General features: G+C 67.2%; 51 protein-coding genes (2 of these 51 only partly in view). 20 read left to right on the forward strand and 31 right to left on the reverse strand.

The window, feature by feature from the left end:
* Positions 1-669 carry the 3' portion of a Bug family tripartite tricarboxylate transporter substrate binding protein gene (locus EJP67_RS05060; RefSeq protein ID WP_126020094.1) on the forward strand. The gene continues 309 nt to the left of window position 1, outside the view, so 669 of the gene's 978 nt are visible here — the last part of the coding sequence; its start codon lies beyond the left edge, outside the window; the stop codon is at positions 667-669.
* Positions 670-699: 30 nt separating this feature from the next.
* The gene (locus EJP67_RS05065) at positions 700-1,470 is read left to right on the forward strand and encodes a fumarylacetoacetate hydrolase family protein (protein WP_126020096.1); all 771 of its coding nucleotides are present in this window, start codon (positions 700-702) and stop codon (positions 1,468-1,470) included.
* On the opposite strand, the gene EJP67_RS05070 is transcribed toward EJP67_RS05065, so the two are convergent.
* On the reverse strand, positions 1,419-2,381 hold the full coding sequence (locus tag EJP67_RS05070) for a LysR family transcriptional regulator (RefSeq protein ID WP_126020098.1): 963 nt from the start codon (positions 2,379-2,381) through the stop codon (positions 1,419-1,421). The two genes, EJP67_RS05065 and EJP67_RS05070, sit on opposite strands and share 52 nt — an antisense overlap.
* A 94-nt stretch (positions 2,382-2,475) precedes the next feature.
* On the opposite strand from EJP67_RS05070, the gene EJP67_RS05075 reads away from it, so the two are divergent.
* Positions 2,476-3,666, forward strand: a complete 1,191-nt coding sequence (locus EJP67_RS05075) for an MFS transporter (RefSeq protein ID WP_126020100.1) — start codon at positions 2,476-2,478, stop codon at positions 3,664-3,666.
* 37 nt (positions 3,667-3,703) lie between these two features.
* Here EJP67_RS05075 and EJP67_RS05080 read toward each other — a convergent pair whose 3' ends face one another.
* On the reverse strand, positions 3,704-6,469 hold the full coding sequence (locus EJP67_RS05080) for a diguanylate cyclase domain-containing protein (RefSeq protein ID WP_240650499.1): 2,766 nt from the start codon (positions 6,467-6,469) through the stop codon (positions 3,704-3,706).
* Positions 6,470-6,623: 154 nt separating this feature from the next.
* A complete protein-coding gene (pdxR, locus tag EJP67_RS05085) occupies positions 6,624-8,069 on the reverse strand; it encodes a MocR-like pyridoxine biosynthesis transcription factor PdxR (RefSeq protein WP_126020104.1) in 1,446 nt (481 codons plus the stop codon).
* A gap of 108 nt (positions 8,070-8,177) precedes the next feature.
* Here pdxR and EJP67_RS05090 point away from each other — a divergent pair, with 108 nt between their 5' ends.
* A complete protein-coding gene (locus tag EJP67_RS05090) occupies positions 8,178-8,618 on the forward strand; it encodes a carboxymuconolactone decarboxylase family protein (RefSeq protein WP_126020106.1) in 441 nt (146 codons plus the stop codon).
* A gap of 6 nt (positions 8,619-8,624) precedes the next feature.
* Here the strand turns inward: EJP67_RS05090 and EJP67_RS05095 are convergent, their stop codons facing one another.
* Both EJP67_RS05095 and EJP67_RS05100 read right to left on the reverse strand, forming a co-directional pair.
* On the reverse strand, positions 8,625-9,035 hold the full coding sequence (locus EJP67_RS05095) for a PaaI family thioesterase (RefSeq protein ID WP_126020108.1): 411 nt from the start codon (positions 9,033-9,035) through the stop codon (positions 8,625-8,627).
* Positions 9,036-9,068: 33 nt separating this feature from the next.
* Positions 9,069-9,782, reverse strand: coding sequence for an FMN-dependent NADH-azoreductase (locus EJP67_RS05100; protein ID WP_126020110.1), 714 nt, complete (start codon positions 9,780-9,782; stop codon positions 9,069-9,071).
* Between the two features lie 99 nt (positions 9,783-9,881).
* Here EJP67_RS05100 and EJP67_RS05105 point away from each other — a divergent pair, with 99 nt between their 5' ends.
* Positions 9,882-10,808, forward strand: coding sequence for a LysR substrate-binding domain-containing protein (locus tag EJP67_RS05105; RefSeq protein WP_126020112.1), 927 nt, complete (start codon positions 9,882-9,884; stop codon positions 10,806-10,808).
* 132 nt (positions 10,809-10,940) lie between these two features.
* Positions 10,941-12,464 carry a serine hydrolase domain-containing protein gene (locus tag EJP67_RS05110; RefSeq protein ID WP_126020445.1) on the forward strand — a complete coding sequence of 508 codons (1,524 nt, stop codon included), beginning with the start codon at positions 10,941-10,943 and terminating at the stop codon, positions 12,462-12,464.
* A 57-nt stretch (positions 12,465-12,521) separates the two neighbouring features.
* Here the strand turns inward: EJP67_RS05110 and EJP67_RS05115 are convergent, their stop codons facing one another.
* Complete coding sequence (locus EJP67_RS05115; RefSeq protein ID WP_126020114.1) at positions 12,522-12,722, reverse strand: hypothetical protein; 201 nt, start codon at positions 12,720-12,722, stop codon at positions 12,522-12,524.
* Between the two features lie 189 nt (positions 12,723-12,911).
* On the opposite strand from EJP67_RS05115, the gene EJP67_RS05120 reads away from it, so the two are divergent.
* A complete protein-coding gene (locus tag EJP67_RS05120; protein WP_126020117.1) occupies positions 12,912-13,628 on the forward strand; it encodes a hypothetical protein in 717 nt (238 codons plus the stop codon).
* A 10-nt stretch (positions 13,629-13,638) separates the two neighbouring features.
* On the opposite strand, the gene EJP67_RS05125 is transcribed toward EJP67_RS05120, so the two are convergent.
* From EJP67_RS05125 to EJP67_RS05135, 3 genes are all read right to left on the reverse strand, one after another.
* A complete protein-coding gene (locus EJP67_RS05125; RefSeq protein ID WP_240650500.1) occupies positions 13,639-13,911 on the reverse strand; it encodes a general secretion pathway protein GspL in 273 nt (90 codons plus the stop codon).
* Positions 13,912-13,932: 21 nt separating this feature from the next.
* Complete coding sequence (locus tag EJP67_RS05130) at positions 13,933-14,181, reverse strand: hypothetical protein (protein WP_126020122.1); 249 nt, start codon at positions 14,179-14,181, stop codon at positions 13,933-13,935.
* Between the two features lie 303 nt (positions 14,182-14,484).
* Positions 14,485-15,387, reverse strand: a complete 903-nt coding sequence (locus EJP67_RS05135) for a LysR substrate-binding domain-containing protein (RefSeq protein ID WP_126020123.1) — start codon at positions 15,385-15,387, stop codon at positions 14,485-14,487.
* A 135-nt stretch (positions 15,388-15,522) separates the two neighbouring features.
* Here EJP67_RS05135 and EJP67_RS05140 point away from each other — a divergent pair, with 135 nt between their 5' ends.
* Positions 15,523-16,215, forward strand: a complete 693-nt coding sequence (locus EJP67_RS05140; protein ID WP_126020126.1) for an FMN-dependent NADH-azoreductase — start codon at positions 15,523-15,525, stop codon at positions 16,213-16,215.
* Positions 16,216-16,225: 10 nt separating this feature from the next.
* Here the strand turns inward: EJP67_RS05140 and EJP67_RS05145 are convergent, their stop codons facing one another.
* The 20 genes from EJP67_RS05145 to EJP67_RS05240 form a co-directional block, all read right to left on the reverse strand.
* Entirely contained in the window at positions 16,226-17,131 is a 906-nt protein-coding gene (locus tag EJP67_RS05145) for an SDR family oxidoreductase (RefSeq protein ID WP_126020128.1), read from the reverse strand.
* A gap of 81 nt (positions 17,132-17,212) precedes the next feature.
* Positions 17,213-18,151, reverse strand: coding sequence for a glutathione S-transferase family protein (locus tag EJP67_RS05150; RefSeq protein WP_126020130.1), 939 nt, complete (start codon positions 18,149-18,151; stop codon positions 17,213-17,215).
* 32 nt (positions 18,152-18,183) lie between these two features.
* Positions 18,184-19,827, reverse strand: coding sequence for an isovaleryl-CoA dehydrogenase (locus EJP67_RS05155; protein WP_126020132.1), 1,644 nt, complete (start codon positions 19,825-19,827; stop codon positions 18,184-18,186).
* Between the two features lie 103 nt (positions 19,828-19,930).
* On the reverse strand, positions 19,931-20,947 hold the full coding sequence (locus EJP67_RS05160; RefSeq protein ID WP_126020134.1) for an NADP-dependent oxidoreductase: 1,017 nt from the start codon (positions 20,945-20,947) through the stop codon (positions 19,931-19,933).
* 30 nt (positions 20,948-20,977) lie between these two features.
* Positions 20,978-21,442, reverse strand: a complete 465-nt coding sequence (locus tag EJP67_RS05165; protein WP_126020136.1) for a PaaI family thioesterase — start codon at positions 21,440-21,442, stop codon at positions 20,978-20,980.
* Positions 21,443-21,450: 8 nt separating this feature from the next.
* Positions 21,451-22,248 carry an SDR family oxidoreductase gene (locus EJP67_RS05170; RefSeq protein WP_126020138.1) on the reverse strand — a complete coding sequence of 266 codons (798 nt, stop codon included), beginning with the start codon at positions 22,246-22,248 and terminating at the stop codon, positions 21,451-21,453.
* Positions 22,249-22,287: 39 nt separating this feature from the next.
* Positions 22,288-22,590: a Dabb family protein gene (locus tag EJP67_RS05175; protein ID WP_126020140.1), complete on the reverse strand. Its 303-nt coding sequence runs from the start codon at positions 22,588-22,590 to the stop codon at positions 22,288-22,290.
* 11 nt (positions 22,591-22,601) lie between these two features.
* The gene (locus tag EJP67_RS05180; protein WP_126020143.1) at positions 22,602-22,865 is read right to left on the reverse strand and encodes a hypothetical protein; all 264 of its coding nucleotides are present in this window, start codon (positions 22,863-22,865) and stop codon (positions 22,602-22,604) included.
* Positions 22,865-24,718, reverse strand: coding sequence for an acyl-CoA dehydrogenase (locus tag EJP67_RS05185; RefSeq protein WP_126020146.1), 1,854 nt, complete (start codon positions 24,716-24,718; stop codon positions 22,865-22,867). The genes EJP67_RS05180 and EJP67_RS05185 overlap by 1 nt, the downstream gene beginning before the upstream one ends.
* Positions 24,719-24,888: 170 nt before the next feature.
* Complete coding sequence (locus tag EJP67_RS05190) at positions 24,889-26,064, reverse strand: acetyl-CoA C-acyltransferase (protein WP_126020148.1); 1,176 nt, start codon at positions 26,062-26,064, stop codon at positions 24,889-24,891.
* A gap of 55 nt (positions 26,065-26,119) precedes the next feature.
* Positions 26,120-27,595 (reverse strand): M20 family peptidase, encoded by a 1,476-nt coding sequence (locus EJP67_RS05195; RefSeq protein ID WP_126020150.1) that lies wholly within the window; start codon positions 27,593-27,595, stop codon positions 26,120-26,122.
* Positions 27,596-27,634: 39 nt separating this feature from the next.
* Positions 27,635-29,740: a 3-hydroxyacyl-CoA dehydrogenase NAD-binding domain-containing protein gene (locus EJP67_RS05200; RefSeq protein ID WP_126020152.1), complete on the reverse strand. Its 2,106-nt coding sequence runs from the start codon at positions 29,738-29,740 to the stop codon at positions 27,635-27,637.
* Between the two features lie 266 nt (positions 29,741-30,006).
* On the reverse strand, positions 30,007-30,702 hold the full coding sequence (locus EJP67_RS05205) for an ABC transporter ATP-binding protein (RefSeq protein ID WP_126020154.1): 696 nt from the start codon (positions 30,700-30,702) through the stop codon (positions 30,007-30,009).
* A gap of 1 nt (position 30,703) precedes the next feature.
* Complete coding sequence (locus EJP67_RS05210) at positions 30,704-31,474, reverse strand: ABC transporter ATP-binding protein (protein WP_126020157.1); 771 nt, start codon at positions 31,472-31,474, stop codon at positions 30,704-30,706.
* Positions 31,471-32,799 carry a branched-chain amino acid ABC transporter permease gene (locus EJP67_RS05215; RefSeq protein WP_126020160.1) on the reverse strand — a complete coding sequence of 443 codons (1,329 nt, stop codon included), beginning with the start codon at positions 32,797-32,799 and terminating at the stop codon, positions 31,471-31,473. The genes EJP67_RS05210 and EJP67_RS05215 overlap by 4 nt, the downstream gene beginning before the upstream one ends.
* Before the next feature lie 4 nt (positions 32,800-32,803).
* Positions 32,804-33,757 carry a branched-chain amino acid ABC transporter permease gene (locus tag EJP67_RS05220; RefSeq protein ID WP_126020162.1) on the reverse strand — a complete coding sequence of 318 codons (954 nt, stop codon included), beginning with the start codon at positions 33,755-33,757 and terminating at the stop codon, positions 32,804-32,806.
* A 79-nt stretch (positions 33,758-33,836) separates the two neighbouring features.
* Positions 33,837-35,069 carry a branched-chain amino acid ABC transporter substrate-binding protein gene (locus tag EJP67_RS05225; protein ID WP_126020164.1) on the reverse strand — a complete coding sequence of 411 codons (1,233 nt, stop codon included), beginning with the start codon at positions 35,067-35,069 and terminating at the stop codon, positions 33,837-33,839.
* A 199-nt stretch (positions 35,070-35,268) separates the two neighbouring features.
* Entirely contained in the window at positions 35,269-36,498 is a 1,230-nt protein-coding gene (locus tag EJP67_RS05230) for a branched-chain amino acid ABC transporter substrate-binding protein (protein ID WP_126020168.1), read from the reverse strand.
* Between the two features lie 143 nt (positions 36,499-36,641).
* On the reverse strand, positions 36,642-38,285 hold the full coding sequence (locus EJP67_RS05235; RefSeq protein ID WP_126020170.1) for a 3-(methylthio)propionyl-CoA ligase: 1,644 nt from the start codon (positions 38,283-38,285) through the stop codon (positions 36,642-36,644).
* A 114-nt stretch (positions 38,286-38,399) separates the two neighbouring features.
* Positions 38,400-40,154 carry a carboxylesterase/lipase family protein gene (locus EJP67_RS05240; RefSeq protein ID WP_126020447.1) on the reverse strand — a complete coding sequence of 585 codons (1,755 nt, stop codon included), beginning with the start codon at positions 40,152-40,154 and terminating at the stop codon, positions 38,400-38,402.
* Between the two features lie 279 nt (positions 40,155-40,433).
* On the opposite strand from EJP67_RS05240, the gene EJP67_RS05245 reads away from it, so the two are divergent.
* From EJP67_RS05245 to EJP67_RS05270, 6 genes are all read left to right on the forward strand, one after another.
* Positions 40,434-41,471: an AraC family transcriptional regulator gene (locus tag EJP67_RS05245; protein WP_126020449.1), complete on the forward strand. Its 1,038-nt coding sequence runs from the start codon at positions 40,434-40,436 to the stop codon at positions 41,469-41,471.
* Positions 41,472-41,534: 63 nt separating this feature from the next.
* A complete protein-coding gene (locus tag EJP67_RS05250) occupies positions 41,535-43,016 on the forward strand; it encodes a protein adenylyltransferase SelO (RefSeq protein WP_126020172.1) in 1,482 nt (493 codons plus the stop codon).
* On the forward strand, positions 43,013-43,423 hold the full coding sequence (gene msrB, locus EJP67_RS05255) for a peptide-methionine (R)-S-oxide reductase MsrB (protein WP_126020174.1): 411 nt from the start codon (positions 43,013-43,015) through the stop codon (positions 43,421-43,423). The genes EJP67_RS05250 and msrB overlap by 4 nt, the downstream gene beginning before the upstream one ends.
* 26 nt (positions 43,424-43,449) lie before the next feature.
* Complete coding sequence (locus tag EJP67_RS05260) at positions 43,450-43,995, forward strand: septation protein A (RefSeq protein WP_019652541.1); 546 nt, start codon at positions 43,450-43,452, stop codon at positions 43,993-43,995.
* Positions 43,992-44,270: a BolA family protein gene (locus EJP67_RS05265; RefSeq protein ID WP_126020176.1), complete on the forward strand. Its 279-nt coding sequence runs from the start codon at positions 43,992-43,994 to the stop codon at positions 44,268-44,270. The genes EJP67_RS05260 and EJP67_RS05265 overlap by 4 nt, the downstream gene beginning before the upstream one ends.
* 137 nt (positions 44,271-44,407) lie before the next feature.
* Positions 44,408-45,193, forward strand: a complete 786-nt coding sequence (locus EJP67_RS05270) for a peptidylprolyl isomerase (protein ID WP_126020178.1) — start codon at positions 44,408-44,410, stop codon at positions 45,191-45,193.
* Between the two features lie 75 nt (positions 45,194-45,268).
* On the opposite strand, the gene EJP67_RS05275 is transcribed toward EJP67_RS05270, so the two are convergent.
* Entirely contained in the window at positions 45,269-45,580 is a 312-nt protein-coding gene (locus tag EJP67_RS05275) for a hypothetical protein (RefSeq protein ID WP_126020180.1), read from the reverse strand.
* Positions 45,581-45,584: 4 nt separating this feature from the next.
* A complete protein-coding gene (gene purL / locus EJP67_RS05280) occupies positions 45,585-49,556 on the reverse strand; it encodes a phosphoribosylformylglycinamidine synthase (RefSeq protein ID WP_126020451.1) in 3,972 nt (1,323 codons plus the stop codon).
* A 156-nt stretch (positions 49,557-49,712) separates the two neighbouring features.
* On the opposite strand from purL, the gene map reads away from it, so the two are divergent.
* The 6 genes from map to bcsQ all read left to right on the forward strand — a co-directional run.
* Positions 49,713-50,537: a type I methionyl aminopeptidase gene (map, locus tag EJP67_RS05285; RefSeq protein ID WP_126020182.1), complete on the forward strand. Its 825-nt coding sequence runs from the start codon at positions 49,713-49,715 to the stop codon at positions 50,535-50,537.
* A gap of 22 nt (positions 50,538-50,559) precedes the next feature.
* Positions 50,560-53,166, forward strand: a complete 2,607-nt coding sequence (locus tag EJP67_RS05290; protein WP_126020184.1) for a [protein-PII] uridylyltransferase — start codon at positions 50,560-50,562, stop codon at positions 53,164-53,166.
* Positions 53,167-53,194: 28 nt separating this feature from the next.
* Complete coding sequence (locus EJP67_RS05295) at positions 53,195-54,232, forward strand: GGDEF domain-containing protein (RefSeq protein WP_126020186.1); 1,038 nt, start codon at positions 53,195-53,197, stop codon at positions 54,230-54,232.
* A gap of 257 nt (positions 54,233-54,489) precedes the next feature.
* Complete coding sequence (gene bcsD, locus EJP67_RS05300) at positions 54,490-54,963, forward strand: cellulose biosynthesis protein BcsD (protein WP_126020188.1); 474 nt, start codon at positions 54,490-54,492, stop codon at positions 54,961-54,963.
* Complete coding sequence (locus EJP67_RS05305) at positions 54,960-55,409, forward strand: hypothetical protein (RefSeq protein WP_126020190.1); 450 nt, start codon at positions 54,960-54,962, stop codon at positions 55,407-55,409. The genes bcsD and EJP67_RS05305 overlap by 4 nt, the downstream gene beginning before the upstream one ends.
* 2 nt (positions 55,410-55,411) lie before the next feature.
* Positions 55,412-55,778, forward strand: partial view of a cellulose biosynthesis protein BcsQ gene (gene bcsQ / locus EJP67_RS05310; RefSeq protein ID WP_165909551.1) — the beginning only. 446 nt of this gene lie beyond the right edge of the window; only the first 367 of its 813 coding nucleotides appear in the window; the start codon lies at positions 55,412-55,414; the stop codon falls past the right edge of the window.

A 55,778-nucleotide genomic window follows, 5' to 3' on the forward strand; every position in this document is an offset into this window, starting at 1 on the left:
CTGCAGCCCAAGCTGCGCTACAACGTGGAGCGCGACTTCGTGCCCATCGTGCTGGTGGGCGTCACGCCCAACCTGCTGATCGCCAACCCGGCGCAGAAGGCGCTCTCGGTGAAGGACATCGTCGCCGCCTGCAAGGCCGCGCCCGGCACGCTGAGCTTCGGCTCGGCCGGCGCCGGCTCGGCGCAGCACCTGGCGCTGGAAATGTTCAAGCTGCAGGGCGGCGTCGATGCGCTGCACGTGCCCTACAAGGGCAGCGGCCCGCTGCTGGCCGACCTGATGGGCGGGCAGATCCAGTACAGCTTCGAGACCATGACGGCCGCCACGCCGCACGTGAAGAACGGCCGCGTGCTCGCCGTGGCGCAGACGCGCACCAAGCGCGCCAAGGGCCACCCCAACGTGCCGACCATGCAGGAGCAAGGCTTCCAGGGCTTCGAGGCCACCACCTGGTACGGCCTCGCCGGCCCGGGCAAGCTGCCTGCCTCCATCGCGCAGAAGGTGAACCGCGACGTGAACACCGTGCTGGCGATGCCCGACGTGCAGGAGCGGCTGGACACCTACGGCGCGGAGGACGGCGGCGGCTCGCAGGACAAGTTCAGGCAGTTCATCAGCACGGAGATTGCCAAGTGGGCGAAGGTGGTGAAGGACGGGAACGTTCACGTCGAGACCTGAAGGGCCTGCTTTGCTGAGAAGATCCGGAAGATGAATTCATCCCAGACCGCCCTCACCGACGCACTCGTGGCCGCGCGCCGCGGCAACCGCACCCTCGACGCCACGCCCTGGCTCGACACACTCGAAACCGCGGCACAGGCCTATGAAGTGCAGGACGCCGTTGCGGCGGCGCTCGGCTGGTTCGAGAGCCAGCCGGTGCCCCGCGCATGGAAGTCGGGCGGCGGCTCGCGAAGCGCGACGCTCACGCATGCGCCGCTGCCGCCTGAAGGCGTGCGGCAGAGCCCGGCGGATTTCAGCGACCTCGTCTTCCACACGCCCGGCATCGAGGCCGAGATCGCCCTGCGGCTCGGCCAGGACGTGACGCCCGCGCGAGCTGCGACGCTCGACCACGAAAACTCGGCAGCGCTGATCGACGCCATGGCGGTTTCAGTGGAAATCGTCGACGCACGCTGGCAGGACCTCCCCTCCACGCCCGCCCTGTTGCGCCTGGCCGACTCGCAGGTGCACGGCGCGCTCGTGCTCGGCGAGTGGAAGCCTTTCGCCGCCGTCGACTGGGCCTCGCAGCGCTGCGAGACGAAGATCGGCAATGCCGAAGTGGTGGTGCGCGAAGGCACGCACCCGCTGGCCGACCCGGCGTGGCTGCTGCCGATCTGGCTGCGCCACATCACGCGCAACGGGCGGACGGCGACGGCCGGCACCGTCGTCACCACGGGCTCATGGGTGGGCGTGCTGCCCTGCCGGCGCGGCGATCAGGTGACGGCCGAGTTTCCCGGCGTCGGCGCCGTGCGCTTGATCGTGTAGCGCCCGCCTCCCACGCCCGAGCAGGCCACCAGGAAGTCGAGCACCGCCCGCACCCGCGCGGGCAGCGTGCCGGCCTTGCCGATGTAGACCGCGTGGATCGGCTCCACTTCGGCCGGATTGAATTCCTCCAGCAGCGGCACCAGCCGGCCAGCGTCGATGTCGTGCTGTATGTGATACAGCGACAGCCGCGCCACACCCGCCCCGGCGATGGCCAGCTGGCGCAGCGTTTCGCCATCGCCCGCGCGCACCGGGCCGGCAACGGGCAGCCACTGCATGCGGCCGTCCACGCGCAGCGGCCAGTCGGGCGTGTTGCGCCGGTAGCTCCAGCCAAGGCGGTTGTGCGCCTGCAGCTCCTGCGGCGTGCGCGGCGTGCCGTACTTGGCGAGGTAGTCAGGTGCGGCGACGATGGCCTGGCTGGTTTCACCCAGCCTGCGCGCGACAAGGTCCGACGCCGGCAGCTGGCCCCAGCGGATCGCGATGTCTGCGCGCTCGTCCATCAGGTCGACGATGCGGTCGGTCAGCGCGATGTCGAGCGTGATCTGCGGGTGCATCTCCAGCAAGCGTGGCACCAGAGGCACCAGCTTGTGGTGGCCGAACGAGACGCTGGCGTTGATGCTCACCCGCCCGCGAGGCGCGGCGCCGGCCGCGGCGCAGCGCTCGGCCTCGTCCATGTCGGCCAGCACGCGCAGGCTGCGCTCGTAGAACTCCGTGCCCTCGGGCGTGAGCTGCAGCTTGCGCGTCGAACGGTGCACGAGCTGGATGCCCAGGCGCAGCTCCAGCCGCGCCACCAGCTTGCTCACGGCCGAAGGCGTCATGCCCAGCAGGCGCGCGGCGGACGAGAAGCCGCCCGACTCCACCACCTGCACGAAGGCTTCCATTTCGCCGGAGCGGTTGACCTCGATGCGCGGCATGGCTCTTCCTCATTTCTGTGATTTCAAGTCACAAGTCTATGTAGCCGTGGCATTCTAGTCATCGATGGCATTCGTCATCACAGTACAGGGCATCATGCCAATCGCTCTACTTGCCCTCACCGCCGGTGCCTTCGGAATAGGCACCACCGAGTTCGTAATCATGGGCCTGCTGATGCAGGTCTCGACGGATCTTCACGTCTCCATCACGGCCGCCGGCCTGCTGATCTCGGGCTACGCCCTCGGGGTCGCGGTCGGCGCTCCCGTACTCACCATCGCCACCCGCAAGCTGCCGCGCAAGACGGTGCTGCTCGCGCTGATGGCGATCTTCACGCTCGGCAACCTCGCCTGTGCCCTTGCGCCCAACTACGAAATGCTGATGGCCGCGCGCGTGGTCACCTCGCTGGCGCACGGCACCTTCTTCGGCGTCGGCTCGGTGGTCGCCACCGGGCTGGTGGCGCCAGAACGCCGCGCCTCGGCCATCGCGATCATGTTCACCGGCCTGACTGCCGCCACGCTGCTCGGCGTGCCCGCCGGTGCATGGCTGGGGCTGCATTTCGGCTGGCGCTCTACCTTCTGGGCCGTGACGGCGATCGGCGTGCTGGCCTTCGCGGTGCTCTCGGTGTTCGTTCCCCGCGTCAAGGAAGAGGCCAAGGCCGCGCCGCTGCGCGAGGAGCTGGGCGTGCTTGCGCGTCCGCAGGTGCTGCTCGGCCTGGCGATGACAGTGCTCGGCTTTGCCGGCGTGTTCGTGGTCTACACCTACATCCAGCCGCTGCTCACCCAGGTCACGGGCCTGTCGGAATCGGCCGTGTCGCCCATCCTGCTGGTGTTCGGGGGCGGCCTCGCGGTCGGCAACCTGCTAGGCGGCAAGCTGGCCGACCGGGCGCCGATGGCCGCCGTGTTCGGCACGCTGGTGGCGCTGGCGGTGGTGCTCGGCGCAATGCAGTTCACCATCGGCACGCCTTTCACCGCAGTGGTGTTCGTCGGACTGCTGGGCGTGGCCTCCTTCGCCACCGTGGCGCCGATGCAGCTGCGGGTGCTGGAGAAGGCTTCGGGCGCCGGTCAGAACCTGGCTTCGAGCCTGAACATCGCGGCCTTCAATCTCGGCAACGCACTTGGTGCCTGGGTCGGCGGCGTGGTGATCGACCATGGCCCCGGCCTGCGCGCGCTGGGCTGGGTGGCCGCGCTGCTCACGCTGGTGGGCCTGGCCATCGCGCTGTGGAGCCGCGCGCTCGACAGGCGCGAGCCGCGCGACGCGCTGGCCGACTGCGCTTCGGCCCGGGCCTGAGTCTTCCAGCACTCGAGCCGAGGAACAGAAACGCCGCTCAGTGCTCCAGCCGCGTCGGCGAGCCGCTGTGCGAGCCGCCGGACTGCATGAAGAACGCGAACCTGTCGCGCCCCGCCGCCTTGGCGTTGTAGAGCGCGACGTCCGCGCGAGCCAGCAGCTCCTCGGCCGTGGCCGACGAGCCGCTCGCGCGGTGGAAGGCGATGCCGATGCTGGTCGTCACGTCGACGCGCTGGCCGTCCACCACGAAGGGCGGCGTGTGGACGCGGTCCACGATCTTCTCCGCGACGATGGCGGCCGCCTCCGGCGTGCCCAGCCCCTCCAGCACCAGCACGAATTCGTCGCCGGCCAGCCGCGCGACCATGTCGGTGCCGCGCACGCAGCCTTGCAGCCGCCGCGCGTATTCGGAAAGCACGGCGTCACCCACCGCGTGGCCCATGGTGTCGTTGATGGCCTTGAAGTGGTCGATGTCGAGGAACATCAGGGCCATCGCATGGCCGGTGAGCTGGCTGCGCAGCACCGCGTCGGGCAGGTACTCGTTGAAGGCCAGCCGGTTGGGCAGGCCGGTGAGCGTGTCCAGCCGCGCCAGCTCGATGAGCTTGTGCTCCACCACCTTCAGCGCCGTGATGTCCAGCGCCAGCGAGAAGATGCCGTGCGTCACGCCGTCGGCGCGCACGTCGGGCACGTAGATGACCTGCGTGATGCGCTCGCTGCCGGCGCGCTGCATGCGCGCCTCGAACTCCACCCGCTCACCCGCCAGCGCGCGCGCGAGCATCGGCTGGCGCGACACGTACACCTCGCGGCCCGACACCTCCTGCACGTGGCGCCCCAGCACCTGTGCCGGATCGAGCCCGAGCCACTCGCGGCTGGTGGCGTTGGCGAAGGTGATCTTCTCCTCGCGGTCGATGTAGGTGATGAGCGCCGGCATGTTGTCGGTGATGGCGCGCAGCCGCAGCTCGCTCTCGGCCTGGCGCAGCTCTGCTTCCTTCAGCGCCGTGATGTTGAAGGACATCAGGTAGAAGCCCACCACTTCGCCGCGCAGGTTCTTGTCGGGAATCAGGTTGACCTGGAAATAGCCCTGGCGGCCGTGCAGCGGCGCGCGCACCGGAAAGCGCACCTTCTTGCCCGAGAACATGACCGGAAGGTACGGTTTGAGCTGGGAATAGATCGTCCTGCCCAGGGCCGAGCGCAGCGTGGTGCCCTGCAGCGCCGACTTCTCGCCCAGGCCGGCCATCTGCCGCGCGCGGATGTTCGCGAAATGGCAGTTCTGCTGGCGGTCGAAGTAGCCGACCAGCGCCGGGATGCTGTCGGTCACGTCGCGCAGGCGGGTTTCCTGTTCGCTCAGCGCGCGGCGGATATTGACCTCCTCGGTGATGTCGAAGGTCATCGAGAACACGCCGCACACCCTGCCCTGGGCGTCGAGGTCGGGGATGTAGTGCGCCTTGAAGGTGCGCTCGCCGATGCCCAGCGCCGGGTCGCCCGATTTCTCGAGGATCACGGTCTCGCCGGCCAGCGCGCGCATGAAGTGCGGCTCCACGACCGCGAAGTCGGCCGGGCCGCGCACGTCGGGCATCAGGCGGCCGACGAGCGGCCCGTTGCCGCGGTGCAGCGCCCGCACGTGTGCATTGACGAAGGTGTAGCGCAGCGACGCGTCGACGTGCGACACCATCGCCGGAATGCTGTCGGCAATGATGCGGACCTGCGCCTCGCTGTGGGCCAGGCTGCGCTCGATGGCGCGCCGCTGCTCCATCAGCTCGTCGAAGGTGCGCGAGAGGTCGCCGATCTCGTCGGCGGCGTAGCGCCGCTGCGCCACGGGCGTCCCTTCGTCCCCCCCGGAGGGCGCCTGCTGGGTGGACTGCATGTGACGGTGCAGTTCCGCCAGCGGGGTGAGCTGCCGGCGCACCACGGCCAGCGTCAGCGCGCCGGCGCACAGCGCGAGCGCGAGCGCGCCGATCCAGGCACCGCGCTCGATGGCGTTGATGCTCGCGAAGGCCTCGCTGCGCGGATACATCGCCCCGACGATCCAGTTCGCCTGCACCATGCGGTCGAAGGCGTAGAGGCTGGGCACCCCGGCCTCGTTAACGCCTTCGCTGGAGCCCTGGAAGCCGGCCATCGCGCGGAGGATCTGGGCGTCGCCGCCGCTGCCGTTGGGCTGGACGTGATTCAGGATGCGCGAGGCGTTCGGGTGGTCGACCACGATGCCGTCCACCGTGGTCACGAACAGGTAGCCGGTCTTGCCGAACTTCACGTCGGCGAGCGTGCCCAGCACGCTGCGGTCCTTCAGGTTGATGGCGCCGGAGATCACGAAGCGCACCTGCCCGGTGCTGTCGAACACGGGCTCGGTGATGGCCACCTGCGCCAGTCCGTTGAGCCGGTTGCGGTAGGGCTCGGACACCAGGCCCGTCCTGGAGGCGACCGTCTGCTGGAAATAGGGCCTGTCCTTGACGTTCACCTTGCCGATCGCCTGCGCGCCGTTGAGGTTGGCCACGAGGTTGCCGTCCATGTCGAGGAAGGCGACGTTGTCGAAGGCCTGGCGCAGCGAGGGATGCTTCTCCACGAAGGTCTGAAGCGCCGCCGTGCCCTGGAAGTCCTGGGCCTCGACGCTGCCGCTGAAGGTCTGCAGCAGGATGCGGCGGCTGCCGAATTTCTGGTCGATCGCGTCGGCGATGGCGTCCACCCGGGCGAACTCCTCGGACGCGATCGAGGCGCGCATGCTGCTCTTGACAAGGTGCAGGGCGAAGGTGGCGATCGCGAAGGTGGCCAGCAGGACCACCGCCGCCACGCCCAGGCTCAGGCGTGTGTGCAATCCGAACCGGAATTTCGAGGGACCTGTTTGATTCATTGAACTTGCTCGGGGCCGGTACGTTGCCGGCGGCGCGAATGTTTCCCGTCTCTGAGTATCGGTGGGTTCGGGTTGCGGCGGAAGATACCGGGTTTACGCGGCGCGGGCGCCGCCGGATTTATTCCATTTGCAACAGCACGTCTCGTACCCGGTCCAGCGACGGGTCGATGTCGGCCTCGCCGATGGCGCCGAACCCCAGCATCAGCCCCGCCCGAGGGGGCGAGAAATGGAAGAACGGCGCCAGCGGATACAGCCCCACGTCGACCCGGCGCGCCAGCCGCACCAGCTGGTCCATGTCGATCCGGTCCCCTTTTCCGGGCCTGCACAGCGCCGCCATGTGGATTCCGGCCGAGATCGGCACCAGCTCGAACCACGGCGAAAGATCTTCCGCGAAGCGCCGCACGATGCGCTCGCGTCGCTGTGCATAGGCTGCGTGGCAGCGCCGGATGTGCCTGTTGAGGTCACCGTCGGCGATGAACTTCGCCAGTGCCGACTGCGCCGGCGTCGCGGTGTGGCAGTCGCTCAGGTATTTGGCCGTGGCGGCTGCCTCCAGCACGTCGGGCGGCGCGAGCAGGTAGCCCAGCCGCAGATCGGGCGCCAGCGTCTTCGAGAAGGTGCCGACGAAGACCACGCGGCCGTTGGCATCCATGCCGTGCAGCGAGTCGGCCGGGCGGCCCTCGTAGCGGAATTCGCTGTCGTAGTCGTCCTCGATGACGATGGCGCCCAGTTCGTCGGCCCGCTTCAGCAGTGCCTTGCGGCGCGCCTCGCTCATCGGCATGCCCAGCGGGAACTGGTGCGCGGGCGTCACGTAGATCAGCCGCGTTCCGTCGGGAATGCGCTCAACCACCAGCCCTTCGCCGTCGACCGGTATGCCCACCACCTTCGCGCCCTGCCCGGCCAGCAGCAGCCGTGCCGGCGGATAGCCCGGCTCCTCCATCGCGACCGTGCTCCCCGGCTCGACCAGCACCCGCGCGACCAGGTCCAGCGCCTGCTGCGCGCCGTTGGTCACGAGGATGTCGGCCGCGACGCAGCGCACGCCCCTGGAAAAACTCGCGTGCCGCGCGATGGCGTCGCGCAGCTCCGGCAGGCCCTCGGCCTCGCCGTACAGCCCGCGCGAGCGGGCGCCCTGCCGCAGCGCATGCAGCATGCAGCGGCGCCAGTCCGCGTGCGGAAAAAGATCGCGCGCCGGCGCACCGCCGATGTATTCGTAGCGCGCGCTGCCAGCCGGCGCGGGGTGCCGCAGCGGTGTGCTCATGCCGCGCCAGTGCTCGACCATGGCGCCCCCGGCCAGCGCTCGCGTGGCTGCCGCGCCCGGCTTGCGCGCGGCGTCCAGCGCCACGAAGGTGCCGCTGCCGACGCGGCCCGTGAGCAGCTTTTCGAAGCTCAGGCGGGCGTAGGCCTCCGACACCGTCTTGCGCGACAGCCCCAACTGCTGGGCGAAGAGGCGCGACGGCGGCAGCTTCTCGCCCGCCGCAAGCCGGCCGCTGCGAATGGCCTCCTTCAACTGCCGGTACAGCTGGCCGGCCAGGTCCTTGTCGCCTTCGATGACGACGTGCAACTCCATGGGATTGGTCTCCTGCGAATGCCCCGGATTGGCCGCCTGCGGCGACGCCCCTCGCTCCTAGCATCGAGGCTGCATTGAATCACTCAACCCATTGAAGGAACCCGCGCCATGCAATCCCGCCTCGACTTCTACAAGGCTTCTCCCGACGCGCTCAAGGCCATGATCGGCTTCGAAGCGGCCATCGGCAAACTCGGCCTGGAGCCGAAGCTGCTCGACCTGGTCAAGCTGCGCGCTTCGCAGATCAACGGCTGCGCCTACTGCATCGACCTGCACTCGGCCGACCTGCGCAAGGCCGGCGAAACCGAACGCCGCCTGGCCACCCTGTGCGTGTGGCACGAAACGCCGCTCTTCACCGGGCGCGAGCGCGCAGCGCTGGCCTGGACCGAAGCGCTGACGCAGGTGTCGCTCACCCACGCGCCCGACGAGGCCTACGAAGCGCTGGCCGCTCATTTCAGCGAGGCGGAACGTGTCAACCTGACGATGGCGATCAACGCCATCAACAGCTGGAACCGGCTGTCGGTCGGCTTCCGCAAGCAACTGGCGGACTGAGCGGGATCAGCCCTTCACGATGCGCGCGCTGGCCGTGGAACGCGCCACGATGCGGCCGTCGGCCTCGCTCAGCTGTGCTTCCAGGAACGCAATCGTCCTGCCTTTCTGCACCACGCGGCCCTCGCCGTACAGCAGGCCGGGCCTCGCGGCGGCCAGGAAGGACACGCTGAGGTCGATGGTGACCGAGCAGGTCTCCTCGCCGTTCAGCACCCACAGCGCCGGCCCCATCGTGTCGTCGAGCATCGCGACCAGGATGCCGCCCTGCACCGCGCCCGCGGGGTTGAGGAAGGCGTCGGTGGCGACGAAGCTCAGGCGGATCGAGCCCTTGGCTCTGTCGAAATCCAGCACGCGCTGGCTGAAGAGTTCGGCGGTAGGCGGACGGGGGAAACGCTCCAGCCAGGGGTCGTCGATCGTCATTTTTCTTTCGCTCCGGAAGTGAAGCGAAAAATCCTAGGCGGTGGCTGCTGACAGCGTGGTGTCAGCAGGTTGCAGCAGCGCATCCACCAGAGCGTCCACCCGTTGCTCCGCGCGCCGGATCGACTGGGCGAGCTGCTCGCCGCCGAACTCGTCGGACTCCACCGCTGCCTCGTATACCTCCGTGATGCCGATGTAGCCCAGGGCCGAGCGCACGCTGTTCTCGGTGTGGTTGAGATGCGCGATGCGCCCGCCCGCGTCGTAGCCGTGGTCGCCGCGCGCGCCCAGCAGCACCACGCGCTTGCCCGCGTCCGCCAGCATCGGCCAGTACGGCACCGCGCCGCGCGAGCGGTCGAATCCGAAGGTGCGGCCCACGCGCACGATGTTGTCGATCCACGCCTTGAACTGCGCGGGCGCGCTGAAGTTGTACATGGGAAGGCCCACCACGATCAGGTCGGCCGCGACGAGCTGGTCGACCAGCCGGTCGCTCTCGGCGAGCACCTGCGCCATCCAGGGCTCGCGCGCGGCGGGCGGCGTGAAGGCCGCGTGGATCCAGCGGCCGCTGACGTGCGCGGGCGGCTGCTGGCCCACGTCGAGGTAATCGACGCGGTCGCCGGGCCGCGCCTCGAGCCAGCGTTCGACGAAGCGCGCGGAAAGGCGGCGGGTGTGCGAGCCGTGCAGGTCGGTGTCGGAACGGCCCGGCCTGGCGCTGGCGTCGATGTGGAGGATGTTCATGGTCGCGTTCGTCATGGATGAGTTTCCTTCTTTCGTTTCGCGCTGCCAGAATGGAGCGCAGGCCTTGAATCTAGGTTTCAGGAGCCAGCTTCACAAACGATCATTTCTCCACCGATGAACGAGATTGGCTCACCTGTCCGCACGCCGCGCCGTCTGCCTGCGTTGCTCTCGCTGCGCGCCTTCGAGGCCGCGGCCGCACACCTGAGCTTCCAGCGGGCTGCGCAGGAGCTCTCGGTGACGCCTTCGGCCATCAGCCACCAGGTGCGCGCGCTCGAAGACACGCTGGGCCAGCCGCTTTTTCGCCGCCTCACGCGCCAGCTTGCGCTGACGCCTGCTGGCCAGCGCCTCTTCGACGACCTGCGCACAGGCTTCGACCTGCTGGAGGCCGGTGTCGACAGGCTGCGCCGCCCTTCCGCCTCGCAGGCCGTGACCCTGAGCACCAACACCGCCTTCGCCGCGCGCTGGGTGCTGCCGCGCATGGATGCCTTCCGCAAGGCCTGCCCCGGTGTGGAACTGCGGCTGCATGCGAGCGACACGCTGGTCGACCTGGCGCGCGGCGAGGCGGACATCGCGGTGCGCTCCGGCAACGGCAACTGGCCGGGGCTGGTGTCGCGCGAACTGATGCCCGAGCGCTACGCGCCGCTGTGCAGCCCGATGCTCGGCCTGAAGGACGCGGCCGATCTGCCGAAGCACCGGCTGATCCACTGCGACTGGCAGCCGCAGGCGCTCGCCCCAGCCGTGTGGCCGCGCTGGTTCCGCGAAGCCGGCATCGCGCCGCCGAGGGGGCGCGCGATGAAGGCATCGGGCCTGTCGTTCTCCGACGAGACGCACGCCATGCTGGCCGCGCTCGCCGGGCATGGCGTGGCGTTGCTGAGCCTCACGCTCTCGGCCGAGGAACTCCGCAGCGGCGCGCTGGTGCAGCCCTTCGGGCCTGCGCTGGACACGGGCAGCTACTTTCTTGCCGTTGCGAACGGCAGGGACGACGAGCCGGCGTTACGCGCCGTGTGGGAGTGGATTGCATCGCAGGCCCCCGCAGCCTGAGCGGAATCTGAAGACCGGGCTTGCAGTCTGTTACCGGTTTCGCGCAGACTCCGGCAACAACCAAGCGAGGAGCCCCCTATGAAGAGGTTTGCCGGCGTGCCCGTTGCCATTGCGACAGGCGCGCTTCTTGTAATGGTTTTGGCCTCATGCGGAGGCGGCGGTGGGGGCGGCGGCGGAGGTGGAGGAATAGGCATAGGACTGGGCACCGGCGGAACCACGCCGCCCGCCACGAACACACCCGAACTGCCGGCGCGCGAAGCCCTCATCGCACGCGCCAGGAGCTACGAACTCAACACGCCGTACGTGCCGCCGCCGGGCGATCCGCTGGAGCACAACACCTCGGGCTACGCCAAGGCGATGTGCTCGGCGGCCTTCATCACCGGGCTCGACCCCGCCGTCGCGGCCGAGAGCGTGGGCTACTTCACCGGCCCTTACGCGCAGCGCAAGAAGGTCGGCACGCCGGTGGTCGACCGCGCGAAGAAGGAAGTCCGCATCACCATTCCCAACGGCCCGACGCTGACGGCCCGCTACTACGGCTCGCAGGGCTGCATCACGCTGCCGCCGGGCAGGGACGACGTGTTCTTCACGCCGGTGGCGGTCAAGAGCGCCCTGCCCGACGCGTCGACCCAGGCATGGCCCATGGGCGACGTCATGCCTGGCGGCACTCCGCCCGGCATCGACACCGCGAAGGTGAGCCAGGCGGTCGACGCGGCCTTCGAGCTGCCCGAGGCCTACACGGCGGCTTTCGTTGTCACGCACAAGGGGCGCATCGTCGGCGAGCGCTACATGAACGGCATCGGCCCGGGCACGCCGCTGGAGTCGTGGTCGATGGGCAAGAGCGTGACCGCGACCATGATGGGCGTGCTGATGAAACAGGGCGAATACCAGCTCGACCAGCGCGCGCCCATTCCGGAATGGCAAGGTGCGGACGACAAGCGCAAGGAAATCAGGATCTCCGACATCCTCCACATGTCGAGCGGCCTGCGCATCAAGGCGCCCGACGACCCGGACTTCGACCCCAACGGCACCTACCCCGACCACGTCTACTTCTACACGGGCCGCATCAACATCTTCAACTACGCCGCCACGCGGCCACAGCAATGGCCGCCCAACACCATCGGCCGCTATCGCAACACCGACCCGGTGCTGGCGAACTACCTGATCCGGCTGGCCGTGGAAAAACGCGGCGAGGAATACCTGTCGTTCCCGCAGAGAAACCTGTTCGACAAGATCGGCATCCGCACGATGACGCTGGAGACCGACCCCTACGGCAACTTCATGGGACAGGGCTACGACTTCATGTCGGCACGCGACTGGTCGCGCCTGGCCAACCTGTACCTGCAGGACGGCGTGTGGAACGGCGAGCGCATCCTGCCCGAGGGCTACGTCAAGTTCGTGAGCACGCTCGCGCCGACCTGGGCGGCCGACAAGCGCCCGATCTACGGCGGCTTCTTCTGGCTCAACGGAACGAGCACATGGCCGGTGCCGACCTCGGCCTACTACATGCTCGGCGCCGGCGGGCAGGTGGTGCTGATCGTTCCCTCGCACGACCTCGTCGTGGTGCGCCTGGGTTTCGACAAGGGCGAAAGCTCGTCGGTCCCGAGCCTGCGCAAGGCACTGACGCTGCTGATGCAGGCGGTGCCCGCGTCGTCGTGAAATGAAGAAAGGCCTCCCGAAGGAGGCCTGCAACTCGAACTGGTGTCCGGCTTTGTCTCAGCGCGTCTTGCTCAGCAGCGTCGGCACCACATAGCCATCACGGTAGACGGCCTCGATGGTTCCGTTGACCGTGTCGGACGGATGCGCGGTCACGAACTTTTCCTCCGTCACGCGGTAGACCACCATGGTGCAGGACGAGTGCTTGCTCAGGGTGCGGGCCACGCCTGTGGCCTGCCTCAGGGTCGGATATGTCTCCATGGGGTGCTGCCTCCTCGTGTGCTTGATGTTGCTCCAAATGTTAACTCTTTGGTACTCAAATATTCCTAAGGGTATTTTCTGAGCGCCAACAACGCGGATTTTCCTCATGGCGTCCTCCGGGGGAACCGGATGATCCCGTCATTGACAGTCAAGGCGACAGGCGCGACGTGCTTACTACACTGCCCACCGATGAACCAGGCGCTGATCTCCTTCTTCCACAGCGGCGGCGACCGCCTCCGCAGCCGCAGCGTGAGCGAGGTGGTGCTGACCGGCATGGTGGACGTGCCCATGCCTCCCGCTCGCCTGCTCGCCGACTGGGACCGGGAGATTTCCTCGCAACTCGCGCTGGAGCTCGGAGACGTGGAGCCCCTGCCCCTCGCACGGGCCCGCGCGCGCTGGCCGGACTACCGGCTCTGCGTCCAGGCCGCGTCCGACTGGGCGCAGGCGCAGAGCCTGCCCGGGGTGCTGGCCTCCAGCGACATCGCCCTGATGGCCTGCCGCGGTGCGACGTACCACCACGACGGCACCCGGTACGGCTTCGCGGCGTTCTGCAATCTCTTCATGAGCGAGGACAAGGGACTGGACCTGCACTTCCCCTTCGCGGACCGGCGCATTCCGCTGAGGCGAGGCACGGTGGCGATCTTCGACACCGGCCAGCCTCATGCCGTGATCCGGCGCGGCAGCAGCGGCTTCGACGCGGCCGACTTCGCGGAGGGCACGGATTGCAACCTGGTCTTCCTGACCTGGGAGCTGCCGATCGAGGACGCCTTCGTGGCGAAGGCGCTGCGGATCGAGTTCGACGTGGCCGCACAGAACCGGGCGCAACCCGACGAGGAGTCGCTCATGCTGGGCGGCAAACCCGCCGTCGTGCACCCGGCTTCCGGCCAGTGGATCAGCGACGACTGACCGGCTTCGCTCAGCGCTCCTGCGGACGAGCGGCAGCGCCGGCGGCAAGCTCGGCCAGGCATTCCCTGACCGCCTGAAGCGGCGTCCTCTCATGGCAGCGTGCCGCGGCCTCGCGCGCGACGGCTTCGCTCAGGCGCCGCTCCTGCGCGGCCTCGACCTGCAGTTCGACAATCCATTTCATGAGCACGGCCAGCACGATCAGCAGCCCGATCGCAGCGCCGATGAAGGTCAGGCGCCAGCTGCCGATGCGAAGGATGGGAGCCGTGCCAGGCTTGCCGGCCATGCTTTCTTCCCGCCCGGGCATCTAGCGCGGCAGGCCCGGAAAGACCCACATGCTCAGTCCGAGGATCAGCCCGATCCCAAGGAACACGATGGCGGCCGTGGTGAACACCGATGCCGCCACGATGTTCTGGACGAACAGCGCCATCAGCACGAACCCCACTGCGGCGGCGAAGCACATCACGACCGGCAGCAGCGCCCTGAGCGCCGCGCCGCGCCCGGGCACCGAGGTTGGTTCGTCCGGGCTGCCTTCGCGCAGGAACGGGGTTCGCATGACTGTCCTCCTCTTCGCGATATCTCGCGTATATGCATGGGGTCCGCTGAAGAAGGCCGGCTGCTTCGGGGCAACCTTTTCTGACCTTCATCAAAGAAAGTGTCCGAAGGTTAAGGAAAGGATCCGGCCGGGCTAAGGGATTACTGCGCGAACCTCGCGCGTGAGAAGAGGCCCGGCGAACAAAGCTCGACGGCCTGCGTAATAGTTAACAACCGGTACACCGCAAGGCACCGCCCGATCCTCGCGCGGACTCTAGAAGCCCGGACCGGCCGCCACCAGTGTCGAAAGTCATTGCACGCGAAGTCAGCTATTCGCGCCGGGCGGCTGAAGCTCCCTCACCCACTCGAACACCGCCGCCACGGCGGGTTCGTCGCGCCGGGCCTGGGGGCAGACGAGATGGAACGGCAACCCCGGCAGTTCCGGGCCGAAGGGCTGCACGAGATTGCCCGCGCGCAGTTCGTCCGCGATCAGCGCCAGGCTCATCAGCGCGACGCCCTGCCCCTGCAGCGCGGCCCACACCGTGTGCGTCTCGTCGGAGAACACCGGCCCCGCCGATACGTCGAGGCCCGGCACCTGCGCTTCCTGCTGCCACGCGGCCCATGTGCCGGGCTGGCTCTTGCTGCCGGGCACCGTGAAGTGCAGCAGCGTGTGCCGCGCCAGTTCGTCGGGCCGGCGCAGCTTGAGCGCGGGGCTGCACGCGGGCGCGAAGACGTTGTCGAACAGCTTTTCAGACACCATGCCCGGCCACTGCCCGCGTCCGTAGCGGATCGCGAGGTCGGCCGTGACGCCATCGAGCGCCACCGCGTCGTGCGACGCGTGAATGCGCAGGTCGAGCCGAGGATGCAGCGCGCGCAGCGTGCTCACGCGCGGCAGCAGCCATCGCGCCGCGACCGCCGGGGTGGTCGACAGCGTGATGGCCATGCGCTCAGGTGGCGCTCGCAGCCGTGCAACGGCATTCGCCATCGCGTTGAACGATTCGCCGAGCACCGCCTGCAGTTCCCTGCCTTGCGGCGTGAGCACCAGTTGCCTCGGCTGGCGGATGAAGAGCGCCACGCCCAGCGAATCCTCCAGTTGGCGCACCTGGTGGCTGATGGCCGTGGGCGTCACCGAGAGCTCGTTGGCCGCGAGCTTGGCGCTGCAATGCCGCGCCGCGGCTTCGAAGGCGCGCAGCGCCGCCAGCGGAGGGAGTTGGCGAAGGTTGGCCATGGATGAATTTATTTTTCAGCAACGCAAAGAAATCGTCGTTTGTCGCCTTGGCATTGCATCGATAAATTTCTCTCCATGCCAGGCAAACAGCTGAATTCTCTTCATCCAACCCTTCATGTCAAAGAGGACCGCACCATGACCACACTGCTCCACATCGACGCCAGCGCCCGCCCCGGCCGTTCGGGCACGCATGTCCACGGCTCGCATTCGCGCCGCCTCAGCCATCACTTCGTGACGACCTGGCGGGCAGCACGGCCCGACGACGAAGTGATCTACCGCGACATCGGCGCCACGCCGCCCGGCAACGTCACGGGCGAGTGGATCGCCTCGGGCTATACGCCGGCCGGGCAGCGTGAGCCGTGGATGCACGCGGTGCTCGCCGAAAGCGACGCACTGATCGACGAGCTCCGCCGCGCCGACGTGCTGGTGATCGGCGCGCCCATGTACAACTTCGGAATGCCCGCGCCGCTGAAGTCGTGGATCGACAACATCGTGCGCATCGGCTCGACCTTCGACTTCGACTTCGACTTCGACCGCGACCGCGACCGCGACCGCGAGAACCCGTACGTGCCGTTGCTGGCCGAGCGACACCGCCGCACGGTGCTGCTCACCTCGTGCGGCAGCAGCGGCTACGGGCCGGGCGGATTCCAGGCGCAGATGGACCTGCTCACGCCGGGCATCGCGAGCCCGCTGGCGCTGCTGGGGCTCAACGAAGTGCACAGCGTGGCGATCGAGCACGCTGAAGACCACGGCGACCTGCTCGACCGCTCCATCGCCAGAGCGCTTGCCCGTGTCGAAGCGCTCGTGGCCGAACTGCAGGCCGGCTGAACGCCCCGGCTCAGGCCGAACGCAACTGCTCGCGCAGCTTCTGGCCGATTTCGGGCCGCTCCAGGAACGGGTCGGCCGGATTGGTGATGGAGACGATGTTCTCCATGCGGCTGCGCACGTTGCCCAGCGCCTTCGGATGGCTGAACACGTAGAACTGGTTGTCGCTGATGGCTTCGAACACCTTGGCGGCCACTTCGGCAGCCGTGATCTTGCCGCTGCTCACAGCCTTGTTGCTCATCGCCTGGCCGATCAGCTGGCTCTTGGTGAGCTCGCTTTCCTTCGGCGCGTTCGGACGGTTGCGCTCGCTGCTGGTGATGCCGGTGGGCACGAAGTACGGGCACAGCAGGCTCGCGCCGATCTGGTCGGTGACGAGGTTCAGGTCCTGGTACATCGTCTCGGTAAGGCTCACCACCGCGGCTTTCGCGGCGTTGTAGATGCCCATGTTGGGCGGCGTGAGCAGGCCGGCCATGCTGGCCGTGTTGGTCACGTGGCCGCGGTAGGACGGGTCCTTGGCCGCAGCCTCCAGCATCATCGGCACGAACAGGCGTACGCCATGGATCACGCCCCACAGGTCCACGCCCAGCACCCATTCCCAGTCGGCCACGGTGTTCTCCCACACCAGGCCGCCGGCGCCCACGCCCGCGTTGTTGAAGACGAAGTGCGGCGCACCGAAGCGCTCCTTCACGGCAGCGGCCAATGCCTCCATCTGCGCCGCGTCCGACACATCGACCTTGCGCGCCAGCACCTGCACGCCGGCCGCTTCCATCTCGGCCTGGGCCTTGTCGAGCGCATCCTGCTGCACGTCGACCAGCACGAGGTTCATGCCGCGGGCGGCGCCGATACGCGCGCACTCCAGGCCGAAGCCCGAACCCGCGCCGGTGAGAACGGCGGTCTTGCCCTTGAAGTCCTGAATCATTGGGTGCTTTCCTTTGGTTGACTCTGTGCCGTCTATTGGACCGCTTCAAGCGGAGAACGGCTGTCGTTCGCGTGACGCGAGTCAGCCCTCGGCCTTCTTCAGCACATACCCGATCCGCGGAAAGTGCACATGCACCGTGCCCACGCGCTCGCTGCTGCGCTCCAGCGTGTAGTGCGTGCGCGTGGCGGCGACCAGCGTGCCGGGCGTCTCTTCGAGGCCGAAGCTCTCGGCGCGGATGGTGACTGCGGTGCCCAGCGGGATGCCGTGGTCGTCCTGGAAAGTGCTGTCGGTCAGCAGTGAATTCGGCGTCGAGGCCTTCGCCACCGCGATGGCTTCCTCGCTCGAGAACTTCTCGGGCACGTCGTGGCCGATGGCGGCCATGCGGTCCATCCAGTCGATCACCGCGGGCGTGAGGTCGAGGATGGTGCGGACCGACTCTATGCGCCGCGTGTACCACAGCGGGTGGTAGGCGGAGAAGTCGGCGATGCTGGGCACCTCGCCGAGCAGGTAGGGCTTCTCGTCGAGCATGTCCGACAGGCGGCGCAGGTACGACTTGTAGGCGCTGGTGGCGTCGGCCGGGCGCAGGCGGGTCATGTTGCCCGCGCTCATCTTGCCGCGGTCCTCGCCGAAGGCCTTCGCGGCTTCGGGCGGCGCCTTGGCAAACACTTCCGCCGCGCCCCTGGGCTGCAGGTTCCAGGCCATGGCGGCCCAGAAGAGCGTGGTGTCGGCCCACTGCGCGAGGATGCGCGACATGCCTTTTTCAGGCTCCGGATAGAGCGTGGGTTCGGGCCGCAGATGCTCGAGCACGTCGGCGATGAGCGCGCTGTCGCAATAGATGTCGGCGCCGATCTGCAGGAACGGCGTCTTGCGGTAGCCGCCGGTGAGCACCTCCACGTCGGGCTTGGGCATGATCGGCGGGATGAAGACCGACTTCCACGGCAGCTTCTTGGCGCCGAGGATGAGGCGCACCTTCTCCGAGAACGGCGAGGTGAGGTAGTGATGGAGGATCAGGTCGGCCATGGTGTTTCCCGTGGGTTGTCGTTCGTGTTGCTTCAGCGCGGCTGTGCGCGCTGGATGATGGCGTCGAAATCGGTGCCTGCGCCCAGCGTCCCGAAGGCATTGCCCCAGTCGCCGGCCAGGCGCGATGCGCAGAACGCGCCGGCCACTGCAGCCGGCGCCGTCTGCACCAGCAGCGCGGCCTGCACGGCCAGCGCCACGTCCTGCGCGAGACGGCGGGCCTCGGCTTCCGAAGCCATCGCCTCGATGCGCGCCGGCAGCGCATCGGCCAGCCGGTCGAGCGCGGCGTGATGTCCGCGCGCAGGTGCGAGTTCCTTCGCCAGCGTGGCCACCGCGTCGCCCTTGCGCAGGCCGCGCAGCAGGTCGAGCGCCATGATGTTGCCCGCGCCTTCCCAGATGGAGTTGAGCGGCATCTCGCGGTAGATGCGGGCCATGATGCCTTCGCCGCCCTCCTCCACGTAGCCGTTGCCGCCCAGGCATTCCATGGCTTCCTGCGCGAAGGCGCTGCCGCGCTTGCAGATCCAGAACTTGGCGACCGGCGTGAGCAGCCGGGCCATCAGGCGTTCGTGCTCGTCGGACTGGTTGTCGAAGGCCCTCGCGAGGCGGATGGCGAGCGCGGTGGCGGCCTCGCTCTCCAGTGCGAGGTCGGCCAGCACGTTCTTCATCAGCGGCTGGTCGATCAGCGCCTTGCCGAAGGCCATGCGCTGCGTCGCGTGGTTGAGCGCGATGGCCAGCGACTGGCGCATCAGCCCGCTGGTGCCCAGCGCGCAGTCGAGCCGCGTCATCGTGCCCATCTCGAGGATCTGCGGAATGCCGCGCCCCTCCTCGCCCACGAGCCATGCGATGGCGCCATGGAACTCCACCTCGGAGCTCGCGTTGGCCTTGTTGCCCAGCTTGTCCTTCAGCCGCTGGATGCGGATCGCGTTGCGCAAGCCGTCCGGCAGCACGCGCGGCAGGAAGAAGCACGAAAGCCCGGCGGGCGCCTGGGCCAGCACCAGGAAGGCGTCGCACATCGGCGCCGAGAAGAACCACTTGTGGCCGGTGATGGCGTAGCGCTCGCCCCAGGCGTCGCCGGTGCCGTCGCGCACGGCCTGGGTGGTGTTGGCCCGCACGTCGGAGCCGCCCTGCTTCTCGGTCATGCCCATGCCCATGGTCACGCCGGGCTTGTCGCTGAAGGGCTTGAGCGCCGGGTCGTACCAGAGGCTGCCGAGCTTCGGCGCCCAGTCGGCATGCACCGCCGCGTTGCCGCGCAGCGCGGGTGCAACGGCGTAGGTCATGGAGACGGGGCAGAGAATCGACGGCTCCAGCTCGGTGAAGAGCATGAAGCCAGCCGCGCGCAGCACGTGCGGCGAGGCCGATGCGCCGGTCCACGGCGTGCCGTGCAGCCCGGCGCCCACCGCGGCGCCCATCAGCGCGTGATAGCTCGGATGGAACTCCACCTCGTCGATGCGCCGCCCGAAGCGGTCGTGCGTGTGCAGCTCGGGCGTGTGGATGTTGGCGAGCCGTGCATGCGCCTGCATGCCGGCCGAGCCGAGGGTTGCGCCCAGTTCGTGCAGCTGCGCGGTCTGCAGCGCGGGCGCGTTGAACTTCAGCGCATCGCGCAGGGGCCGGTTGGTGTCGAAGAGGTTGTAGTCCACCAGCGGCGTGGGCTGGTTGAAGACCTCGTGCGTCGAGTCCATTCGAATACCTCCGTGCTCTGCACTGCGGTGCGCGCTGGCTTGGGGCGGCCCGGCGCGGCGCGCATGGCCGGCCTCCTTGCCGTGCGTTCAGCTCATTGATGCATCAGATCAGCTTAACCAGTTGCTTGCCGAAGTTCTTGCCCTTGAGCAAGCCCAGGAATGCCTCGGGCGCAGATTCGATGCCCTGCGCGATCGACTCGCGCGGCTTGAGCTTGCCAGTGGCCACCAGCGTGCCCAGCTCGGCCAGCGCCTCGGGCCACACTTCCATGTGCTCGCTGACGATGAAGCCTTCGATCTTCATGCGGTTTATGAGGATCAGTGCCGGGTTGGCCAGCGGCAGCGGCTGGCCGTCGTAGCCCGCGATCATCCCGCACAGGGCCACGCGGGCGAAGGCGTTGGCGCGCAGCAGCACCGCGTCGAAGATGTAGCCGCCGACGTTCTCGAAGTAGCCGTCGATGCCGTCCGGGCAGGCTTCCTTGAGCGCCGCGCTCATCGACTTGAGGTCGGGGTGCTGGCGGTAGTCGATGCAGGCGTCGAAGCCCAGCTCGTCCGTCACGTACCTGCACTTGTCGGCGCCACCCGCGATGCCGACCACGCGGCAGCCGCGCGCCTTGGCCAGCGCGCCGAAGGCACTGCCCACCGCGCCGCTGGCGGCTGTGACGACCAGCGTTTCGCCGGCCTTGGGCGCGATGATCTTCACCAGCCCGTACCAGGCGGTCACGCCCGGCATGCCGACGGCGCCGAGGTAGTGCGACAGCGGCACGTGCGTGGTGTCGACCTTCTTCAGCGCGCCGGGCTGCGAGGCATCGACCACGCTGTATTCCTGCCAGCCGCCGAAGCCCACCACCTTGTCGCCCACGGCGTACTTGGGGTGCTTGCTTTCCACCACTTCACCGACCGTGCCGCCCTGCATCGTCTGGCCCAGCGGCTGCGGCTGCGCGTAGCTCTTGGAGTCGTTCATGCGCCCGCGCATGTACGGGTCGAGGCTCATGTAGTGGTGGCGCACCAGGACCTGGTTGTCCTTGAGGTCGGGGGTCTGGGCCGTGACGAGCTTGAAGTTGCTGGCGACGGCCTCGCCCTCGGGGCGGTTGTCGAGGTGGATCTGCTTGTTGGTGGGCATGGAAGGCTCCGGGGGAGAAATAGGGTCGGGTCAGTCGGTCGAGGGCGGGCGCATCTCGTTGGCGCTGGCCGGGCCGGTCGGCAGCCGGCGCTTCACGTACTTGAAGGTACCGGTGGCGTGGGCGCACACGCGCTCCTGCTCGTCGTAGATTCTGGCCTCGGTGAAAGCCAGCGTCGCCGTCCTGTGAATGAGCGTGCCGCGCGCGTGCAGCGGGCCGACCGAGGGCTGCATGAAGCTGGTCTTCATCTCGATGGTGACCACGCCCATCTCGGGCGCGATGCTGCGCGCGGCAGCGGCCATGGTGATGTCCAGCAGCGTCATGCAGGCGCCGCCGTGCGTCACGTCGAAGGTGTTCAAGTGCTCGGGCTTGGCGGTGTAGAGGATCTCCGATTCGCCGTTCTCGAACTTCGTCAACTCGAAGCCCAGGTGGCGCGCGAACGGGATGCGGCTCGTGTACGAGCGGAAATTGATGTCGTCGGATTCAGGGGTTGTCATTTCGGTTCTTATGCTGCGCCGAGCACCACGCTCACGCCGCCGTCCACCGCCAGCCACTGGCCGGTGACGTGCTTGCCGGCGTCGCTCGCGAACAGCAGCGTCAGGCCCTTCAGGTCTTCCTCGTCGCCCAGGCGGCCCAGAGGCGCCTGCGCGGCCATCTTCTCCTCGCCCAGCGACTTGATGAGGCCGGCGGCCATCTTCGTCATGAAGAAGCCGGGGCAGATGGCGTTCACGTTGATGTTGTACTTGCCCCATTCGGCAGCCAGCGTGCGGGTGAAGCCGATGACCGCGGTCTTGGAGGTGTTGTAGGCCAGCGTCTGCATCTCGGGCGGGTTGCCGTTGAGGCCCGCGATGGAGGCGATGTTGATGATCCGGCCCGATTTCTTCGGAATCATGTAGCCGTTGGCGATCTGCTGCGACAGGATGAAGTAGCCCCGCACGTTGAGGTTCATCACCTTGTCCCAGGCCTCGACCGGGTGGCTCTCGGCCGGAGAACCCCAGCTGGCGCCCGCGTTGTTCACGAGGATGTCGACCGCGCCCATGCGCTGCAGGGTCTCGTCGGCCAGGCGGCGGGTGTCTTCCTCCTTCGAGCAGTCGGCGGCGATCCAGCGCGCGTCGATGCCGGCGGCCTGCAGCTCGGCGGCCGCCTGCTCCAGATCGTCGGCCTTGCGCGAACTCAGCATGATCTTCGCGCCGGCCTCGCCCAGCGCGTGGGCCATCTGCAGGCCCAGGCCGCGCGAGCCGCCGGTGACGAGGGCGGTCTTGCCGGTGAGGTCGAAGAGTTTCTGGACGGTGCGTGCGGTCATGGCTGGATGTCTCCGGGGTTCGGGTTGGTTCAGTTCAGATCAGATCTCGTAGTCCATGCACTGGCGGGCTTCTCTTACCGCGCCGATGAATGGCTTCAGGGCCACGTGCTGCGGATGGTCCGCATAGGCCGCGAGCGCGGCGGCGTCGGTGAATTCCGAGTACAGGACCAGGTCATAGGTGGCTTCCAGCCGGGGCTGGGCGATGGCAACCTCGAAGCGCAGCGTGCCGGGCGACAGTTTCGCGCAGGCGTCGAGCAGCGCCTTGGCCTTGAGCAGGTTGGTCGCCTTGTCGGCGCCCTCGGCGTGCTCCTTGAACTTCCACATCACGATGTGTTTGAGCATGGCGGGTCTCGTTACTTGCTTGAAGGGGTGTTGGGAAGGCGCGAGCGCACGTAGATCAGCACGAAGCCGACCAGTGCCACGATGCCGCCGGGCACGGAGATGGACCAGCCCAGCGCAGCGTCGGCGCGGCCGGTGGCGATGCCCAGGATCACGACGAACAGGCCGCCGTAGATCAGGATCCAGATCCATTTCTCCAGCCGCGCATGCGGCTTCGGCGGCTTGGCGGCGGGGGTGTTGCTGCTGGGGGTGGGGTTCGGCGAATCGGTGGTGGCCATCAGAAGGCGTCCTCGGGCAAAGCTGTACAGGTCGGATCACGGGTTTCGACCACGTTGAGCCATGCGCCGATTTTCGGCAGCTCGTAGTGGAAGAAATAGTCCGTGGCGCCGATCTTGCCAGCTGTTACCGCCCTCGCCTTTTCCTCGTCGGTTTGCAGGGCCTTGCCCGCGACGTCGAGCCAGATCCAGGCCAGCACCGTGTGGCCGAAGGCCTGCATGTACGGCACCGCATTGGCCAGCGCGTCGGCCGGGTCGCTGGTGGACCAGGCGGCCTCGGTGGCGCTGCCGATGCGCTGCAGCGCGGCGCCCAGCGCCTTGGCGTGACCAGCCAGTGCCGGCACCTTGGCCGCGCGGCCGATGGTGTCGGTCATGCGCGCGGCCAGCAGCTGCAGGCCGCGGCCCTTCTCCATCAGCACCTTGCGGCCGAGCAGGTCGGCCGCCTGGATGCCGTGGGTGCCCTCGTGGATCATGTTCAGGCGGTTGTCGCGCCAGTACTGCTCCACCGGAAAGTCGCGCGTGTAGCCGTAGCCGCCGTGCACCTGGATGGCCAGCGAATTCGCCTCCAGGCACCACTCGCTGGGCCAGCTCTTGGCGATGGGCGTGAGCACCTCCAGCAGCAGCCGCGCGTCGTCGGCGGCCTGCGCGTCGCCGGTCTTCTGCTCGTCGACAAGGCGGGCGCAGTACAGCTCCAGCGCCAGCGCGCCCTCGCAGTACGCCTTCTGGGCCAGCAGCATGCGGCGTACGTCGGCGTGCTCGATGATGCGCACCTGTGGCGCGGCCGAATCCTTGGCGACCGCCGTGCCGGCGGCTTCGGGCTTCTTCACCAGCCGGCCCTGCGGGCGGCTCTTCGCGTATTCGAGCGAGGCGTGGTAGCCGGCCATGCCGAGCATGGTGGCCGCCGTGCCAACGCCGATGCGCGCCTCGTTCATCATGTGGAACATGCAGTGCAGGCCCTTGCCGGGCTCGCCGACCAGGTAACCCACCGCGCCGGCCTTGCCGTCGACCGGGTACCTGCCCTCGCCGAAGTTCAGCAGCGTGTTGGTGGTGCCGCGCCAGCCCAGCTTGTGGTTGAGGCCCGCGAGCGCCACGTCGTTGCGCTGGCCCGTGAGATTGCCCTGGGTATCGACCATGCGCTTGGGCACGATGAAGAGCGATATGCCCCTCGTGCCGGGCACCAGCCTGCCGTTCTCGTCGGGAATCTTCGCCAGCACGATGTGCACGATGTTCTCGGTCAGCTCGTGGTCGCCCGCCGAGATCCACATCTTGTTGCCCGTGAGGCGGTAGCGCGGACCCAGCGGATCGTTCTGGAAGTCGTCGCCATCAGGCACCGCGCGCGTGGCCACGTCGCTCAGCGACGAACCGGCCTGCGGCTCCGACAGGCACATGGTGCCCGCCCAGCGGCCCGAGAACTCGTTCTTGGCGAAGACCTCCTTCTGCATCTCGGTGCCATGCACCATCAGCAGGTTGGCGTTGCCGCTGGTGAGCATGTTCGAGCCGATGCTCACCGAGGCCATCGCGAAGAAGCTGTTGGCCGCGGCCTGCAGCGTGTAGGGCAGCTGCATGCCGCCGATGTCGTAGTCCTGTGCCGCGCTCATCATTCCCGACTCGACGAAGGCCTTGTGCGCATCGTGCGTGGCCTGCGGCAGCACGACCTTCTCGCCGTCGAAATGCGGCTCCTGCGTATCGACCGTGCGGTTGAACGGCGCGTACTTCTCGCGCGCGATGCGCTCGCAGGTGTCGAGCACGGCGTCGAAGGTCTCGCGCGAATGGTCGGCGAAGCGCTCGCGCTGGTTGAGGGATTCGGCGTCGAGCCAGTCGTAGAGCAGGAAGTCGAGGGTGGGACGAAGGCTCATGAAATTCTCCAGGGGGTCGGGATCGGACAGCCGAACGCAAAAGAGGTACGGGAAATACGCAGAAGTCGCAGAGAAAAACCAATCAAATTCTGGTTTCTCTTCTGCGACTTCTGCGTAACCTTCGCGACCTCTGCGTTCGGAAGTCCGAATTCAGCGGCTCAGGTGGAAGCTCAGAGCACCTCGAACACGCCCGCGGCGCCCATGCCGCCGCCGATGCACATCGTGACCACGACCTTCTTCGCGCCGCGGCGCTTGCCTTCGATGAGCGCGTGGCCCGTCAGGCGCTGGCCGCTCACGCCATAGGGGTGTCCCACGGCGATGGCGCCGCCGTTCACGTTCAGGCGGTCGGCCGGAATGCCCAGCTTGTCGCGGCAGTAGATGACCTGCACGGCGAAGGCTTCGTTCAGCTCCCACAGGTCGATGTCGTTCACCGTGAGGCCCAGGCGCTTGAGCACCTTCGGAATGGCGAAGACGGGGCCGATGCCCATCTCGTCGGGTTCGCAGCCGGCCACTGCGAAGCCGAGGAAGCGGCCCATGGGCTTCAGGCCCTTCTGCTGCGCGTACTTCTCGTCGACCACCACGCAGGCGCCGGCGCCGTCGGAGAACTGGCTGGCGTTGCCGGCCGAGATCAGGCCGCCGGGCAACGCCGGGCGGATGCCGCTGATGCCTTCCTTGGTGGTGCCTGGGCGGATGCCTTCGTCGTTCTCGACGGTGACTTCCTTGGTACGCAGGCCCATCACGGGGTCGGCTACGCCGGCCAGCACGGTGATGGGGGCGATTTCATCCTTGAACTTGCCGGCTTCCAGCGCGGCGGTGGCGCGCTGCTGGCTCTGCGCGCCGTATTCGTCCATGGCGTCGCGGCCGATGTTGTAGCGCTTGGCGACCTGCTCGGCCGTCTGCAGCATGTTCCAGTAGATCTCGGGCTTGTTCTTCACCAGCCACGGGTCGGCCAGCATGTGCTTGTTGGCTTCGTTCTGCACGCACGAGATGCTCTCGACGCCGCCGGCCACGTAGACCTCGCCTTCGCCCGCGATGATGCGCTGGGCCGCGGTGGCGATGGTCTGCAGGCCCGAGGAGCAGAAGCGGTTGATGGTCATGCCCGAGGTGGTGATCGGCAGGCCGGCGCGCAGCGCGATCTGGCGCGCGATGTTGGAGCCGGTGGCGCCTTCGGGCGTGGCACAGCCCATGATGACGTCGTCGACCGATGCGGGGTCGATGCCGGCGCGCTGCACGGCGTGCTGCACCGCGTGGCCGCCCAGCGTGGCGCCGTGCGTCATGTTGAAGGCACCCTTCCAGCTCTTCGCGAGCGGCGTGCGGGCAGTGGAAACGATGACGGCGCTGGTCATGGTGAGGTCCTTTGAAGCAGATGGAAGGGAAAAGAGATTGCTGTAGCGGTTGTCGTCATTGCGCCGGAGCAGCGTTGGCGTTGCTCAGGAGCTGGCGGTAGAAGCCGATCATCTCGCCGTAATTCGAGATGGCCAGGCGTTCGTTGTTGCCGTGGAAGCGCGCGAGGTCTTCGTTCTTCATGCGAAACGGCGAGAAGCGGAAGACGGCGTCGCTCACGATGCTGAAGTGGCGCGAGTCGGTGGCCGCGGTCATGAGGCCCGGGGCCACCACCGCATCGGGAAAGCTCTGGCGCACGGCCTGTTCGATCGCGCGGTAGCCGGTGCTGTCGGTCGACGACACCGGTGACGGCTCGGAGTTGCCCGGGTAGGCCTTGATCTTGATGTCGTCGTTGCCCAGCGCCTTGCGCAGGTGCGCCTCGGTGCTGGCGATGGTGTCGCCCGGCAGGATGCGGAAGTTGACGGCAGCCTCGGCGCGGCCGGGCAGCACGTTGTCCTTGTTGCCTGCGCGAACGATGGTCAGCGCGGTGGTGGTGCGCAGCATGGCGTTGCTGCTCGGGCTCTTCTCGAGGATGCCGCGCACCAGCGGCTCGGTGAGCCACAGGTTGGAGAGCATCACGCGGTTGACGCCGCTCATCTCGGGCGCGAGCGCGCCGAACATCTGGCCGGCCACGCCCTTGATGCCGCCGGGCATCTGGTTGGCTTCGAGCCGCGCCAGCGCCGCGCTCATGCTGCCGATGGCGCTGTGCTGCGGCGGCATCGACGAATGGCCGGGCGCGGTGTCGAGCGAGAGAAAGAAGGTGGCGTAGCCCTTCTCCGCCAGGCCGATGAGCGCCGCTGGCTGCTTCAGGCCCGGCAGCACGCCGTCGAGCACCAGCAGGCCCTCGTCGAGCACCCAGTCGAGGCGCACGTTGCGCGACTTGAGCAGTTCGGCGATGGGCAGCGCGCCGCGCAGGCCGCTCACCTCCTCGTCGTCGCCCATCACGAGGTAGACCGTCTGCCTCGGCTTGAAGCCGCTGCCGATGAGCAGCTCGATGGCTTCCATCTGAGCGAACAGGTTGCTCTTGTTGTCGAGCGTGCCGCGGCCCCAGATGAAGCCGTCCTTGATCTCGCCGGAGAAGGGATCGACCGTCCACGCCTTCTCGGTACCGGGCGCGATGGGCACCATGTCCTGGTGCGCCATCAGCGCGACGGGCTTGGCCTGCGGGTCGGTGCCGGCCCAGGTGTAGAGCAGCGCCTTGTTGCCCACCACTTCCTTCTTCAGGGTGGCGTGCACCTTCGGGAACTGCTGCTCGAGGTAGGCATGCAGCTTGTCGAACTCGGCCGCGTTGGCGGCCGGGTCGTCGAGGCCCGATACCGTGCGGAACGTGATCGCCGTGGACAGCCGCCTGGCGGCCGCCTGCAGGTCGATGTCCAGCTTGGGCGCGGGCGCCACCGCCAGCTGGCGCGACGGCGTGGTCCAGGTCTTGACCGCCACGGCGGCCGCGAGCAGCACAACTGCCAGCAGCAGCCCGAGGAAGATGCGTTTCAACATTGGCGGTCTTGGTCCCGGCTCAGGTTCTGCGCGTCGTCATCAGCCGAAGGACTTGCCTTCTGCCACCAGCTTCTGGATCAGCGGCGCGGGCTGCCAGAACTCGGCGTCGTCGCGCGGGTTCTTGGCGAAGCGCTTCATCGTCTCGGCCACGTTGTACAGGCCGACCTGCGAGGCGTAGTGCATCGGGCCGCCGCGGTAGATCGGGAAGCCGTAGCCGGTCAGGTACACCATGTCGATGTCGCCCGACTTGGAGGCGATGCCGTCTTCCAGGATGTGCGCGCCTTCATTCACCAGCGCATACACCAGCCGCTGCACGATTTCCTCGTCGGAGATCTTGCGCGGCGTGATGCCCAGCTCCTTGCGGTGGTCCTCGATCATCTTGTTGACCAGCTCCGACGGGATGGCGTCGCGCTTGCCGGCCTGGTAGTCGTACCACCCTGCCCCGGTCTTCTGGCCGAAGCGGCCCAGTTCGCAGAGCTTGTCGGCCGTGCGGCTGTACTTCATGTCGGCGCGCTCGACGGCGCGGCGCTTGCGGATGGCCCAGCCGATGTCGTTGCCGGCCAGGTCGCCCATGCGGAACGGGCCCATGGCGAAGCCGAACTTCTCGATGGCCTTGTCCACCTGCTGTGGCGTGGCGCCTTCGTCCAGCAGGAAGCCGGCCTGGCGGCTGTACTGCTCGATCATGCGGTTGCCGATGAAGCCGTCGCAAACGCCCGAGACCACGGCCGTCTTCTTGATCTTCTTGCCAATGGCCATGACCGTGGCCAGCACGTCCTTGGCGGTGGCCTTGCCGCGCACCACTTCCAGCAGCTTCATCACGTTGGCGGGGCTGAAGAAGTGCATGCCGACCACGTCCTGCGGACGCTCGGTGAACGACGCGATCTTGTCGACGTCGAGCGTGGAGGTGTTCGATGCCAGGATCGCGCCCTTCTTGGCGACGCGGTCGAGTTCCTTGAACACTTTTTCCTTCACGCCGATTTCCTCGAACACGGCCTCGATGATGAGGTCGGCGTCCTTCAGCTCGTCGTAGCTGAGCGTGGTGCTCAGCAGCGCCATGCGCTGCTCGTACTTGTCCTGCTTGAGCTTGCCCTTCTTGACCTGGGCTTCGTAGTTCTTGCGGATGGTTGCGATGCCGCGGTCGAGCGCTTCCTGCTTCATCTCGAGGATGGTCACGGGAATGCCCGCGTTCAGGAAGTTCATCGAGATGCCGCCGCCCATGGTGCCGGCGCCGATCACGCCGACCGACTTGATCTCGCGCTTGGGCGTGTCTTCCGGCACGTCGGGGATCTTGCTCGCGGCGCGCTCGGCCATGAACAGGTGGCGCAACGCCAGCGACTCGGGCGTGAACATCAGCGAGGTGAAGATGCGGCGCTCTTCGGCCATGCCGGCGTCGAACTTCATCTTGGTGGCGGCCTGCACGGCATCGACGCACTGCAGCGGCGCGGGGTAGTTCTTCGACATGCCGCCGACCATGTTCTTCGCGAACTGGAAGTAAGCATCGCCCTGCGGGTGCTTGCACGGCAGGTTGCGCACCAGGGGCAGCTCATCGCCCGTCTTGCCGGCCACGCTCTTGGCGAAGGCCACGGCCTCGTCGAACACCGATTCGGCCGAGGCGGCCAGCTTGTCGAACAGCTTCTGGCCGGGCACCGACGCGAGCAGCTCGCTCTTGACCGGTTCGCCGCTGACGATCATGTTCAGGGCCGTCTCCACGCCCAGAACGCGCGGCAGGCGCTGCGTGCCGCCCGCGCCGGGGATCAGGCCCAGCTTGACTTCGGGCAGCGCGACGTTGGTGCCGGGAGCGGCCACGCGGTAGTGGCAGCCCAGGGCCAGTTCGAGGCCGCCGCCCATGCACACCGAGTGGATGGCAGCGACGATGGGCTTGGGAGAAGCTTCGAGCGCAAGGATCACGCTCAGCAGGTTGGGCTCCTGCAGCGCCTTGGGCGTGCCGAACTCCTTGATGTCCGCGCCGCCCGAGAACGCCTTGCCGGCGCCGGTGATGACGATGGCCTTGACGGCGTCGTCGGCATTGGCCTTGGACAGGCCGTCGGTGATGCCGATGCGCGTCGAGAAACCGAGACCGTTGACCGGAGGATTGGTCATGGTGATCACGGCGATATCGCCGAGCACTTTGTATTCAGCCGTCATGCTGCGTTCCTTGGTGTGAGAAGAAAAAGAAGAAAAAGCACGAGTGTTCTTTTTCGGGGGATTCTAGGCGTTTCGCGCGGCCCAACAATGGCACGCAGTCGCTGTAGAGACAAGGGCCGTGGATGCGGGAACGGGTACCGAACGCAGAAGACGCGAGGATTTCGCAAAGGACGCGAAAGGGAAAGCAGATCATTTTTTCTGACTTGCTTTCGCGTCCTTCGCGAAACCTTCGCGCCCTCTGCGTCCGGAAATCCGCATCCAGCGGCCTAGACCTCCAGCCACTCCTTGCGGGTGGTGGCGTCGGCGCGCAGGCCGGCGGGGGTGCCGTCGAAGACGATGCTGCCGTGGCCCATGACGAGCGCACGGTCGGAGATTTCCATCGCGATGGTGAGCTTCTGCTCGATCAGCAGCACCGAGATGCCCTTGTCCTTGAGCGTGCGCAGGTACTGCCCCACCAGCTCCACGATCTTGGGCGCGAGGCCCTCGGTGGGCTCGTCGATGATGATCAGGTCGGGGTCGCCCATCAGCGTGCGGCACAGCGTGAGCATCTGCTGCTCGCCGCCCGAGAGCACGCCCGCCTCGGTGTGCTGGCGCTCCTTCAGGCGCGGGAACATGCCGTACATGTCGTCGAACGACCACCGGCTGCCCTTGCCCGAGCCCTTCTGCCCCAGCAGCAGGTTCTGGTGCACCGTGAGCTTGGGGAAGATGTCGCGGTTCTCAGGCACGTAGCCGATGCCGCAGTGCGCGATCTCGTAGGCCTTTCGGCGCAGGATGTCCTGGCCCTTCCAGTGCAGGCCGCCCTCGGCATGCACCAGGCCCATGATGGCCTTGGCGGTGGTCGAGCGGCCCGAGCCGTTGCGGCCCAGCAGCGCGACGATCTCGCCCGGGTTCACGTCGAAGGAAACACCATGCAGCACATGGCTCTTGCCGTAGTAGGCGTGGATGTCTTGAAGCTTCAGCATTTCAGTGTCCAGCCCCTTGTGCATCGGCGACGGCGGAGCCCAGGTAAGCCTCCTGCACGCGTGCATTGGCGCGGACGGCAGCCGGCGTGTCGAAGGCGATCACCTCGCCATACACCACCACCGCGATCTTGTCGGCCAGCCCGAAGACCACGCCCATGTCGTGCTCCACCGTCAGCAGCGTCTTGCCGACGGTGACGTGCTTGATGAGCGAGATGAAGTGCGAAGTCTCCGTCTTGCTCATGCCGGCCGTGGGTTCGTCCAGCAGGATCACGCTGGCGCCGCCCGCGATGGTCACGCCGATCTCCAGCGCGCGCTGCTCGGCGTAGGTGAGGTTCACCGCGTGCACGTCGCGCTTCTTCTCCAGGCCGATCTGGCGGATGAGTTCTTCCGTGCGCTCGTTGGCGTCGTCGAGGTTCGAGAGAAAGCGCAGGAAGGTGTACTTGTAGCCCAGGCTCCACAGCACGCCGCAGCGCAGGTTCTCGAAGACGGTGAGCTTCGGGAAGATGTTGGTGATCTGGAAGCTGCGCGACAGTCCCATGCGGTTGATCTCGTACGGCTTCATGCCGTCGATGCGCGTGCCGTTGAGCAGCACCTCGCCGCTGCTGGGCGCAAGCCGCCCGCTGATCAGGTTGAAGAGCGTCGACTTGCCCGCGCCGTTCGGTCCGATGATGGCGATGCGCTCGCCGGCCTTCACGGCCAGGTCGACGCCTCGGATGATGTCGGTCTTGCCGAAGCTCTTGCGCAGGTTCTTGAGTTCGAGTGAATAGGTCATGCCGTCTCCCGCCGCTTGATCTCGGCTTCGATTTCTTCCTGCGCATGGCCCCAGACCTTCGCGAAGCGCCGGCGCACCACTTCGAACACGCCCAGGCCGACAGCGAACAGGACCACGGCGACCACCCAGGCCATGGCCGAGGATGTGTCGAGCTGCAGGCCGGCGAACGGCACCACCGGCCCGAGCGCCGCGTTGAGCTGCATGTGATAGATCATCTCGACGATGGCCGCCGCACCCGCGAGCATGATGGCCGCGCCGACGAGAAGGCCCACGTACAGCAGGTAGAAGCGCTTGAACTTGCCGAACAGCGCCACGCGCACGTTCATCATGATCAGGCTGGCCACGCCGCCGGGCGCGAACATCACCATCAGCAGGAACACCAGGCCCACGTACAGCAGCCAGGCCTTGCTGAGCTCCGACAGCAGCACCAGCGCGAACACCAGCAGCGCCGCACCGATGATGGGCCCGAAGAAGAAGGTCGCGCCGCCGAGGAAGGTGAACAGCAGGTAGCTGCCCGAGCGCAGCCCGTTGAGGCTGTCGGCCGCGTTCACGATCTCGAAGTTGATGGCCGCCAGCCCGCCGCCGATACCGGCGAAGAAGCCAGCGATGATGAAGGCGTAGTAGCGCACGCGCTGCGTGTTGTAGCCGATGAACTCCACGCGCTCCGGGTTGTCGCGCACCGCGTTCAGCATGCGCCCGAGCGGCGTGCCGGTGAAGGCGAACATCAGCCCGGTGCAGATGAAGCAGTAGACGGCGATCAGGTAGTACACCTGGTTCTGCGGACCGAAGTTGAGCCCGAAGAACGAGGCGCCGTACACGCGGTTGGTGGTGATGCCGCCCTCGCCGCCGAAGAAGCTGGGGAACATCAGCGCCATGGCTGCCACCAGTTCGCCCAGGCCCAGCGTGATCATCGCGAAGGTGGTGCCCGACTTCTTGGTCGACACGTAGCCGAAGAGCGCGGCGAAGAACATGCCGCCCAGCCCGCCCACGAGCGGAATGAGCACCAGCGGAACCGGCAGCTTGCCCGCGCCGGCCAGGTTCATGGCGTGGATGGCGATGAACGAGCCCATGCCCACGTACACCGCATGCCCGAAGCTGAGCATGCCACCCTGCCCCAGCAGCATGTTGTAGCTCAGGCAGATGATGATGAGATAGCCGATCTGCGACAGCATGGTCAGCGCCAGGCTGCTGGTGAAGATCATCGGCGCCACGATCAGCAGCAGCGCGAAGAAGGACCAGATCAGGATGCGGCCGATGTTCAGCGGCTTGAACCGGTAGTAGCGCACTGGCGTGGAGGTCGAAGCGGTTGTCGTTGCGGTGTTCATCGCGTCAGTCCTCCCGCGTTCCGAGAAGACCCTTGGGCCTGAAGATGAGGATCAGCACCAGGAAGAGGTACGGAAGGATCGGCGCGACCTGCGAGATCGTCAGCCTGAGCAGCTCGTAGCCGAAGGTCTGGTCGGTCACCGCCACGCCGAAGGCCTGCAGGCCGGTGGCGAGCGACTGGTCCATGGCCACGGCGAAGGTCTGCACCACGCCGATGATCAGCGAGGCCAGGAAGGCACCGGCCAGCGAGCCCATGCCGCCGACCACCACCACCACGAAGATGATGGAACCCACCGACGCGGCCATGGCCGGCTCGGTGACGTAGGTGTTGCCGCCGACCACGCCGGCCAGCCCCGCCAGCGCGGCGCCGCCGCCGAACACCAGCATGAAGACGCGCGGCACGTTGTGGCCCAGCGCCTCGACCATCTCGGGGTGCTTCAGCGCCGCCTGGATCACCAGGCCGATGCGCGTGCGCGTGAGCAGCAGCCACACCGACACCAGCATCAGCACCGCCACCAGCATGATGAACGAGCGCGACTTGGGGAACTGCGTGCCGTAGAGCGTGAAAAGCGGCCCCTGCAGCGCCGACGGCAGGCCGTACGGCACCGTGGAGCGGCCCCACACCAGCTGCACGACTTCGAGGATCAGGTACGAAAGACCGAAGGTCACCAGCAGCTCGGGAACATGGCCGAACTTGTGGACGCGGCGCAGGCAGTAGCGCTCGAAGGCGGCACCCAGCGCGAACACCAGCACCGGCGCGATGACCAGCGCCGGCCAGAAGCCGACGATGCCCGACAGCGTGTAGGCGAAGTAGGCGCCCAGCATGTAGAAGCTCGCGTGCGCGAAGTTGAGCACGCCCATCATGCTGAAGATCAGCGTGAGGCCTGAGCTCAGCATGAACAACAGCAGGCCGTAGCTCACGCCGTTGAGCAGCGAGATGACGAAGAATTCGACGTTCATCGGTCTTTCGTGTCAGTTGAAAAAGAAAAAGGCCCGAGTGTTGAAGTCGGGCCTCGACCGCGTTGGCGTGTTCCCGGAATCAGGAGGGACGCTTCATCTGGCAGGAGGTGGGCGTGCTCGCCACGTAGGCGTCGTAGAACTTCACCGGCACCAGCGTGTAGCCGGTGTTCTCGGGGCTGTAGGGGTACTTGGCGGTGGCCTTCTCCCAGCGGGTGATGTACAGGCCCTGCTGCGCCTGGTGGTCGGTCTTGCGCAGCTCGATGTCGCCGTTGAAGCTCTTGAACTTCAGGCCTTCCATCGCGGCCGCGACCTTCACCGGGTCGGTCGACTTGGTCTTCACGAAGGCCTCGGTGAGCGCCTGGAACACCGTGTAGATGTCGGTGGTGTAGAGGTCGTCGTTGAACTTCTTCTTGAAGTCGTCGGCGTACTTCTGCATGTCGCCGCCCATGTTGTAGTGGGCGTAGCCGACCTGGTAGACCTTGCCGTCCGAAGCCGCGCCCATGGCGGTCGGCGTGCCGGTGGTCACGGCGTAGTAGGTGTAGAACTTGACGTTCAGGCCCGCATCGTTGGCCGCCTTGATCAGCAGCGCCAGGTCGGAGCCCCAGTTGCCGGTGATGACGGTGTCGGCGCCCGAGGCCTTGATCTTGGCGATGTACGGCGCGAAGTCGCGCACCTGGGCCAGCGGATGCAGGTCGTCGCCCACGATCTGGATGTCGGGACGCTTGTGCTTGAGGTCTTCCTTCGCGAACTTGGAGACCTGCTGGCCGTGCGAATAGTTCTGGCCGATGATGTAGACCTTCTTGATCTCCGGCTGGTCCTTCATGTAGGTGGTCAGCGCCTCCATCTTCATCGACGTGTCGGCGTCGAAGCGGTACTGCCAGTAGCTGCACTTGCTGTTGGTCAGATCGGGGTCGACGGCGGCGTAGTTCAGATAGAGCGCCTCCTTGCCCGGGTTGCGCGCGTTGTTCTTCTCGAGCGCGTCGATGATGGCGAGCGCCGGGCCGGAGCCGTTGCCCTGCACGATGTAGCGCGCGCCCTGGTCGAGAGCCGAGCGCAGCGCGCTGGTGGTCTCCTGCGGGCTGAGCTTGTTGTCGATGCCGATGATCTCGAACTTCACGCCCGCCGCGTTCTTCTTGTTGAACTCCTCGGCGAAGAACTGGAAGGTCTTGAGCTGGTTGGTTCCGACCGCGGCCATGAGGCCCGACAGCGGATCGAGCCATGCGATCTTGACGGTTTCACCCTTCTGGGCAAAGGCACCGGTGGCGGTGGCAGCAATGACGGCTGCGGCGGCGATTTTCAGAGCGAACTTCAATCTATATCTCCTGGTCAAACCGATTCAAAACGCCGCACGAGAGTACAAGCGTTTGCAGCCCCTCCCCTCAGGGAATGCCCGTAAGAGGGGTGCCGCAAAGGCCCGTTTCTATCGCGCATGCGACACCGCGTTTCTCCAATTTGCTACCCGCCGGTAGACAGCTGCTACCGATGGGTAGGAAACGCGTTCACAAAGACGCCTAGGGGCGCTTCATCTGGCACGACGTGGGCGTGCTCGCCACGTACGATTCGAAGTACTTCACGGGAACATTGGTGTAGCCGGTGTTCTCCGCGTCGTACGGGTACTTCGCGCTCGCCTTCTCCCACCTCGCGATGTAGAGGCCCTGCTGCAACTGGTGGTCGGACTTGCGCATCTCGACCTCGCCGTTGAAGCTCTTGATCTTCATGCCCTCCAGGGCCGCCGCCACCTTCACCGGGTCGGTCGACCTGGTCTTGACGAAGGCGGCATCGAGCAGCGCGAACACGTGATAAATCGACGACTGGGTGAGGTCGTCGTTCATGCGCTTCTTGTAGCCCGCGAGCAGCTGCTGGATCTCGCCGCCCATGTTGTAGTGGGCATAGGCCACGGTGTAGACCTTGCCTTCCGAGGTGGCGCCCATCGCCGTGGGCGTGCCCGCGCCCGGCGCGTAGTAGGTCAGGAACTTGACGTTCAGGCCCGAGTCGTTGGCTGCCTTGATGAGCAGCGAGAGGTCGGAGCCCCAGTTGCCGGTGATGACGGTGTCTGCGCCCGATGCCTTGATCTTCGCGATGTAGGGAGAGAAGTCGCGCACCTGCGCCAGCGGATGCAGGTCGTCGCCCACGATCTGGATGTCGGGGCGCTTCACCTTCAGGTCTTCCTTGGCGTACTTCGACACCTGCACGCCGTGCGCGTAGTTCTGCCCGAGGATGTAGACCTTCTTGATGTCGGGCTGGTCCTTCATCCAGGTGGTCAGCGCCTCCATCTTCATCGACGTGTCGGCGTCGAGCCGGAAGTGCCAGTAGCTGCACTTGCTGTTGGTCAGGTCGGGGTCGACCGCCGCGTAGTTCATGTACAGCAGCTCCTTGCCCGGGTTGCGCGCGTTGTTCTTCTCGATGGCGTCGATGATCGCGAGCGCGGGGCCGGAGCCGTTGCCCTGCATGATGTAGCGCGCGCCCTGGTCCTGCGCGGAACGCAGGGCCGCGGTGGTCTCCTGCGTGCTGAGCTTGTTGTCGATCGCGATGATCTCGAACTTCACGCCCGACTGATTCTTCTTGTTGAGCTCTTCAGCAAGGAACTGCGTGGTCTTCAGCTGATTGGTGCCCACCGCCGCCATCAGGCCCGACAGCGGGTCGAGCCAGGCGATCTTGACGGTCTCGCCCTTCTGGGCGAACGCCGCGGCAGCGCTCACCAACATTGCACAGGCAGCTACAGACTTGATGGCAAATTGCATGAAGAGTCTCCGGTGTGAAAGGCGGACCGCCAGCGTACAAGCGGCCTTTTTTTCGCCGCACAGGGATTGCCCGCAAGCAGGGCCGCCGGGGCCGCCTTGCTATCGCGTATGCGACAGCGCGGCGCTCGCGGCGGGCCCGGCGGTCATGCCGTGGGCAGCTTGTAGTCCTTGAGCAGCTCCCGCAGCTTCGTCTTGAGGATCTTGCCGGTGGCGCCCAGCGGGATGGCCTCGACGAACACCACGTCGTCGGGGATCTGCCACTTGGCGGTCTTGCCCTCGTAGAACTTCAGCAGCTCCTCGCGCGTGACCTCCGCGTTGGGCTTCTTCACGACGGCGATGATCGGCCGCTCGTCCCACTTCGGGTGGAACACGCCGATGCACGCGGCCATGGCCACGCCCGGGTGCGCGACGGCGATGTTCTCGATGTCGATGGAGCTGATCCACTCGCCGCCGGACTTGATCACGTCCTTGCTGCGGTCGGTGATCTGCAGGTAGCCCTCGGCATCGATGGTGGCCACGTCGCCCGTGGGGAACCAGCCGCGGTTGCGTTCATCTGGAATGAGCGGATCGCCGCCCTCTCCCTTGAAGTACTCCTTGACGATCCACGGGCCCTTGACCAGCAGGTCGCCGTAGGCCTTGCCGTCCCAGGGCAGCTCCTTGCCGTCGCCGTCGACGATCTTCATGTCGACGCCGAAGATGGCGCGGCCCTGCTTCATGCGGATCTGCAGCTGCGCGTCGGCCGGCAGCGACAGGTGCTTGTTCTTGAGCGTGCACAGCGTGCCCAGTGGGCTCATCTCGGTCATGCCCCAGGCGTGAAGCACCTCCACGTTGTAGATGTCCTGGAACGCCTTGATCATGGCCGGCGGGCAGGCCGAGCCGCCGATCACCGTGCGGTTGAGCTTGCTGAACTTCAGGCCGCCCGCCTGCATGTGGCCCAGCAGCATCTGCCACACGGTGGGCACGCCGGCGGCGAAGGTCACGCCCTCGGCCTCGATGAGGTCGTAGACAGACTTGCCGTCGAGCGCCGGGCCGGGGAACACCAGCTTGCAGCCCACCAGCGCCGCCGAGTACGGAATGCCCCACGCGTTGACGTGGAACATCGGTACCACCGGCAGCACCGAGTCGCGCGCCGACAGGCGCATCACGTCGGGCAGTGCAGCGGCATATGCATGCAGCATCGTCGAGCGATGGCTGTAGAGCGCGGCCTTCGGGTTGCCCGTGGTGCCGCTCGTGTAGCACATGCTCGAGGCGGAGTTCTCGTCGAAGCTGGGCCATTCGTAGTCGGTGGGCTGGGAGCCCATCCAGCTTTCGTAGCTCACGAGGTTGGGCACGCCGCTGTCGGCCGGGAGCTTGTCGGCATCACACAGTGCAACCCATTTCCGGATCGTGGGACACCGCGCATGCACCGCCTGCACCAGCGGCAGGAACGTGAGGTCGAAGCACAGGATCTGGTCTTCGGCATGGTTGGCGATCCACGCGATCTGGTCGGGGTGCAGCCGCGGGTTGATGGTGTGCAGCACGCGGCCGCTGCCGCTCACGCCGTAGTACAGCTCCAGGTGGCGATAGCCGTTCCAGGCCAGGGTGGCGATGCGGTCGCTGAACAGCAGCTGCTCGCCATCCAGCGCGTTGGCCACCTGCTTGGCGCGCGATGCGATGTCGCGCCACGTGCAGCGGTGGATATCGCCTTCGACACGGCGCGAGACGATCTCGCCGTCGCCGTTGTGGCGCTCGGCGAACTCGATCAGCGACGAGATCAGAAGCGGTTGGTCTTGCATCAAACCCAGCATCTACAGACTCCTATGTGAAATGACTTCTTCAAAGCTCGGGAACAACGCATTCACGCAAGCTTCGGCCATTTGCACAATGACACAAACCCGCACTGCACGATTGAACGAAGCGGCTCATTGCATGAGCGTGATCTTGGTGGCCGTGGGAGTGGCGTCGAGCAGCAGCTGCGAGGGCCAGGGCGCCCAGGTTGCACCAAGTTCGGGCGTGTTCGGGTCGCCCGTTCGCATGAAGGCGCCCACGCTGGCCATGACCGCGTTCGACAGCGCCAGCCTCCCCTTTTCGTTGGCCTTGCCGCGGATCACGTTCGACAGCACCGAAGGACCGAAATTGCCGAACACGAAAGGCAGGTCGAAGGCGTGAGCCGCGCCGTAGACGTCGTTCCAGGGAGAGGCTTCCTGGGCCCAGTCGAGGCGGTAGTGCCAGATGTTCGACTGGCGCGTCTTCATCGTGTCGAGCAGGTTGTCGCGGTTGGCTTCGAACAGGCCCTTGGTGATGAGCGCGGTGGCCGCGTCGTAGCCGGTGCCGGCCTTGTCTACCGGAAGGTAGAACGGGTCGATGATGTCTTCCACCTTGAGCGTGGGCGCCGCATCGGGGTCGAAGCTGAACATCATCGAGAAGCGCTGGGCGTCGTTGACGATCCACCCCGGCTTCGGGAAGCCGATGGTGCCCAGCAGCGACGCGAAGAGCTTGCCCTCGTCGCGCGTGTTGCCCGAGAGCATCGGCACCTTCGCGTACTGGTCGGCGGCGATGGCGCCGATGGGGTCGGTCGGGATCACCGTGCCGTCGGGAATGGGGCCGATAGCCCCCTGCACCCCGACGACGGTGGTCAGCATCTTTCCACCGTCCTGCGAACGCAGATAGTCGGCAATCTGCGCGGGCGTGCGGGTGGCGATGTACGCCTTGGCAGCCGTCGCGTCGGCGGCAGTGCCGTCGGCGACGAGCAGCTTCTCGAGGATGGCCTCGCCCTGAGCCAGCGAGACCGAGGCCGGCGACAGCGAAGGCAGCGTGCCCGGCGGCAGGTTGCTCGCCAGCGAGATGCCGCCGCTCATCTCGAAGGCCTTGTGGAAGAGGCCCTTGGCCATCGGCGAGGTCATCACCGACAGCAGGTTGGTGGCGCCTGCCGATTCGCCCGAGAGCGTGACGTTGCCCGGGTCGCCCCCGAAGCTGGCGACGTTGTCGCGGATGAAGCGCAGCGCCGCCATGTTGTCGAGCAGCGCGAAGTTGCCCGAATCGTCGCCCTCGCTGCCGCCCGGACGCAGCTGCGGCACGTTCAGGAAGCCCAGGATGCCCAGCCGGTAGCTGGCGGTGATGACCACCGCATTGGCGGCCTTGGCCAGCGCCGCGCCGTCGTACAGCGGGTCTGCCGTGTAGCCCGAGATGTTGCTGCCGCCGTGAATGAAGAGCAGCACCGGCAAGTTCTTCTCTTCCGTGGCCGGGCGCCAGATGTTGACGAACAGGCAATCCTCGCTGCCCGAGGGCTTGCCCAGCATGGTGCCGATGGTCTCGTCGTAGGTGTTGTTGGCGCCCGGGCTGAAGATGCGGCCGATCTGCAGGCAGGCGTTGCCGAACCTGGTGGCCGGGCGGATGCCGCTCCAGGGCTCGGGCGCCGCAGGCGCGCGCCAGCGCAGTGCGCCGACTGGCGGCTTGGCGAACGGAATGCCTTTCCAGAACCAGGTGCCGGTCCTGGCGCTGTCGTCCACGCCCTCGACCTTGCCGGCAACGGTCTGGCGGACCATGGGGCCATCCGCCGCGGGCGGGGCCGGCGCCGGAGCCGGTGCGGGCGGCGGGCCCGGAAGGAAGGCGAAGCCGGACGAGCCGGAGCCGCCACCGCCGCAGGCCGAAAGAGCCGCCAGGGCGGCCGCGGCCATCACCAGGGCGACGGCCCTGGCCGTTGCCGTCTTCTTTACCGCCGCCGGACCCTGCCGGTCGCGTGCGTTCGTCTCTGTCTCCATGTTTCTTGTCTCCACACCGGGTTAATCGGAATTCCTGGTCTGACGCGCCGCGCCCATACTCCGGGGCCGCCGAACGCGTAAAAAAATTCTAGAAACCGGCACGGTTTTCATCGCTATCGCAACAAAGCCAAACGAATGACTTCAGGAGCCTCCACGCCACTGCGCCAACGCGGTACCCCGCGCCGGGCGGGCTGCATGCCGCAGCCGGAGCTGCGCACCAGCTCGGCCGCGTGGCTCGAGGGCGTCCTGTCGATGTTCGAGGCCGAAGGACTGGATGTGCCCTCGCTGCTGTGCGAAGCCGGCTTCGACCCCGACTCGCTGCACCGGCAGAACGCGCGCATCCCGGTCGATGAGATCTCGGTGCTCTGGCAGCTCGCGGTGGCCCGCGCCGGCCGGCCCACGCTGGGCCTGCACCGAGACCTGGCTTCCACACACAGCAAGCTGGGCACGGTGGGGCATGCGATGTCGTGCAGCTCCAGCCTCGAATCGGCGCTGGTGCGGCTCACGCGCTACATGGCCGTTATTTCGGACGCCACCGCCTTCTCTCTGCACCCCGATCCGCGCGGCTGCTGGATGGTGATGCGACACACCGGCGGCAGCCTGCCCATTCCGCGCCAGCGCGTCGAATACGCCCTGCTGACCGTGCTCATGCAGTGCCAATGGCTCACGCGGCGCGAGCTGCAGCCGCTGGCGATGGAGTTCGTCTACCCCGCCCCGGCCGACGACCGCCTGCACCGCGAGGCCTTCGGCTGCGAGATCCGGTTCAACGCCGAGGCCAACCGCCTGCTGCTGTCGGCCGCCGACATGGCCACGCCGCTGCCCACCTTCCACGAAACGCTGGGCGAGATGCAGGAGCATCTGCTGGACGATCAGCTCGATCTGCTGGGCCAGACCACCACCAGCACGCTGGTGTGCGCCGAGATCGCGCGCCGCCTGCAGCACGGCGAACCGCGCCGGCAGGACGTGGCCTCCGGCCTCGGGCTGGCCGAGCGCACGCTGCAGCGGCGGCTGCAGGAGGAGTCGGTGTCCTTCCAGTCGCTGCTCGACCGCACCCGCCGCGAGCTGGCCAAGCAGTACCTGGCCGAAGACCGCCACACGCTGACCGACGTGGCCGACATGCTGGGCTTCGTCGATACCAGCAACTTCTTCCGCGCCTGCAAGCGCTGGTTCGGCGTGCCGCCGGCGCAGTACCGGGCCCGCCTCTGGGACACCCCCGCCGCCCTCGCGGCCTGACACCGGCCGGCCCCCGATGGCCCGCCCGGCCAGGGGTTACGCGCGGTGCCGGACAATCCGGGCATGAGCTTGCTTGCTGAAGACACCGAGGCCGCGGACCTGGGCTTGCGCTGGAAACCGGGTTTCGCCGCCCTTGGACCGGCCTTCCTCACCGAACTGCGCCCCACGCCCCAGCCCGATCCCTATTGGGTAGGCCGCAGCGAAACCGTCGCCCGCCAGCTCGGGCTGCCGGCCGGCTGGCACGAATCCGGCGCCACGCTGGCGGCCCTCACCGGCAGCCTGCCCGTTACAGGCACCCGCCCCTTCGCCACCGTCTACAGCGGCCACCAGTTCGGCGTGTGGGCCGGGCAGCTCGGCGACGGGCGCGCCATCATGCTCGGCGAGACCGAAGGTGGTCTCGAAGTGCAGCTCAAGGGCGCCGGGCGCACGCCCTATTCGCGCGGCGGCGACGGCCGCGCGGTGCTGCGCTCGAGCATCCGCGAATTCCTCTGCAGCGAGGCCATGCACGGCCTGGGCATCCCGACCACCCGGGCGCTGTGCGTGACCGGCTCCGATGCCCCCGTGTACCGTGAGGAGATCGAAAGCGCCGCCGTCGTCACCCGCGTGGCGCCCAGCTTCGTGCGCTTCGGCCACTTCGAGCATTTCGCGGCCAACCAGCGCAACGACGAACTGCGCGCCCTGGCCGATTACGTCATCGACCGCTATTACCCCGCCTGCCGCACCACCGAGCGCTTCAACGGCAACGCCTACGCCGCCTTCCTCGAAGCCGTGAGCGAGCGCACCGCCGCCCTGCTCGCCCAATGGCAGGCCGTGGGCTTCTGCCACGGGGTGATGAACACCGACAACATGAGCATCCTCGGGCTCACCATCGACTACGGCCCGTTCCAGTTCCTCGACGGCTTCGACCCGCGCCACATCTGCAACCACAGCGACACCAGCGGGCGCTACGCCTTCAACCAGCAGCCCAACGTCGCCTACTGGAACCTCTTCTGCCTGGCGCAGGCGCTCCTGCCGCTGATCGGCGACCAGGAAGTGGCCGTGGCTGCCCTGGAGTCTTACAAGACGGTGTTCCCGAACGATTTCGAGGCCCGCATGCGCGCCAAACTGGGCCTTCCTGAAGCAGCCGAGGGCGACCGCGCGCTGATCGAAGGCGTGCTCAAGCTGCTGGCCGCCGGCAAGGTCGACTACACCATCTTCTGGCGCCGGCTCTCCAACTACGTGGCCGACGGCAACGTGGAGCCGGTGCGCGACCTCTTCCTCGATCGCCCGGGCTTCGACGCCTGGCTGCTATCGTTTTCGCAGCGCCATGCCGCCGCCGACAGGGCCCGGGCCGCGGAACTGATGCGCCGCTCCAACCCGAAGTTCGTGCTGCGGAACCACCTTGGACAGCAGGCCATCGAAGCGAGTCAGCAAAAGGACCACTCGGGTGTGGCAGTCTTGCTGGCTCTGCTGCAGACCCCATTTGAAGAACATCCCGGCGCCGACGCGTATGCCGGGTTCCCGCCCGACTGGGCCTCCACGATCGAAATCAGCTGCTCATCATGACCACTCCCGTACAGAAAACCGACGCCGAATGGAAAGCCCTGCTCGCTGAAAAAGGCGCCGAGCCCGCGGCCTTCGAGGTGACGCGCCACGCGGCCACCGAACGCCCCTTCACCGGCAAGTACGAGGCGCACTGGGAAGACGGCACCTACCACTGCATCTGCTGCGGCGCCAAGCTCTTCGAGTCGGCGACCAAGTTCGACGCCGGCTGCGGCTGGCCCAGCTTCTCGCAGGAAGCCGTGCCGGGCGCCATCCGCAACATCATCGACCGCTCGCACGGCATGGTGCGCACCGAGAATGTCTGCGCCAATTGCGGCGCCCACCTGGGCCACGTGTTCCCCGACGGCCCGACCGAAACCGGCCTGCGCTACTGCATGAACTCGGCGTCGCTCGACTTCCAGAAGAAATAAGAGAAAAGAAACAGGCAATCCGCTCGATGAAACTGATCCTCGACTTCTTCCCGATCCTGCTCTTCTTCATTGCCTACAAGATGGGCAACATCTACACCGCCACCGGCGTGCTCATGGCCGCCACGGTGGTGCAGATGGCGATCATCTACGCCACCGAGCGCAAGCTGCAGGCAATGCAGAAAGCCACGCTGGTGCTGATCCTGCTGTTCGGCACGCTCACGCTGGCGCTGCACGACGATCGCTTCATCAAGTGGAAGCCGACGGTGCTCTATGGCGCCATGGCGCTGGCGCTCGCGGTGGCGCTGTGGGCGCTGAAGAAGAACTTCCTGAAGATGCTGCTGGGCTCGCAGCTGGAGCTGCCCGACCGCATCTGGGGCCGGCTCAACGTGGCGTGGATCGGCTACTGCGTCTTCATGGCCGTCATCAACGGCTACGTGGCGGCGTACTTCACGACCGAGGCCTGGGTCAACTTCAAGCTCTGGGGCTACGTGTTCCCCATCGTCTTCCTGGTGGCGCAGGGCCTGTACATCGCGCCGCACCTGAAGAACGAAGAAGACAAGCCCGCGGCATGACGAGCACGGCCGCCCCCCTTCCCACCACGGCCGAACTCGAGGCGGCGCTGCGCAAGGCGCTTGCGCCGACCGCGCTCGAGGTGATCGACGAAAGCGCCGCCCACGCGGGGCACGCCGGTGCCAACGCCGAGGGCCGGGGCACCCATTTCAGGGTACGCATCGCCTCCCCCCTGTTCGAGGGGAAGCCCCGCGTGGCGCGGCATCGGCTTGTGTATGATGCCCTCCACGTTTTCATCGCACAGGGTCTGCACGCCATCGCCATCGAGGTGCTCTGAGTCAGTCGTCCAACGCATCGCTCGCACGCCGCGCCCGCACCGGCAGCTGCTTTCTCCCTTTCTTCCCTCAATCCCCTGCTTTCATTACCGCGCAACTCCTACACGCGCATTTCCTTCCCAGCTCGACCATTCATTCCATGAAAAAACAAATCTTGCAGGCCGTCGCGGCCGCAGCGCTGCTCGGTGCCATCCCCATGGCGGCCCTGGCGCAGAACGCAGCCATCGTGAACGGCAAGCCGGTGCCCAAGGCCCGCATGGACGTCCTGGCCCAGCAGCTGGCAGCCGCCGGCCGCCCGGTGACGCCCGAGATGCAAGGCCAGCTGCGCGAGGAAATCGTGGCGCGCGAAGTGTTCATGCAGGAAGCCCAGAAGCAGGGCCTCGACGCCACCGAGGACTACAAGAATCAGCTCGAACTCGCCCGCCAGGCCATCCTGATCCGCGCGCTCTTCGAGAACTACCGCAAGACCAACCCGGTCTCGGACGCCGACGTGAAGGCCGAGTACGACAAGTTCGTCGCAGCCAACGGCGGCAAGGAATACAAGGCCCGCCACATCCTGGTCGAGACCGAAGACCAGGCCAAGAAGATCATGGCCGACCTGAAGAAGGGCGCGAAGTTCGAGGACATCGCCAAGAAGCAGAGCAAGGACCCGGGTTCGGGCGCCAACGGCGGCGACCTCGACTGGGCCAACCCCGCGAGCTTCGTGCCCGAGTTCTCCGAGGCGATGATCAAGCTCAAGAAGGGCGAGACCACCCCCGCCCCGATCAAGACCCAGTTCGGCTGGCACATCATCCGCGTCGACGACATCCGCCAGGCACAGCTGCCGAAGCTGGAAGAAGTGAAGCCGCAGATCACGCAGCAGCTGCAGCAGCAGCGCCTGCAGAAGTACCAGGAAGACCTGCGCGCCAAGGCAAAGGTCGAGTAATCGATCCTGGCAAAGGAAAAGCGGCCTTCGAGCCGCTTTTTTATTGCAGTTCTTCTCGTTCTTCCAGTTCTCTTTTCAGATGGCCCAGGTGCCGAAGTTCTCACCCGGGCCATCGAGCGCCGTGAAAGCCTGCCAGGCCTTCTCCGCGTCGGCGCCCTGCACTGCGCGCCCCAGTGCCTCGAGCGTGCGGTAGATATTCTTCGACGCGCCGAAGTGCTTGGCGTTGAGCGCTTCGAGCTGCGGCAGCAGGGTTCCCAGGATTGCGGCGCGAGCTGCCGACGACGCCGCATCATCCTCGCGCCAGGCGACCAGCTGCCTGCGAATCAGGTCCTCGATCCGCGCCGCTTCCAGCACGCGCCGGCTTTGCGGGTGATCGAGGTCGAGCATCGGTTCAGCCCACCCAGCGGCGCGCGTTGCGCCAGATCTGCATCCAGGGACTCAGCTCGCTCTTGTCGCCCGAGGTCCAGCTCATCTGGATGTTGCGGAACACGCGCTCCGGATGCGGCATCACTGCGGTGAAGCGGCCGTCCGGCGTGGTCACGGAGGTCAGGCCGCCGGCGCTGCCGTTGGGGTTGAACGGGTACTGCTCGGTGGGCTTGCCGTGGTTGTCGACGAAGCGCATCGCAGCGATCGCCTTGTCGGCGTCGCCGCGGTACTTGAAGTTGGCGTAGCCCTCGCCGTGCGCCACCGCGATCGGCAGGCGGCTGCCGGCCATGCCCGCGAAGAAGATGCTGGGCGATTCGAGCACCTCGACCATCGACAGCCGCGCCTCGAAGCGCTCGCTCTGGTTGGTGGTGAAACGCGGCCAGGCCTCGGCGCCCGGGATGATGTCGGCCAGCTCGGCGAACATCTGGCAGCCGTTGCACACGCCCAGGCCGAAGGTGTCGGCGCGGCCGAAGAAGGTCTTGAACTGCTCGGCCAGCTTCGGGTTGAAGGTGATGCTGCGGGCCCAGCCGATGCCGGCGCCCAGCGTGTCGCCGTAGCTGAAGCCGCCGCAGGCGACCACGCCCTTGAAGTCGGCGAGGTCCGCCCTGCCCGTCTGCAGGTCGGTCATGTGCACGTCGAAGGCTTCGAAGCCGGCCTCGGTGAAGGCGTAGGCCATCTCGACGTGCGAGTTGACGCCCTGCTCGCGCAGGATCGCGACCTTGGGGCGCGACTGCAGGATGGCCGGGGCAACGGGTTGTTGCGCGTTCGGCAGGAACACGTGCATGCCCGGGTCGGCCGGATCGCCGGCCGCGGCGTGTTCGGCATCGGCGCAGGCGGGGTTGTCGCGCTCGCGGGCGATCTTCCAGCTGACCGAGTCCCACACCTGCTGCAGGTCGTGCAGGCTCGCGCTGAACACGGACTTGGCGTCACGCCAGACTTCGATCTTGCCCTTGCCCGCGTCCATGGTGGAGCTGGCCGGACGGGTCTTGCCGACGAAGTGGCTGTGGGTGCTCAGGCCGTGGGCGCGCAGCACCTGCATGACGTCGTTGCGCTCGGCGGTGCGCACCTGCAGCACCATGCCCAGCTCCTCGTTGAACAGCGCCTTGAGCGTGAGTTCCTCGCGGCGCGCGCTGACCTGCTGCGCCCAGTTCTTGGCGTCGCCGGTCTCCATGCGGCTGTCGGAGATGCCGTCGCCTTCGGTAACGAGCATGTCGACGTTGAGCGCCACGCCGACGTGGCCGGCAAAGGCCATCTCGCAGGCGGTGGCGAACAGGCCGCCGTCGCTGCGGTCGTGCATCGCGAGGATCTTGCCGTCGGCGCGCAGCGCGTTCACGGCGTTGACGAGCGCGACAAGCTGCGCCGGGTCGTCGAGGTCGGGCACCGTGTCGCCGCTCTGGTCGAGTGTCTGCGCGAGGATGCTGCCGGCCATGCGGTGCTTGCCCTGGCCCAGGTCGATCAGCACGAGGGTGGTGTCGGCCTCTTCGGCGTCGAGCTGCGGCGTGAGCGTGCCGCGCACGTCGGGCAGCGTGGCGAAGGCGCTGACGATCAGGCTCACGGGCGAGGTGACCTTCTTCGCTTCGCCGCCGTCCTTCCACTGCGTGCGCATCGACAGGGAATCTTTGCCGACCGGGATCGACACGCCCAGTGCCGGGCACAGTTCCATGCCGACGGCCTTGACGGTCTCGTACAGGGCGGCGTCCTCGCCGGGCTCGCCGCAGGCGGCCATCCAGTTGGCCGAGAGCTTCACGCGCGAGAGTTCGATGGGCGCGGCCAGCAGGTTGGTGATGGCCTCGGCCACCGCCATGCGGCCGGAGGCCGGCGCGTCGAGCGCGGCCAGCGGCGTGCGCTCGCCCATGCTCATGGCTTCGCCGGCAAAGCCCTTGTAGTCGGCCAGCGTCACGGCGCAGTCGGCCACCGGCACCTGCCAGGGGCCGACCATCTGGTCGCGATGGCTCATGCCGCCCACGGTGCGGTCGCCGATGGTGACGAGGAAGCGCTTGGAAGCCACCGTCGGGTGCGAGAGCACGTCGATGGCCGCCTTCTGCAGATCGACGCCGGTGAGGTCGAGCGGCTTGAAGCTGCGCGCCACGGTCTTCACGTCGCGGTGCATCTTCGGCGGCTTGCCGAGCAGCACGTCCATGGGCATGTCGACCGGCTGCACTTCGGCACCTTCGTCGGCCACCAGCAGTTGGCGCTCTTCCGTCGCCACGCCGACCACCGAGAACGGGCAGCGCTCGCGTTCGCAGAAGGCCTTGAACTGCTCGAGCGATTCCGGCGCGATGGCCAACACGTAGCGCTCCTGGCTTTCGTTGCACCAGATTTCCTTGGGCGCCATGCCCGACTCTTCCAGCGGTACGGCGCGCAAGTCGAAGCGCGCGCCGCGGCCGGCGTCGTTGGTCAGCTCGGGGAAGGCGTTGCTCAGGCCGCCCGCGCCCACGTCGTGGATCGCGAGGATGGGGTTGGCCGCGCCCTGCTGCCAGCAGTGGTTGATGACCTCCTGCGCGCGTCGCTCGATCTCGGGGTTGCCGCGCTGCACCGAGTCGAAGTCGAGCTCGGCCGCGTTGGCGCCGGTGGCCATCGAGCTGGCGGCGCTGCCGCCCATGCCGATGCGCATGCCGGGGCCGCCGAGCTGGATCAGCAGCGAGCCGGCGGGGAACTGGATCTTCTTGGTCTGCGTCGCTTCGATGCTGCCCAGGCCGCCCGCGATCATGATGGGCTTGTGATAGCCGCGCTGCACGGTGTCGACGTCGCTCGCCACGGTCTGCTCGTACTCGCGGAAGTAGCCCAGCAGGTTGGGACGGCCGAACTCGTTGTTGAACGCGGCGCCGCCCAGCGGGCCCTCGGTCATGATCTGCAGCGGGCTGGCGATGTGCTCGGGCTTGCCGTAGCTGCCCTCTTCCGGCCAGAGCTTCGAGACGGTGAAGCCGGTCAGGCCGGCCTTGGGCCTGGAACCACGGCCGGTGGCGCCCTCGTCGCGGATCTCGCCGCCCGCGCCGGTCGAGGCACCCGGGAACGGCGAGATGGCCGTGGGGTGGTTGTGCGTCTCGACCTTCATCAGCACATGGCTCAGGGCGCTATCTTTTTGATAGCTCTGCGAGCCGCTGGCGGGCACGAAGCGCTCGATGGCTGTGCCTTCCATGATCGAGGCGTTGTCGGCGTAGGCCACCACCGTGTGCTGCGGGTTCAGCTTCTCGGTGTTGCGGATCATCGAGAACAGGCTCTGCGGCTGGGCCTGTCCGTCGATGGTGAAGTTGGCGTTGAAGATCTTGTGGCGGCAGTGCTCGCTGTTGGCCTGCGCGAACATCATGAGCTCGACGTCGCTGGGGTTGCGGCCCAGGCGGGTGAAGGCGTCGACCAGGTAGTCGATCTCGTCCTCGGCCAGCGCCAGGCCGAAGCCGGTGTTGGCCGCCACCAGCGCGGCGCGGCCGCCGCCCTGCACGTCGACCTGCGCCATCGGCTGGGCCGGCAGCTCGCTGAAGAGGCTGGCGGCCTGCTCGACCGTGGCCAGCACCGATTCGGTCATGCGGTCGTGCAGCGGGACGGCCACGGCCGCCAGCTGGTCGCCGTCGAGCACGGGGGCCTTGCCGATCAGCGGGGCCTTCAGCTTCAGGTGGTACTGGGTGACGCGCTCGACGCGCCGCAGGGCCAGCCCGCAGTTGTGGGCGATGTCGGTGGCCTTGGAGGCCCAGGGCGACACGGTACCCAGGCGCGGCGTGACCACCACGCTGGTGCCCGCCTTGGCCGGCGCCTCGAAGGGGTCGCCGTAGGTCAGCAGCGCGGCGAAACGCTCGCGGTCGGCCTGGCCGAGCGCCGCGTCTGTCACCACGAGGTGCACGAAACGGGCCGAGATGCCCTCGATGCGCGGTTCGATGGATTGCAGCTTCGGCAGGAGCTGGCGTGCGCGGAAGTCGCTGAGCGCGCTGCCGCCCTCGAACATGGTTACGACAGGAAGGGCTTGAGGTGCGGGCTGCGTCACGGTCGATGGGGCCTCGGGGGCCGCGTTGGGAAATCAAGGAATCGAGGCGGATGGCCGCTGACTGGGGTCATCCGCGTTAACCCGGGATTTTAGCCGGGCCAATGGGATAATTCGGCCATGAGCATTAACTACAAAGACGCTGCAGGCATCGAAGCCATGCGGGTCGCATGCCGCCTGGCCTCCGAGGTGCTGGACTACCTCACTCCCCTCATCAAGCCCGGCATCACGACCAACGATGTCGACCGGCTGGCTGCCGAGTACATGGTCAAGCAGGGCACCACCTCCGCCACGGTGGGCTACATGGGCGCGAGCAGCGTCCCGTTCCCGAAGTCGCTGTGCACCTCGGTGAACCACGTGGTGTGCCATGGCATCCCGAACGACAAGCCCCTGAAGAAGGGCGACATCATGAATGTCGACGTCACCGTCATCAAGGACGGCTGGTTCGGCGACAACAGCCGCATGTACGTGATCGGCGACGCCTCCATCGCGGCCAAGCGCCTGTGCCAGATCACCTTCGAGGCCATGTGGCACGGCATCCTGCAGGTGCGCCCTGGCGCGCACCTGGGCGACGTGGGCCATGCGATCCAGAAGTTCGCCGAGGGCCAGGGTTTCTCGGTGGTGCGCGAGTTCTGCGGCCACGGCGTGGGCCAGCGCTTCCACGAGGAACCCCAGGTGCTGCACTACGGCCGCCCGGGCACCATGGAAGAACTCAAGCCCGGCATGATCTTCACCATCGAGCCGATGATCAACGCCGGCAAGCGCGACGTGAAGGAAGACTTCAAGGGCGGCCAGTACGACGGCTGGACCATCGTCACGCGCGACCACTCGCTGTCGGCGCAGTGGGAGCACACCGTGCTCGTCACCGAGACCGGCTACGAGGTGCTGACGCTGTCGGCCGGAAGCCCGCCGCTGCCCTCCTTCGTCACCGCCACCAAGACCTGACGCGCAGACGCACCCCCTCGCCGTGATCGAAGCAGCCAACATCGACGTGGCGACGCTGCGCGAAGCCTATCGCGCGAAAAAGCTCGCTCTGTTCGACACCCTGCGCTTCGCGCGCGCCCCGACCCGCAGCGTCCACACGGTGCTGCGCCAGCTCTCGGCGCTGGCCGACGAAACGCTGTGCACCCTGTGGCGCGACGCCGGCTTCGGCGACTCGCTCACGCTGGCGGCCGTGGGCGGCTTCGGGCGCGGGGAGCTGTTTCCGTATTCCGACGTCGACGTGCTGCTGCTGCTGCCGCCCGAGGGCGAGGCCGGCGGCATCGAGCCGGCCCGCATCGAGGCGTTCATCGGCCAGTGCTGGGACGCCGGCCTGGAGATCGGCTCCAGCGTGCGCACTGTCGAAGAATGCCTGGCGGAGGCCGAGAAGGACGTCACCGTGCAGACCTCGCTGCTCGAGGCGCGCCTGATCGCCGGCAACAAGAAGCTCTTCACCGCCTTCCGCCGCCGCTTCTCGCGCGCCATCGACCCGCAGGCCTTCTTCGTGGCCAAGTCGCAGGAAATGCGGCACCGCCACCAGAAGTTCGACAACACGCCCTACGCGCTGGAGCCCAACTGCAAGGAATCGCCGGGCGGCCTGCGCGACCTGCAGACCATCCTCTGGATGACCAAGGCCGCCGGCTACGGCAGCCGCTGGGACGACCTGGCCAAGAACGGCCTGGCCACGTCCTTCGAGGCGCAGCAGATCAAGCGCAACGAGGCACTGCTTTCGCTGATCCGCGCACGGCTGCACGTGATCGCCAACCGGCGCGAGGACCGCCTGGTGTTCGACCTGCAGACCGCCGTGGCCGCCAGCTTCGGCTACGAGAGCGAGTCCCAGCGCAAGTCCAGCGAGGCGCTCATGCGGCGCTACTACTGGGCCGCCAAGGCGGTGTCGCAGCTCAACCAGATCCTGCTGCTCAACATCTCCGAGCGGCTGCAGCCCAGCGACGAGCAGCACACGCCGATCAACGAGCGCTTCTACGAACGCGCCGGCCTGATCGAGATCGCCAGTGACGACCTCTACGAGCGCGAGCCGCACGCGGTGCTCGAGACCTTCCTGCTCTACCAGAAGACCATCGGCGTGAAGGGCCTGTCGGCGCGCACGCTGCGCGCTCTCTACAACGCGCGCCACGTGATGGACAGCAAGTTCCGCAACGACCCGGTCAACCACCAGACCTTCATGCGGATCGTGCTGCAGCCCTACGGCATCACGCACGCCTTCAGGCTGATGAACCAGACCTCGGTGCTGGGGCGCTACCTGCGGGTGTTCCGCAGCATCGTGGGGCAGATGCAGCACGACCTGTTCCACGTCTACACGGTGGACCAGCACATCCTGATGGTGCTGCGCAACGTGCGGCGCTTCTTCATCGCCGAGCACGCGCACGAGTACCCGTTCTGCTCGCAGCTGGCGGCCGGCTGGGACAAGCCCTGGATCCTGTACGTGGCCGCCCTCTTCCACGACATCGCCAAGGGCCGCGGCGGCGACCACTCCACGCTGGGCGCGCGCGACGTGCAGCGCTTCTGCAAGCAGCACGGCATCGCCCGCGAGGACGCGAAGCTCATCGAATTCCTCGTGGCCGAACACCTGGTGATGAGCCAGGTCGCCCAGAAGCAGGACCTGAGCGATCCGGAGGTGATCGGCGCCTTCGCCAAACGCGTGGGCAACGAGCGCTACCTGACCGCGCTCTACCTGCTGACGGTGGCCGACATCCGCGGCACCTCGCCGCGCGTGTGGAACGCCTGGAAGGGCAAGCTGCTGGAAGACCTGTACCGCTACACCCTGCGTGCACTGGGCGGCCGCATGCCCGACCCGGACGCCGAGGTCGAGTCGCGCAAGCGCGAGGCCCTGGTGCAGCTCGCCCTGCACGCCCAGCGCTTCGAGGCGCACAAGGCCCTGTGGGACACGCTCGACGTCGGCTATTTCATGCGCCACGACGCTGGCGAGATCGCCTGGCACGCCAAGCAGCTCTCGCGCTTCGTGCCGCCGCCGAACGTGCCGGCCGACCCCAAGGCAGCGCCCATCGTCAGGGCGCGCCTGTCCCCGGTGGGCGAAGGCCTGCAGGTGGTCGTGTACACGCCCGACCAGCCCGACCTGTTTGCGCGCATCTGCGGCTACTTCGACCAGGCATCCTTCAGCATCCTGGACGCCAAGGTGCACACCACGAGCAACGGCTACGCGCTCGACACCTTCCAGGTGGTGACCACCTTCCTGCCGGACCACTACCGCGACCTGATCAGCATGGTCGAGTCGGGCCTGGCGCAAACGCTCACCGAGGCCGGCGCGCTGCCGCCGCCCAGCATGGGCCGGGTGTCGCGCCGGGTGCGCAGCTTTCCGATCAAGCCGCGCATCAGCCTGCTGCCGGACGACAAGGCGCAGCGCTGGCTGCTCAGCATCTCGGCCAGCGACCGCGCGGGCCTGCTGTATTCGGTGGCGCGGGTGCTGGCGCGCCATCACCTGAACCTGCAGCTCGCCAAGGTCACGACGCTGGGCGAGCGGGTGGAAGACACCTTCCTGATCAGCGGCCCCGAACTACAGGGCCAGAAGACGCAACTGGCCATCGAAACAGAATTGATGGAAGCACTGGCCTCCTGACACCCCGGGAGCCCTCAGAATGTCGGCCATGGAATTCCTGATCGAACAGCTATCCGAAACCGTCTCCTCGGCCACGACGCTGGAAGACCTCGCGCGCCCGATGCTCGAAATGCTCGAGGCGGCAACCGGCCTTGAATCGGCCTATCTCACGGTCATCGAGCCCGACAAGGCCCGCCAGCACATCCTCTTCGCCCACAACGCGGGCGAGCTGACCATTCCCGAAGGCGCCTACGTTCCCTGGGGCGACACGCTGTGTCGCCATGCGCTGGAAGAAGACCGCATCTACGCCGACGATGCCGGCGGCTGCTGGGGCGATGCCGATGCGGCCCGCGAACTGGGCATCCAGACCTGCGCGAGCGCACCCGTCAGGCTCGACGGCGGCGGCCTGCATGGCGCGCTGTGCGCCGCCAGCGCCCGGCAGATGCCCCTGCCGGCCATCGCCGAACCGGTACTTCGCCTGTTCGCAAAGCTGATCGCCCAGCAGGTGGACCGCGAGCAGATGGTCGCCAGGCTCGACAAGGCCGGCATCGAACTCTCGGCCAATGCAGCGACCGACGTACTTACCGGCCTGCCGAACCGCCGCGCCCTGGTCGACGCGCTGCAGCGCATGCTGGCGCAGGGCGCGCGCAGCGCCCAGAGCGTGCTGGTCGGCTTCATCGACATGGACGACTTCAAGAAGATCAACGACGCGCACGGCCACGCGGTCGGCGACGAGTTCCTGGCGGCCATGGCGAAGCAGCTGTCGAACTGCGTGCGCGCGAGCGACATGCTGGCGCGCTTCGGCTCCGACGAGTTCGTGGTGATCGGCCTGGGCCCCGGCCTCGGCGAATCGCCGCGTACCGGCGCGATGGCGCTGGGCGACCGGCTGGCGGAAAACACCAAGGGCGAACTGCGGCTCAGGAACCTGACCATCGACTACGCGGGCGCCAGCGTCGGCGTGGTGGCGGTCGATCCGCGCACCACCTCCGCCGAGGAGGCCCTGCGGCAGGCCGATGCCGCCATGTACGCGGTAAAGCACGGCCGCCGCACCATGTTCCAGCACGCGGGCGAAGCCCTCTCGGACTGACCCCGGGCCGAGTCGCGACGCGGGCGCACGGCAGCGTCGTCCGCACCTGTCTCCGATGACGGCGGGGACGAAAGCGCACTTCACCAGAAATTTGAATCCGATCGCGCCCGCGCGACGTATGGAACTCGACCCGACGAAGGTCGCGGTTCGAGCTCGTCCCCGAATTCAGACAGTTGGCCAGCTCAAATTCAGTTCTTTCGTACTAATTAGTTCACATTCATTGTCAATAGTTAACTGATCCAAGAGAATGCCTCGGCATGGAAACTGGTGCGACGTTTATTGACTATTACGAAAAGAAATCCTGCAGCGCCCAATGGCTGGAATTCAACCGCGGCATGGCCGCCGAGTTGAGCGCCGGGTTGCCTCCGGAAGATCTGAGGCAGCTTTTCTTTCGCATCGGCCAGCGTCTCGCGCAGGCCCTGCCGATCCCCCGCTGCCGCACGCTCGAGGAGTTGCAGGACCAGTTCAACGCCCGCTGGGACGGCATCGACTGGGGCTTCGCCGTGCTGAACGAGGAAGCTGACGGCGTCGCCATCACCCACGCCTGCAGCCCAGTGGCCGCCGCCTTCGGGCCCGGATCGACCGATTGGAGCGTCGGTTTCTTCGAAGGTGCCTACCAGACCTGGTTCGAGGCGCAGCACATGCCCTCCACGCTGCGCGTGCAAGCGTTGCAGCCCGAGGTCCAGGCCGGGCCGCGCATCGACCTCCGCCTGTCGAGGGCAGGCGCATGAGCACCGAGGAACACATGCCCGAGGACATCGCCGGCCTGTTCGGCAAGTTCGGCGGCAACGGCAACGGCTACAAGGAATTCGCGCCGCCCGACGCCGAGGCGCCGCGCGTGTGGCCACTGCTGTCGGGCGAGAAGATCACCCATCCGCCGGCGGTCACGGCTGCCGCCCCGATCGCTGCGCCCGCACTGGCGCCCGCTCCAGTTCCGGTCGGCGCGGCACCCCCCCTGCACGCGCCCTCGCCCGCACCGTTGGTCGCCGCTCCAGCTGCCCATGCACCGGCCGCGGTCCCGGTCTTCGCACCCGAGCCCGCACTGGCTCCGGCCGCCATCGCCTCCGGCCCGGGTTCCGCTGCGACACCGCTCGAGCAACTTTTCGCACGTCTGGCGGCGCCGCAGAAGGCCGCCGTGGCTCAGGGTCCCATGTCACGCTGGCGAAGGCCGACGTGACGATGGTTGTCATCCCCGTAATCTCCTCCAAGGGCGGCGTAGGCAAGACGACGATTGCCGCCAACCTCTGCACCGCGCTCGCGCAGCGCGGCAGGCAGGTGCTGGCCATCGATCTCGATCCGCAGAACGCGCTGCGTTTCCACATCGCCAACGAGCCGCAGGCCTGTGACAGCGGCCTGGTCGAGGCTGCCACCGGCCTGATGCCGTGGACCCGCGCCATCCGTCCCGCGCACGGCGGCGTGATGCTGCTGCCCTTCGGCGACGTCGACGACGAACGCCAGATAGCGTTCGAGCAGCAGCTGGCCCGGTCGCCCGGCTGGCTCGGCGACACGCTGGAACGCTTCGGCCTGCCCGCCGGCACGCTGGTGG

Origin of the sequence: Variovorax guangxiensis, from assembly GCF_003952165.1 — a bacterium.
GTDB classification, from domain to species: Bacteria; Pseudomonadota; Gammaproteobacteria; order Burkholderiales; family Burkholderiaceae_C; genus Variovorax; species Variovorax guangxiensis.

What these genes read in the sequence shown, in the direction of transcription:
- EJP67_RS05065 (WP_126020096.1), top strand. Translation starts at nt 700, where the DNA reads ATGAATTCATCCCAGACCGCCCTCACCGACGCACTCGTGGCCGCGCGC.
- EJP67_RS05070 (WP_126020098.1), bottom strand. Translation starts at nt 2,381, where the DNA reads ATGCCGCGCATCGAGGTCAACCGCTCCGGCGAAATGGAAGCCTTCGTG.
- EJP67_RS05075 (WP_126020100.1), top strand. Translation starts at nt 2,476, where the DNA reads ATGCCAATCGCTCTACTTGCCCTCACCGCCGGTGCCTTCGGAATAGGC.
- pdxR (WP_126020104.1), bottom strand. Translation starts at nt 8,069, where the DNA reads ATGGAGTTGCACGTCGTCATCGAAGGCGACAAGGACCTGGCCGGCCAG.
- EJP67_RS05090 (WP_126020106.1), top strand. Translation starts at nt 8,178, where the DNA reads ATGCAATCCCGCCTCGACTTCTACAAGGCTTCTCCCGACGCGCTCAAG.
- EJP67_RS05095 (WP_126020108.1), bottom strand. Translation starts at nt 9,035, where the DNA reads ATGACGATCGACGACCCCTGGCTGGAGCGTTTCCCCCGTCCGCCTACC.
- EJP67_RS05100 (WP_126020110.1), bottom strand. Translation starts at nt 9,782, where the DNA reads ATGACGAACGCGACCATGAACATCCTCCACATCGACGCCAGCGCCAGG.
- EJP67_RS05105 (WP_126020112.1), top strand. Translation starts at nt 9,882, where the DNA reads ATGAACGAGATTGGCTCACCTGTCCGCACGCCGCGCCGTCTGCCTGCG.
- EJP67_RS05110 (WP_126020445.1), top strand. Translation starts at nt 10,941, where the DNA reads ATGGTTTTGGCCTCATGCGGAGGCGGCGGTGGGGGCGGCGGCGGAGGT.
- EJP67_RS05115 (WP_126020114.1), bottom strand. Translation starts at nt 12,722, where the DNA reads ATGGAGACATATCCGACCCTGAGGCAGGCCACAGGCGTGGCCCGCACC.
- EJP67_RS05120 (WP_126020117.1), top strand. Translation starts at nt 12,912, where the DNA reads ATGAACCAGGCGCTGATCTCCTTCTTCCACAGCGGCGGCGACCGCCTC.
- EJP67_RS05125 (WP_240650500.1), bottom strand. Translation starts at nt 13,911, where the DNA reads ATGGCCGGCAAGCCTGGCACGGCTCCCATCCTTCGCATCGGCAGCTGG.
- EJP67_RS05130 (WP_126020122.1), bottom strand. Translation starts at nt 14,181, where the DNA reads ATGCGAACCCCGTTCCTGCGCGAAGGCAGCCCGGACGAACCAACCTCG.
- EJP67_RS05135 (WP_126020123.1), bottom strand. Translation starts at nt 15,387, where the DNA reads ATGGCCAACCTTCGCCAACTCCCTCCGCTGGCGGCGCTGCGCGCCTTC.
- EJP67_RS05140 (WP_126020126.1), top strand. Translation starts at nt 15,523, where the DNA reads ATGACCACACTGCTCCACATCGACGCCAGCGCCCGCCCCGGCCGTTCG.
- EJP67_RS05145 (WP_126020128.1), bottom strand. Translation starts at nt 17,131, where the DNA reads ATGATTCAGGACTTCAAGGGCAAGACCGCCGTTCTCACCGGCGCGGGT.
- EJP67_RS05150 (WP_126020130.1), bottom strand. Translation starts at nt 18,151, where the DNA reads ATGGCCGACCTGATCCTCCATCACTACCTCACCTCGCCGTTCTCGGAG.
- EJP67_RS05155 (WP_126020132.1), bottom strand. Translation starts at nt 19,827, where the DNA reads ATGGACTCGACGCACGAGGTCTTCAACCAGCCCACGCCGCTGGTGGAC.
- EJP67_RS05160 (WP_126020134.1), bottom strand. Translation starts at nt 20,947, where the DNA reads ATGCCCACCAACAAGCAGATCCACCTCGACAACCGCCCCGAGGGCGAG.
- EJP67_RS05165 (WP_126020136.1), bottom strand. Translation starts at nt 21,442, where the DNA reads ATGACAACCCCTGAATCCGACGACATCAATTTCCGCTCGTACACGAGC.
- EJP67_RS05170 (WP_126020138.1), bottom strand. Translation starts at nt 22,248, where the DNA reads ATGACCGCACGCACCGTCCAGAAACTCTTCGACCTCACCGGCAAGACC.
- EJP67_RS05175 (WP_126020140.1), bottom strand. Translation starts at nt 22,590, where the DNA reads ATGCTCAAACACATCGTGATGTGGAAGTTCAAGGAGCACGCCGAGGGC.
- EJP67_RS05180 (WP_126020143.1), bottom strand. Translation starts at nt 22,865, where the DNA reads ATGGCCACCACCGATTCGCCGAACCCCACCCCCAGCAGCAACACCCCC.
- EJP67_RS05185 (WP_126020146.1), bottom strand. Translation starts at nt 24,718, where the DNA reads ATGAGCCTTCGTCCCACCCTCGACTTCCTGCTCTACGACTGGCTCGAC.
- EJP67_RS05190 (WP_126020148.1), bottom strand. Translation starts at nt 26,064, where the DNA reads ATGACCAGCGCCGTCATCGTTTCCACTGCCCGCACGCCGCTCGCGAAG.
- EJP67_RS05195 (WP_126020150.1), bottom strand. Translation starts at nt 27,595, where the DNA reads ATGTTGAAACGCATCTTCCTCGGGCTGCTGCTGGCAGTTGTGCTGCTC.
- EJP67_RS05200 (WP_126020152.1), bottom strand. Translation starts at nt 29,740, where the DNA reads ATGACGGCTGAATACAAAGTGCTCGGCGATATCGCCGTGATCACCATG.
- EJP67_RS05205 (WP_126020154.1), bottom strand. Translation starts at nt 30,702, where the DNA reads ATGCTGAAGCTTCAAGACATCCACGCCTACTACGGCAAGAGCCATGTG.
- EJP67_RS05210 (WP_126020157.1), bottom strand. Translation starts at nt 31,474, where the DNA reads ATGACCTATTCACTCGAACTCAAGAACCTGCGCAAGAGCTTCGGCAAG.
- EJP67_RS05215 (WP_126020160.1), bottom strand. Translation starts at nt 32,799, where the DNA reads ATGAACACCGCAACGACAACCGCTTCGACCTCCACGCCAGTGCGCTAC.
- EJP67_RS05220 (WP_126020162.1), bottom strand. Translation starts at nt 33,757, where the DNA reads ATGAACGTCGAATTCTTCGTCATCTCGCTGCTCAACGGCGTGAGCTAC.
- EJP67_RS05230 (WP_126020168.1), bottom strand. Translation starts at nt 36,498, where the DNA reads ATGCAATTTGCCATCAAGTCTGTAGCTGCCTGTGCAATGTTGGTGAGC.
- EJP67_RS05235 (WP_126020170.1), bottom strand. Translation starts at nt 38,285, where the DNA reads ATGCTGGGTTTGATGCAAGACCAACCGCTTCTGATCTCGTCGCTGATC.
- EJP67_RS05240 (WP_126020447.1), bottom strand. Translation starts at nt 40,154, where the DNA reads ATGGCCGCGGCCGCCCTGGCGGCTCTTTCGGCCTGCGGCGGTGGCGGC.
- EJP67_RS05245 (WP_126020449.1), top strand. Translation starts at nt 40,434, where the DNA reads ATGCCGCAGCCGGAGCTGCGCACCAGCTCGGCCGCGTGGCTCGAGGGC.
- EJP67_RS05250 (WP_126020172.1), top strand. Translation starts at nt 41,535, where the DNA reads ATGAGCTTGCTTGCTGAAGACACCGAGGCCGCGGACCTGGGCTTGCGC.
- msrB (WP_126020174.1), top strand. Translation starts at nt 43,013, where the DNA reads ATGACCACTCCCGTACAGAAAACCGACGCCGAATGGAAAGCCCTGCTC.
- EJP67_RS05260 (WP_019652541.1), top strand. Translation starts at nt 43,450, where the DNA reads ATGAAACTGATCCTCGACTTCTTCCCGATCCTGCTCTTCTTCATTGCC.
- EJP67_RS05265 (WP_126020176.1), top strand. Translation starts at nt 43,992, where the DNA reads ATGACGAGCACGGCCGCCCCCCTTCCCACCACGGCCGAACTCGAGGCG.
- EJP67_RS05270 (WP_126020178.1), top strand. Translation starts at nt 44,408, where the DNA reads ATGAAAAAACAAATCTTGCAGGCCGTCGCGGCCGCAGCGCTGCTCGGT.
- EJP67_RS05275 (WP_126020180.1), bottom strand. Translation starts at nt 45,580, where the DNA reads ATGCTCGACCTCGATCACCCGCAAAGCCGGCGCGTGCTGGAAGCGGCG.
- purL (WP_126020451.1), bottom strand. Translation starts at nt 49,556, where the DNA reads ATGTTCGAGGGCGGCAGCGCGCTCAGCGACTTCCGCGCACGCCAGCTC.
- map (WP_126020182.1), top strand. Translation starts at nt 49,713, where the DNA reads ATGAGCATTAACTACAAAGACGCTGCAGGCATCGAAGCCATGCGGGTC.
- EJP67_RS05295 (WP_126020186.1), top strand. Translation starts at nt 53,195, where the DNA reads ATGGAATTCCTGATCGAACAGCTATCCGAAACCGTCTCCTCGGCCACG.
- bcsD (WP_126020188.1), top strand. Translation starts at nt 54,490, where the DNA reads ATGGAAACTGGTGCGACGTTTATTGACTATTACGAAAAGAAATCCTGC.
- EJP67_RS05305 (WP_126020190.1), top strand. Translation starts at nt 54,960, where the DNA reads ATGAGCACCGAGGAACACATGCCCGAGGACATCGCCGGCCTGTTCGGC.